This window comes from Streptomyces sp. NPDC025784, assembly GCF_055558435.1.
The window spans coordinates 56,191-112,642 of the sequence record NZ_JBVHMN010000016.1 but is presented as its reverse complement, the minus strand read 5'-3'; the positions used below and the strand labels follow the sequence as shown (position 1 = coordinate 112,642).

At 71.8% G+C, this 56,452-nt stretch carries 52 protein-coding genes (2 of these 52 running past the window's edge); 27 read left to right on the top strand and 25 right to left on the bottom strand.

The features are described 5' to 3' along the window. Positions 1–733 carry the 3' portion of a PP2C family protein-serine/threonine phosphatase gene (locus ACZ4IF_RS31160; RefSeq protein WP_467568744.1) on the top strand. Its footprint begins 461 nt before the window's first position, so 733 of the gene's 1,194 nt are visible here — the last part of the coding sequence; its start codon lies off the left edge, out of view; its stop codon occupies positions 731–733. Positions 734–789: 56 nt separating this feature from the next. On the opposite strand, the gene ACZ4IF_RS31155 is transcribed toward ACZ4IF_RS31160, so the two are convergent. The 3 genes from ACZ4IF_RS31155 to ACZ4IF_RS31145 all read right to left on the bottom strand — a co-directional run bounded on the left by ACZ4IF_RS31155 (position 790) and on the right by ACZ4IF_RS31145 (position 3,949). Further along, entirely contained in the window at positions 790–1,272 is a 483-nt protein-coding gene (locus ACZ4IF_RS31155; protein ID WP_365831745.1) for a DUF5994 family protein, read from the bottom strand. A gap of 348 nt (positions 1,273–1,620) precedes the next feature. Next, complete coding sequence (locus ACZ4IF_RS31150) at positions 1,621–2,319, bottom strand: SDR family oxidoreductase (RefSeq protein WP_467568741.1); 699 nt, start codon at positions 2,317–2,319, stop codon at positions 1,621–1,623. 118 nt (positions 2,320–2,437) lie between these two features. Beyond that, on the bottom strand, positions 2,438–3,949 hold the full coding sequence (locus tag ACZ4IF_RS31145) for an APC family permease (protein WP_467568738.1): 1,512 nt from the start codon (positions 3,947–3,949) through the stop codon (positions 2,438–2,440). 362 nt (positions 3,950–4,311) lie between these two features. Between ACZ4IF_RS31145 and ACZ4IF_RS31140 the strand changes: the two genes are divergently transcribed. The 3 genes from ACZ4IF_RS31140 (at position 4,312) to ACZ4IF_RS31130 (ending at position 9,194) form a co-directional block, all read left to right on the top strand. After that, on the top strand, positions 4,312–4,608 hold the full coding sequence (locus ACZ4IF_RS31140) for a hypothetical protein (RefSeq protein ID WP_467568736.1): 297 nt from the start codon (positions 4,312–4,314) through the stop codon (positions 4,606–4,608). Positions 4,609–4,797: 189 nt separating this feature from the next. Beyond that, complete coding sequence (locus ACZ4IF_RS31135) at positions 4,798–5,655, top strand: glycosyltransferase family 2 protein (RefSeq protein WP_467568733.1); 858 nt, start codon at positions 4,798–4,800, stop codon at positions 5,653–5,655. A 497-nt stretch (positions 5,656–6,152) separates the two neighbouring features. Next, complete coding sequence (locus ACZ4IF_RS31130) at positions 6,153–9,194, top strand: AfsR/SARP family transcriptional regulator (RefSeq protein WP_467568975.1); 3,042 nt, start codon at positions 6,153–6,155, stop codon at positions 9,192–9,194. A 27-nt stretch (positions 9,195–9,221) separates the two neighbouring features. Here the strand turns inward: ACZ4IF_RS31130 and ACZ4IF_RS31125 are convergent, their stop codons facing one another. The 5 genes from ACZ4IF_RS31125 to ACZ4IF_RS31105 form a co-directional block, all read right to left on the bottom strand. Continuing rightward, on the bottom strand, positions 9,222–10,922 hold the full coding sequence (locus ACZ4IF_RS31125; protein ID WP_467568731.1) for a bifunctional 3'-5' exonuclease/DNA polymerase: 1,701 nt from the start codon (positions 10,920–10,922) through the stop codon (positions 9,222–9,224). A 141-nt stretch (positions 10,923–11,063) separates the two neighbouring features. Next, positions 11,064–11,801 carry a Clp protease N-terminal domain-containing protein gene (locus ACZ4IF_RS31120; protein WP_359491950.1) on the bottom strand — a complete coding sequence of 246 codons (738 nt, stop codon included), beginning with the start codon at positions 11,799–11,801 and terminating at the stop codon, positions 11,064–11,066. A 116-nt stretch (positions 11,802–11,917) separates the two neighbouring features. Continuing rightward, on the bottom strand, positions 11,918–12,544 hold the full coding sequence (locus tag ACZ4IF_RS31115; RefSeq protein WP_359491948.1) for a LysE family translocator: 627 nt from the start codon (positions 12,542–12,544) through the stop codon (positions 11,918–11,920). 44 nt (positions 12,545–12,588) lie between these two features. Next, positions 12,589–14,778 carry an FtsX-like permease family protein gene (locus ACZ4IF_RS31110; RefSeq protein WP_467568727.1) on the bottom strand — a complete coding sequence of 730 codons (2,190 nt, stop codon included), beginning with the start codon at positions 14,776–14,778 and terminating at the stop codon, positions 12,589–12,591. Then, the gene (locus ACZ4IF_RS31105) at positions 14,772–15,524 is read right to left on the bottom strand and encodes an ABC transporter ATP-binding protein (protein ID WP_467568725.1); all 753 of its coding nucleotides are present in this window, start codon (positions 15,522–15,524) and stop codon (positions 14,772–14,774) included. Before ACZ4IF_RS31105 ends, ACZ4IF_RS31110 begins: the two co-directional genes overlap by 7 nt. 429 nt (positions 15,525–15,953) lie before the next feature. On the opposite strand from ACZ4IF_RS31105, the gene ACZ4IF_RS31100 reads away from it, so the two are divergent. Next, the gene (locus ACZ4IF_RS31100; RefSeq protein WP_467568722.1) at positions 15,954–17,087 is read left to right on the top strand and encodes a DUF2786 domain-containing protein; all 1,134 of its coding nucleotides are present in this window, start codon (positions 15,954–15,956) and stop codon (positions 17,085–17,087) included. A 30-nt stretch (positions 17,088–17,117) separates the two neighbouring features. On the opposite strand, the gene ACZ4IF_RS31095 is transcribed toward ACZ4IF_RS31100, so the two are convergent. Both ACZ4IF_RS31095 and ACZ4IF_RS31090 read right to left on the bottom strand, forming a co-directional pair. Further along, positions 17,118–17,654: a DUF4232 domain-containing protein gene (locus ACZ4IF_RS31095; RefSeq protein WP_467568719.1), complete on the bottom strand. Its 537-nt coding sequence runs from the start codon at positions 17,652–17,654 to the stop codon at positions 17,118–17,120. A gap of 370 nt (positions 17,655–18,024) precedes the next feature. Then, entirely contained in the window at positions 18,025–18,543 is a 519-nt protein-coding gene (locus ACZ4IF_RS31090) for a hypothetical protein (RefSeq protein ID WP_467568716.1), read from the bottom strand. 177 nt (positions 18,544–18,720) lie between these two features. Here ACZ4IF_RS31090 and ACZ4IF_RS31085 point away from each other — a divergent pair, with 177 nt between their 5' ends. The 4 genes from ACZ4IF_RS31085 to ACZ4IF_RS31070 all read left to right on the top strand — a co-directional run bounded on the left by ACZ4IF_RS31085 (position 18,721) and on the right by ACZ4IF_RS31070 (position 20,380). Continuing rightward, entirely contained in the window at positions 18,721–19,107 is a 387-nt protein-coding gene (locus ACZ4IF_RS31085) for a VOC family protein (protein ID WP_467568713.1), read from the top strand. A 7-nt stretch (positions 19,108–19,114) separates the two neighbouring features. Next, positions 19,115–19,468: an ArsR/SmtB family transcription factor gene (locus ACZ4IF_RS31080; protein WP_467568711.1), complete on the top strand. Its 354-nt coding sequence runs from the start codon at positions 19,115–19,117 to the stop codon at positions 19,466–19,468. Further along, on the top strand, positions 19,465–19,926 hold the full coding sequence (locus tag ACZ4IF_RS31075) for an SRPBCC family protein (RefSeq protein WP_467568708.1): 462 nt from the start codon (positions 19,465–19,467) through the stop codon (positions 19,924–19,926). Before ACZ4IF_RS31080 ends, ACZ4IF_RS31075 begins: the two co-directional genes overlap by 4 nt. A 193-nt stretch (positions 19,927–20,119) precedes the next feature. Further along, positions 20,120–20,380, top strand: a complete 261-nt coding sequence (locus ACZ4IF_RS31070) for a DUF397 domain-containing protein (protein WP_095935699.1) — start codon at positions 20,120–20,122, stop codon at positions 20,378–20,380. A 92-nt stretch (positions 20,381–20,472) separates the two neighbouring features. Here the strand turns inward: ACZ4IF_RS31070 and ACZ4IF_RS31065 are convergent, their stop codons facing one another. Then, the gene (locus ACZ4IF_RS31065) at positions 20,473–20,991 is read right to left on the bottom strand and encodes an ATP-binding protein (protein WP_467568705.1); all 519 of its coding nucleotides are present in this window, start codon (positions 20,989–20,991) and stop codon (positions 20,473–20,475) included. 337 nt (positions 20,992–21,328) lie between these two features. Between ACZ4IF_RS31065 and ACZ4IF_RS31060 the strand changes: the two genes are divergently transcribed. The 6 genes from ACZ4IF_RS31060 (at position 21,329) to ACZ4IF_RS31035 (ending at position 27,042) form a co-directional block, all read left to right on the top strand. Further along, on the top strand, positions 21,329–22,153 hold the full coding sequence (locus ACZ4IF_RS31060; protein ID WP_467568972.1) for a helix-turn-helix domain-containing protein: 825 nt from the start codon (positions 21,329–21,331) through the stop codon (positions 22,151–22,153). Positions 22,154–22,315: 162 nt separating this feature from the next. Next, positions 22,316–23,776: an aldehyde dehydrogenase family protein gene (locus ACZ4IF_RS31055; RefSeq protein ID WP_467568702.1), complete on the top strand. Its 1,461-nt coding sequence runs from the start codon at positions 22,316–22,318 to the stop codon at positions 23,774–23,776. 235 nt (positions 23,777–24,011) lie between these two features. Next, the gene (locus ACZ4IF_RS31050; RefSeq protein WP_467568700.1) at positions 24,012–24,563 is read left to right on the top strand and encodes a DinB family protein; all 552 of its coding nucleotides are present in this window, start codon (positions 24,012–24,014) and stop codon (positions 24,561–24,563) included. 31 nt (positions 24,564–24,594) lie between these two features. After that, complete coding sequence (locus ACZ4IF_RS31045; protein WP_359491925.1) at positions 24,595–25,236, top strand: PadR family transcriptional regulator; 642 nt, start codon at positions 24,595–24,597, stop codon at positions 25,234–25,236. Positions 25,237–25,318: 82 nt separating this feature from the next. Next, positions 25,319–26,284, top strand: coding sequence for an ATP-binding cassette domain-containing protein (locus ACZ4IF_RS31040; RefSeq protein ID WP_467568697.1), 966 nt, complete (start codon positions 25,319–25,321; stop codon positions 26,282–26,284). Beyond that, on the top strand, positions 26,281–27,042 hold the full coding sequence (locus ACZ4IF_RS31035; protein WP_467568695.1) for an ABC transporter permease: 762 nt from the start codon (positions 26,281–26,283) through the stop codon (positions 27,040–27,042). The genes ACZ4IF_RS31040 and ACZ4IF_RS31035 overlap by 4 nt, the downstream gene beginning before the upstream one ends. A 64-nt stretch (positions 27,043–27,106) precedes the next feature. On the opposite strand, the gene ACZ4IF_RS31030 is transcribed toward ACZ4IF_RS31035, so the two are convergent. Together ACZ4IF_RS31030 and ACZ4IF_RS31025 are read right to left on the bottom strand one after the other, a co-directional pair. Beyond that, the gene (locus tag ACZ4IF_RS31030; protein ID WP_467568692.1) at positions 27,107–28,519 is read right to left on the bottom strand and encodes a glutamate decarboxylase; all 1,413 of its coding nucleotides are present in this window, start codon (positions 28,517–28,519) and stop codon (positions 27,107–27,109) included. Positions 28,520–28,527: 8 nt separating this feature from the next. Beyond that, the gene (locus ACZ4IF_RS31025; RefSeq protein ID WP_467568690.1) at positions 28,528–29,814 is read right to left on the bottom strand and encodes an ion channel protein; all 1,287 of its coding nucleotides are present in this window, start codon (positions 29,812–29,814) and stop codon (positions 28,528–28,530) included. A 154-nt stretch (positions 29,815–29,968) separates the two neighbouring features. Here ACZ4IF_RS31025 and ACZ4IF_RS31020 point away from each other — a divergent pair, with 154 nt between their 5' ends. Next, positions 29,969–30,736 carry a MerR family transcriptional regulator gene (locus ACZ4IF_RS31020; protein WP_359491917.1) on the top strand — a complete coding sequence of 256 codons (768 nt, stop codon included), beginning with the start codon at positions 29,969–29,971 and terminating at the stop codon, positions 30,734–30,736. A gap of 43 nt (positions 30,737–30,779) precedes the next feature. Here the strand turns inward: ACZ4IF_RS31020 and ACZ4IF_RS31015 are convergent, their stop codons facing one another. Continuing rightward, the gene (locus tag ACZ4IF_RS31015; protein WP_467568688.1) at positions 30,780–31,145 is read right to left on the bottom strand and encodes a YbjQ family protein; all 366 of its coding nucleotides are present in this window, start codon (positions 31,143–31,145) and stop codon (positions 30,780–30,782) included. A gap of 140 nt (positions 31,146–31,285) precedes the next feature. Between ACZ4IF_RS31015 and ACZ4IF_RS31010 the strand changes: the two genes are divergently transcribed. Then, the gene (locus ACZ4IF_RS31010; RefSeq protein WP_467568686.1) at positions 31,286–32,338 is read left to right on the top strand and encodes a VTT domain-containing protein; all 1,053 of its coding nucleotides are present in this window, start codon (positions 31,286–31,288) and stop codon (positions 32,336–32,338) included. Positions 32,339–32,349: 11 nt separating this feature from the next. Here the strand turns inward: ACZ4IF_RS31010 and ACZ4IF_RS31005 are convergent, their stop codons facing one another. Together ACZ4IF_RS31005 and ACZ4IF_RS31000 are read right to left on the bottom strand one after the other, a co-directional pair. Further along, positions 32,350–34,029, bottom strand: a complete 1,680-nt coding sequence (locus ACZ4IF_RS31005) for a threonine/serine exporter family protein (protein WP_467568684.1) — start codon at positions 34,027–34,029, stop codon at positions 32,350–32,352. 133 nt (positions 34,030–34,162) lie between these two features. After that, the gene (locus ACZ4IF_RS31000) at positions 34,163–34,654 is read right to left on the bottom strand and encodes an inorganic diphosphatase (RefSeq protein ID WP_003991985.1); all 492 of its coding nucleotides are present in this window, start codon (positions 34,652–34,654) and stop codon (positions 34,163–34,165) included. A gap of 79 nt (positions 34,655–34,733) precedes the next feature. Here ACZ4IF_RS31000 and dacB point away from each other — a divergent pair, with 79 nt between their 5' ends. From dacB to folE, 6 genes are all read left to right on the top strand, one after another. Then, positions 34,734–36,290, top strand: coding sequence for a D-alanyl-D-alanine carboxypeptidase/D-alanyl-D-alanine endopeptidase (dacB, locus tag ACZ4IF_RS30995; protein ID WP_467568681.1), 1,557 nt, complete (start codon positions 34,734–34,736; stop codon positions 36,288–36,290). Positions 36,291–36,397: 107 nt separating this feature from the next. Next, entirely contained in the window at positions 36,398–37,531 is a 1,134-nt protein-coding gene (locus ACZ4IF_RS30990; protein WP_359491909.1) for a zinc-dependent metalloprotease, read from the top strand. 192 nt (positions 37,532–37,723) lie between these two features. Beyond that, positions 37,724–38,845: a tRNA lysidine(34) synthetase TilS gene (tilS, locus tag ACZ4IF_RS30985; RefSeq protein ID WP_467568678.1), complete on the top strand. Its 1,122-nt coding sequence runs from the start codon at positions 37,724–37,726 to the stop codon at positions 38,843–38,845. Between the two features lie 75 nt (positions 38,846–38,920). Beyond that, positions 38,921–39,481: a hypoxanthine phosphoribosyltransferase gene (hpt, locus tag ACZ4IF_RS30980; RefSeq protein WP_010986089.1), complete on the top strand. Its 561-nt coding sequence runs from the start codon at positions 38,921–38,923 to the stop codon at positions 39,479–39,481. A 200-nt stretch (positions 39,482–39,681) separates the two neighbouring features. Continuing rightward, positions 39,682–41,709 carry an ATP-dependent zinc metalloprotease FtsH gene (gene ftsH / locus ACZ4IF_RS30975; protein ID WP_359492138.1) on the top strand — a complete coding sequence of 676 codons (2,028 nt, stop codon included), beginning with the start codon at positions 39,682–39,684 and terminating at the stop codon, positions 41,707–41,709. Positions 41,710–41,854: 145 nt separating this feature from the next. Next, the gene (gene folE, locus ACZ4IF_RS30970; protein ID WP_095935717.1) at positions 41,855–42,460 is read left to right on the top strand and encodes a GTP cyclohydrolase I FolE; all 606 of its coding nucleotides are present in this window, start codon (positions 41,855–41,857) and stop codon (positions 42,458–42,460) included. Positions 42,461–42,596: 136 nt separating this feature from the next. Here folE and ACZ4IF_RS30965 read toward each other — a convergent pair whose 3' ends face one another. The 6 genes from ACZ4IF_RS30965 to ACZ4IF_RS30940 all read right to left on the bottom strand — a co-directional run bounded on the left by ACZ4IF_RS30965 (position 42,597) and on the right by ACZ4IF_RS30940 (position 47,773). Then, positions 42,597–43,082, bottom strand: coding sequence for a DUF3180 domain-containing protein (locus ACZ4IF_RS30965; RefSeq protein WP_359491903.1), 486 nt, complete (start codon positions 43,080–43,082; stop codon positions 42,597–42,599). Positions 43,083–43,167: 85 nt separating this feature from the next. Further along, the gene (gene folK, locus ACZ4IF_RS30960; protein ID WP_359491901.1) at positions 43,168–43,779 is read right to left on the bottom strand and encodes a 2-amino-4-hydroxy-6-hydroxymethyldihydropteridine diphosphokinase; all 612 of its coding nucleotides are present in this window, start codon (positions 43,777–43,779) and stop codon (positions 43,168–43,170) included. Then, positions 43,776–44,135: a dihydroneopterin aldolase gene (folB, locus tag ACZ4IF_RS30955; protein ID WP_095935720.1), complete on the bottom strand. Its 360-nt coding sequence runs from the start codon at positions 44,133–44,135 to the stop codon at positions 43,776–43,778. The genes folK and folB overlap by 4 nt, the downstream gene beginning before the upstream one ends. 248 nt (positions 44,136–44,383) lie before the next feature. Further along, positions 44,384–44,869: a nuclear transport factor 2 family protein gene (locus ACZ4IF_RS30950; protein WP_095935721.1), complete on the bottom strand. Its 486-nt coding sequence runs from the start codon at positions 44,867–44,869 to the stop codon at positions 44,384–44,386. Continuing rightward, positions 44,866–45,726 carry a dihydropteroate synthase gene (gene folP / locus ACZ4IF_RS30945; RefSeq protein WP_467568673.1) on the bottom strand — a complete coding sequence of 287 codons (861 nt, stop codon included), beginning with the start codon at positions 45,724–45,726 and terminating at the stop codon, positions 44,866–44,868. The genes ACZ4IF_RS30950 and folP overlap by 4 nt, the downstream gene beginning before the upstream one ends. A gap of 241 nt (positions 45,727–45,967) precedes the next feature. Beyond that, positions 45,968–47,773, bottom strand: coding sequence for a phosphatidylglycerol lysyltransferase domain-containing protein (locus ACZ4IF_RS30940; protein WP_467568671.1), 1,806 nt, complete (start codon positions 47,771–47,773; stop codon positions 45,968–45,970). Between the two features lie 225 nt (positions 47,774–47,998). On the opposite strand from ACZ4IF_RS30940, the gene ACZ4IF_RS30935 reads away from it, so the two are divergent. Both ACZ4IF_RS30935 and ACZ4IF_RS30930 read left to right on the top strand, forming a co-directional pair. Beyond that, positions 47,999–49,129, top strand: a complete 1,131-nt coding sequence (locus tag ACZ4IF_RS30935; RefSeq protein WP_467568669.1) for an alpha/beta hydrolase — start codon at positions 47,999–48,001, stop codon at positions 49,127–49,129. Between the two features lie 203 nt (positions 49,130–49,332). Further along, positions 49,333–50,784, top strand: coding sequence for a hypothetical protein (locus tag ACZ4IF_RS30930; protein ID WP_467568667.1), 1,452 nt, complete (start codon positions 49,333–49,335; stop codon positions 50,782–50,784). Between the two features lie 247 nt (positions 50,785–51,031). On the opposite strand, the gene ACZ4IF_RS30925 is transcribed toward ACZ4IF_RS30930, so the two are convergent. Both ACZ4IF_RS30925 and ACZ4IF_RS30920 read right to left on the bottom strand, forming a co-directional pair. After that, positions 51,032–52,369 (bottom strand): PH domain-containing protein, encoded by a 1,338-nt coding sequence (locus ACZ4IF_RS30925; RefSeq protein WP_467568968.1) that lies wholly within the window; start codon positions 52,367–52,369, stop codon positions 51,032–51,034. 110 nt (positions 52,370–52,479) lie between these two features. Then, the gene (locus ACZ4IF_RS30920) at positions 52,480–52,974 is read right to left on the bottom strand and encodes a PH domain-containing protein (protein ID WP_095935726.1); all 495 of its coding nucleotides are present in this window, start codon (positions 52,972–52,974) and stop codon (positions 52,480–52,482) included. Between the two features lie 31 nt (positions 52,975–53,005). On the opposite strand from ACZ4IF_RS30920, the gene ACZ4IF_RS30915 reads away from it, so the two are divergent. Continuing rightward, positions 53,006–54,157: an NADH-quinone oxidoreductase subunit D gene (locus tag ACZ4IF_RS30915; RefSeq protein ID WP_359491888.1), complete on the top strand. Its 1,152-nt coding sequence runs from the start codon at positions 53,006–53,008 to the stop codon at positions 54,155–54,157. A 136-nt stretch (positions 54,158–54,293) separates the two neighbouring features. Here ACZ4IF_RS30915 and ACZ4IF_RS30910 read toward each other — a convergent pair whose 3' ends face one another. Next, positions 54,294–55,331 (bottom strand): SAM-dependent methyltransferase, encoded by a 1,038-nt coding sequence (locus tag ACZ4IF_RS30910; RefSeq protein WP_467568664.1) that lies wholly within the window; start codon positions 55,329–55,331, stop codon positions 54,294–54,296. A 251-nt stretch (positions 55,332–55,582) separates the two neighbouring features. Between ACZ4IF_RS30910 and ACZ4IF_RS30905 the strand changes: the two genes are divergently transcribed. Continuing rightward, a protein-coding gene (locus ACZ4IF_RS30905; RefSeq protein ID WP_467568662.1) for a sensor histidine kinase crosses the window boundary here: on the top strand, positions 55,583–56,452 show its 5' portion. The gene runs 336 nt beyond the window's last position; only the first 870 of its 1,206 coding nucleotides appear in the window; the start codon lies at positions 55,583–55,585; the stop codon falls past the right edge of the window.

Genomic DNA, 56,452 nt, shown 5'->3' with positions numbered 1-56,452 from the left:
TGTCCGACGCGGTGAAGCGATGAGCGTCGCCGCCGAGATCCAGTGGTCCCTGCTGCCACCGCTGGCGATGATCATGCCTCGGGTCGCCGTGGCCGGAATCCTGGAACCCGCCTATGGCGTGGCCGGTGACAGCTTCGACTACGCCCTCAACGGGGACATCCTCCACGTGGTCATGATCGACGCGATGGGGCACGGCCTGGACGCGGCCACGATGGCCACCGTGGCCATCGGCGCCTACCGCCACGCCCGCCGCGCCGACATCGGGCTGTCGGAGATCTACGACTTCATGGACCGCGCCGTGGCGCAGCAGTTCGGCCCCGAGCACTTCGTCACCGCGCAGATGATGCAGCTGGACACGACGACAGGACAGCTCCAGTGGGTCAACGCAGGGCACCCACCGCCAATCCTCGTCCGCCACCACCGCGTCGCACGACGCCTCACCGCCCCGACAACCCTCCCTGTCGGACTGGGCGGTTCCGAGCCACGGATCAGCGAGCTGAAGCTGGAACGCGGGGACCGCGTCCTCTGCTTCTCTGATGGACTGGTCGAGGAGCACCACACCGGTGGCGAGGAGTTCGGGGAGGACCAGCTGATCGACTGTGTGAACCAGCTGGAGAGAACCGGCCGCGGGATCCGGGCGGTCACGCGCTCCCTGTCCCACACACTCAAGCGGGCGCGAGGCGGCCACACCACGGACGACGCGACGCTGCTCATGGTCGAGTGGCGCGGCTGACCTCATCGCTGCCGTCCGCCGTTTCCTCCGTCGGCCTCGGCTGAGGGGACGGCCTGTCAGTCCGACGGCGCCTGCCCGCTTCCGGTGTCGATGAGGATCTGTTCCCCCCGGGTGATGTTGTCGGCGCGGACGGCCTGGGCCATCGCGGCGTGCGCGGCCTCTGGTGTCGCGTGCGGCGGAACCACCAACAGCGAGAACACGTCCTGATCGCCCCGTGTGATCAGGACGGTGTCGTCACCCACTGGGAAGGAATCGATGTGCACCACCCGGTCGTCGACGACGATCCGCGTCGGGAGCCCTTCCCAGGCCGCGGTGTCCAGCCCGACGCGGGTCACGGGGCCGAGATGCACGGTGAGGGCGCTCAGCAGCGCGGGCAGCTCGGCACCGATGTCGCGCGACCGCGGCCACCACGCACCATCCAGGACGCCTTCACGCGACTCCGTCGTCTCCAGCCGGAGCAGCGCGTATCCCGGCCGGACGGCCTCGTGAACGCCACTGGGCAGATGCCGGGAAACAGGGGGTGGATCGGAGCCGGTCATGGGGGACCACCCGTCTTCGGGAACCGGTGGGAACACGGGATTCGCCTTGCCCACGCTACTCCCCGTGCCGCTGGTGGCCGCTGCCACCGGGGCCCGCGTGAGCGATGCGTGAGCGGACCCTGCGGCACCGGCCGTCACGGGTAAGACCATTCAACACTCAGCACCTGCCCTGACCAGGCCGTTCCGGACACCGAAGGAGAGCCTGGAACCACCCAGCACACCCCCATCAGCCCTCGTAATGCGTAGGTCTCGGGTTCGAATCCCGAAGGCGGCTCTTTTCAAGCCCGGCTCGGACAGTGTCCGAGCCGGGCTTCTTCGTTCGGGGACGCGACCGTGGCGGACGGGGCGTCAGCGGTTGGCGTACAGCGTGTCCAGCTCGCCGGAGAGTGCGGCGCGTACCTGTCGGGTGACCTCGTCGACCAGCACTTCGGGTTCGTCGGCGAGCAGTGCGGCCATCGTCTGCTCCGCCACGTCGCTCGCACGGATCTTCGGGGCGTCGATGGAGGACGCCAAGTCGGTGTCCACATAGCCGGCGTGCACGCCGATCACGAGCGTGCCCTGCTCGCGCAGTGCCAGGCGGAAGGCGTTCGTCAGCGACCACTGGGCGGACTTGGAGGCCGCGTAACTCGGCAGCCGTCTGTTGGCCACCCACGACGCCACGGAGAGCATGTTGACCAGTGCCCCTCCGCCGTGGGCGGCAAGAACGGGCGCGAAGGCCCGGGAGACGGCCCAGGTACCGAGGTAGTTGACCTCCATCTCGCGCCTGGCGCCGTCGAGCGAGCCCTCCAGGAGGGACGGGCCGGCGGCGATCCCGGCGTTGTTGATGACGATGCTGACGTCGTCGGCCTCACGTGCGGCCGCGGCGACCTGCTCCTCGTCGGTGACGTCCAGCCGCAGCGGGGTGAGCGCGGGGTCCTGGACGGTCTCCGGATCGCGGACACCGGCGTACACCTTGGTGGCGCCGTGTGCGAGAAGCGCCCGGGCGAAGGCGGACCCGATGCCGCGGTTGGCTCCTGTGACAAGCGCTGCCGAACCCTTGATCTCCATGATCACCCTCCCTGCGCGGGTGGAGGACTCCGTCCTTACGACGCTAGACCCGGGACGGCGACGTCTCCACTCGCGGGCCTGCCGTGCCCGTGCCGTCCGGTTCGGGCGGACCCGCAGCTCAGCCCGATGTGTCCGGGTCGGCGGCGGAGACCGGCAGGGTCTCCCCGCGGAAGAAGCCGGGGCGGATCCTCCGGTACACGAGCATCAGGACGGCGCCGAGCAGGAGCGCGCCGATGCCGGTGACGAAGACCCCGCCGAGCCGCCAGTGCGGCGGGAACGGGAAGGTCCAGTAGGTGCTGCCGTAGTCGGCCGCGGAGTACACCACGCAGGCGTCGACGAAGAAGTAGAGCAGCAGGACGCCGCCCAGTCCGGGCATGATCCCCTTCGTCCACAGGTCACGGGGGCTGCGGCGGATGACCCTGCGGTGGTACCAGACGCAGGCGAATCCGGTCAGCCCGTAGTAGAAGGCGATCATCAGGCCGACCGAGCCGATGGAGTCGGCGAGGACGTTCTTGCTCACCCGGGTCAGCAGGACGTAGAAGGCGATGGAGGCCAGGCCCATGCCGACCGTGGACCAGGTCGGGGTGAGGAAGCGCGGGTGGATGCGGGCGAAGCGGTCCGGGACGGCCTTGTGCACGGCCATGGAGAGCGTGGTGCGCGCGCTCGGCAGGATCGTGGTCTGGGTGGAGGCCGCGGCCGACGTGAGCACCATGAGGATCAGCAGCCTGGTGGCGGTCTCGCCCCAGGCGCCGGAACCGAAGACCTCGGCGCCCAGGCTGGACAGGACGTCATCGGCGTGTGCGGGGTTGGCCAGGCCGATGCCCGTGTCGCCGGTCCCGGCGAAGGCCAGCGCGAACGTCGTGACCATGAGGTAGACCAGCAGCAGGATGACGGTGGAGAGGACGGCGGCGCGGCCCGGGGTGCGGTCGCGGTCGACGGTCTCCTCGTTGACGGACACCGCGGTGTCCCAGCCCCAGTAGATGAAGACGCCGGCGAGCACGCTGGTGGTCAGGGCGTCGACCGACTCGATCCGTGCGGGGTCGAACCACGACCAGGAGACCTCCGACGCGACACTCGGCGCGGTCCCCCCGTACACCTTGACCAGGGCGGTGACGGCGAGCAGCAGGAGCACCACGACCTCGACCGTCAGGAGCAGTTTCTGGAAGTCGGCCGAGACCTCGATGCCGATGTAGCAGATCAGTGTCATCACGGCGATCCACGCGACGCCGACCACCGTGACCCAGAAGGTGTTCTCCGCCAGTCCCTGGGCCCCCACCAGCTGGAAGCCGTACGAGCCGGCGATCTGCGCCAGATTGGCCATCACGATGATGTCGGCCGCGACGATGCCCCAGCCGCCCAGCCAGCCGGTACGGGGGCCGAAGGCCCGGGAGACCCAGGCGAACGTGGTGCCGCAGTCGGGGTGCGCGCGGTTCAGCTCCTTGTAGCCGTAGGCGATCAGGAACATCGGAACGAACGCGAGGACGATCACGATCGGCGACCGGTAGCCGACGACGGCGACGATGACGCCGAGGGTGGCCGCGAGGCTGTAGGCGGGGGCGGTCGAGGCCAGACCGATCACCGTGCTGGAGAAGAGGCCCAGTGCGCCGCCCTTGAGTCCCTTGTCCCTCACTTCCGCTCCGGGCGAGGGAGGCGCCACCGGCGGGACGGGAGGCAGGTTCATGGCGCCCTCCGGAGACTCGCCGGGCTCTCCCGTCCGGGGCAGGGCACCGGGCCGCTGCTCTGACCCCAGCATGAACCCGCTGATCACGGAGCGAAAGGCGAGCGAGAGGCGAGCGAGAGGCGAGCGAGAGGCACGCACCAGGCGGGAGCCGGGGCGGATGTCGGGCGGACGCCGGACGACGAGCGTCGGGCGTCCGTGCTCGGGGTGTGTGGCGGCGGACACACACATTTTCCCGCCGTCACACTTCCGTCCTCGCGCGCGTCAGGGAGGTGGCGCCACATCCGGTGGCCCGGTGAGAGGGAGATGACGAGATGACGGTCGTGATGGTGCGGTCCACGGTGAAGCCCGAGTTCGTGGACGCGCTGGAAGAGGCACGGCGGAAGATGTTCACCGCCATCGAACGGGAGCGGCCCGAGGGCGTGCGCTACACCTCGTTCCGGCTGCCCGACGGGGTCACCTACGTCGCGCAGCTGGAGCTCGCCGAGGGCGTCGACAACCCGCTGCCGTCGATCGCGGAGTTCCGCGAGTTCCAGGCGGGGCTGAACGACTGGCTGGCCGGTCCGCCGGTCGTGGAGCAGCTGGAGGTCAGGGGCGCGTACGCGGGCTGACCGATTCGTCCCTGCGGCCGGGGCGGGCGGCCGCGGGTGTGCGGGCGCGCATCCGGACGTACTCCGGGGCGTACGTGAGGGGTCATTCCGGTGAACGGCTAGCATCGCGGCACAGTTGTCGGCCGGGATGGGGTGGATGTCGTGTCACAGGCGGAGGAGGGGCCACGGATCGCCGTTGCCGTGGTGACCATGGGGAATCGGCCCGCCGAGGTCGACGCGCTGCTCACCTCGGTGGCCAAGCAGGACGTCGCGCCCGCCCGGATCGTGATCATCGGCAACGGCAGTCCGCTGCCCGAGTTCGCCGAGCGCCTCGGCCTGCCCGGTGAGGTGACGGCCATCGAGGTCGACGAGAACCTCGGGTGCCCCGGGGGCCGCAATGTCGGGCTCCAGCGGCTGGCGGAGTTCGGCGACGTCGACGTCGTCGTGGAGCTCGACGACGACGGGCTGCTGGTCGACGGGGACGTGCTGCGACGCGTCCGGGACCTGTACGCCGCCGACCCGCGGCTCGGCATCGTCGGATTCCGCATCGCCGACGAGAACGGGGAGACGCAGCGCAGGCACGTGCCCCGCGTCGGAGCCAAGGACCCGATGCGGGGTGGCCCCGTGACCGGGTTCCTCGGCGGCGGGCACGCCCTGTCCATGCCGATGCTCGCCGAGATCGGTGACTGGCCCGCCGAGTTCTTCTTCGCGCACGAGGAGACCGACATGGCCTGGCGTGCCATCGACGCCGGGTGGACCGTGCTCTACGAACCCGCGCTGCTGCTCCAGCACCCCAAGACCTCGCCCGCCCGGCACGCCATCTACTACCGGGTGACCGCGCGCAACCGCGTGTGGCTCACCCGGCGCCGGCTTCCCCTGCCGCTGATCCCCGTGCACCTGGGTGTCTGGATGCTGCTCACCCTCGCGCGGACGCGGTCGATCGGCGGTCTGCGGGCCTGGTTCGGCGGGTTCGCGGAGGGATTGCGGCAGCCCGGCGGGGAACGGCGGCCGATGCGGTGGCGGACGGTGTGGCGGCTCACCCGGCTCGGCCGGCCACCGGTGATCTGACACCGGGATCTTCCCGGGCGTACGCCGCGCCTGGCGTTCCTCGTGCACCGTCAGGCGCGTGGCCTGGGCGACGTCACTGACGGGAGTCCGTACGACGTCACCGACGTACCTCGTACGACGTCCCTGACGCGTTCCCGGTAGGACGTTCCTGAGATGTCCCGCACAGCAGCGCTGTCGTGTGCGTCACGTCGTGCGGGAGGGAAGGGGCGGGAGACAGACGGAGGCCCCGGTCGTTCACCTCCGCCGACCGGGGCCTCGCGCGTCCCCGGATCCGGCCACGGCGGCGACACTCCCCCGAGTTACGCGTCATACGCGCGCACCGTCGGGCCAGATCCGATGTTGTGATCACATCAGGCCACGCCAACGGATCGCTAACATGTGGCCAACGGTTCCACGGGGAGCCATGAGTTCGGTCGGCGGGAAGTCGCCGTAGGAAGGCGCGAAGTCGCCCCGGGGCGCGGCCGGAGAGGCCGGGCGGGAAGGCAGTGGGCGGCGTGATCCGGAACGGGCTGCGGTTCGGGCTGCTGGGGCCGCCGGTCCTCTACGGCGCCGACGGCGAGGTCCGGTCGGTGGGCAGCGGCAAGACGCGTGCGCTGCTCGTCGCGCTGCTCCTGGAGCCGGGTCGGGTCGTCTCCGTCGACGCGCTCAAGGACGCGCTGTGGGGTGGAGCGCCGCCCGCTTCCGCGCAGGCCTCGCTCCACAACCACGTGACCCGGCTGCGGCGACTGCTCGACGACCCGGAGCGGCTGCGTGCGGTCTCGCCCGGCTACGTACTGCGGGTCGGCGAGGGTGAGTTGGACGTCCGCGTCTTCGAGCACCACGCCACGGCCGCACGCGCCGCGCACGCCGAGCGCGACTGGGGGCGGGCGCTGGGCGAGTCCACGGCGGCGCTGGCGCTGTGGCGCGGCGCCCCGCTGAGCGGTCTGCCGCCCGAGACCGGCGGGCACGCGTTCGGCCAGCGCCTGGAGGAGACCCGGCTGCTGGTCCTGGAGTGGCGGTACGAGGCCGAGCTGCGCCTCGCGCCGACGCCGGACCGACTCGACCGGCTGGCCCCCGAGTTGGCCGCGCTCACCACCGGGCACCCGCTGCGTGAGGCCTTCCACCGGCTGCTGATGCTCGTGCTGCACCGCACCGGCCGGCAGGCCGAGGCGCTCGCCGTCCACCGGGACCTGCGGGCCCGTCTGGTCGAGGAACTCGGCGTCGAGCCGGGCCCCGCCGTGCGCGAGGCGCATCTGGAGGTCCTCCGGGAGCAGGGGGCGGGGATCGCGCCGGGGACCGCCGAGCACCAGCCGCCGCCGGCCGTCACCGTGCCGCCGCAACCGGCCCAACTGCCACCCCCACCGGCCCACTTCACCGGCCGGGAGGACACCCGGGAGGCAGTGCGGCTGACCCTGGACCCGGAACGGCGGGCCGTGGGCGGCGACGGCACCGTCCCCGGCGGCGGGCCCGCGGTCGCGTCGGACGATATGCCCGCCGTCGCGGTGATCAGCGGCATGGCGGGCGTCGGCAAGAGCGCGCTCGCGCTGCATGTGGCCCACGGGCTGAGGGAACGTTTCCCTGACGGTCAGCTGTACGTCAATCTGCACGGCGCCACCCCCGGCATGACCCCGCTCACCCCGGGTCAGGCGCTGGCCGCGCTGCTCCGCGACGTCGGGGCCGAACCGCGCCACCTCCCCGAACACCCTGACGCGGCAGCCGCGTTGCTCCGCTCCACGCTGGCGCCCACGCGCACCCTGATGGTCCTCGACGACGCCGCGAACGCCGCCCAGGTGCGGCCGCTGCTTCCGGCCGGCGCGGGCTGCGCGGTGATCGTGACGAGCCGTTCGCCGCTCACCGCCCTGGACGGCGCGCACCGCTTCCCGCTCGCGCCCCTGTCCGACGAGGACAGCGCGGCGCTGCTCCGCGCGGTCTCCGGCCGCCGCGACGGGCTGAGCGGGGCACACCCTCTCGTCGAACTCACCGGTCGGCTGCCGCTCGCCCTCCGCGTCGTCGCCGCCCGCCTCGCCGCCCGCCGCGCCCTCACCCCGGACGCACTCGCCGGGCAACTCACCGCCACCGAGGGGCGGTTGCACCACCTGGAGTACGACGACCTGAGTGTGCGCCGCTCGCTGGCCGTCGCGCACGACGCGCTGCGCGCCTCGGAGCGTGAGGCGGACCGGGACGCGGCCCGCGCCCTGTGCCGCATCGGCGCGCTCGACCTGCCGGCCTACGGCGCACCCCTGCTCGCCCGGCTGTGCGGGATCGACGAGCGCCGTGCCGACGCGGCCCTCGACCGGCTCGTGGACGTCGCCCTCCTGGAGGAGACGGCCTACGGCCGCTACGCCCCGCACGACCTCGTACGGGACTTCGCGCGCGAGATCGCGGGCGCGACGGACCGGGCGGGGGCGCCGGATGTCGGGGAATCGTGCGCGCCGGGCCCGGACGCCGTCGCGGACCGCGCGCTGCGCTGGTACGCCGCGGTCGCCGCCCGCTCCCTGGAGGCGATCGTCGAACCCGGCCTCGAACGCGAGGACCGCAGTCGGCCGACCGGCTCACAGCCCGCCGGGCACGCCGAGGACGTCGCCGACACCCCCAAGTTCCCCTCGTCCGAGGAGGCGTTCGCCTGGGGCGACCTGGAACTGGAGAACGTGGTGGCGCTGGTGGGCCGGTACGCGCCGTCCTCCCGGTACGTCCCGCTGCTGGTGCGCCTGATCAACCCGTACGTCCAGCGCAGCGGCCGTGTGGTCGAGCTGGAGGTGCTCCAGCGTGCCGCCCTCGGGGCCGCGCGCCGGCTCGGGGACGCGGCGGCCGAGGCGTACGCGCTCGGGGACCTCGCCGGCATGCACTTCATGACGGGGCGCGCGGGCGAGGCCCTCGTGCTGAACGACCGGGCGCTCGCCATCTGGCGCCGGCTCGGCGTCCTGTCGTGGGTGCGGCGTGGCCTGAACAACCGCGGCATGCTCCTCGAAGGGCTCGGCCGGCACGCCGAGTCCAGCGAGGCACTCCTGCAGAGCCTCGAACTCTCCAGGAGGCTCGGCGACCCGTACACGGAGGCCGTGACCTACAGCCACCTCGGCAACCTGTACGAGCACACGGACCCCCGGGCCGCCATCGAGCACCACAAGCGCAGCCTGGCGATCGGTGACACGATCCAGGACGTCATCCTGCGGCACTCCGCGCACTGCAACATCGGCTACGCCCACCTCGCCCTCGGTGAACCGGCCGCCGCTCTGCCGCACTTCGAGGAGAGCCTGCGCATCCTCGGTGGTCACGGCGACTGGCACGGCGAGTCGCAGACCCGGCTCGGGCTGGTGCGTGCGCTGCGCGGGGTGGGCGACAGGGAGCGGGCGGCTGAGGAGTGCGACCTGCTGCTGTGCCGCGCGGACCGCCGCGCCGACCGGTACACCGGAGGGCTGGCCAGGCATCAGCGGGGACTGCTGCTGCGGGACCGCGGCCTGGCCGAAGCGGCGTACGAGCAGTGGGAGCTGGCACTCGCGGCGCTGGCGGAGACGGACAGCCCGGTGGTCGGGCAGCTCGGGGAGCTGCTCGCCGGGAGGTGACCGGGCCGGACCGCCCGGCCCGTGCGGTCACTTGGCGTCCGCGTAGCACTTCACCACCGCGGTGGTGAACGGGAAGCGGACCGGTGTCTCCCCGAAGGTGAGGCGTCCCGCGAGGTCGGCGGCGTCACGGATCGCGGCGACGACGGTGTCGGCCTCCTCGGCGGGGCAGTGCACGATCACCTCGTCGTGCTGGAAGAAGACCAGCTCGGCCGCCATGTCCGCGCAGGTGCGGCGGAGTCCGGCCAGCATGAGCAGGGCCCAGTCGGCGGCGCTGCCCTGGACGACGAAATTGCGGGCGAAGCGGCCCCGGGCGCGGGAGTCGGACGAGGCATAGCCCGGGACCCAGCCCTGGTCGGCGGTCGCGGCCGGATCGCCGTCGGGTCCGTCCTGGGGGATGCCCGCCTCCTCGGCGCCGGAGTCGTCGGAGCCCGCCGCCGGGGGACTGGTCCGGCCCAGCCAGGTCCGCACCAGCCGTCCTTCCTCGCCGGCGCGCGCGGCGTCGTCGACATAGGCGACGGCCCGGGGGAAGCGGCGGCGCAGCAGTGCGAGGTTCTTGAGGCCGTCGCCGGACGTCTGTCCGTACATCGCGCCCAGCACGGCGATCTTGGCCTGGTCCCGGTCGCCCGCGAAGGCGCGGTCCGACACGGACTGATAGAGGTCGGAGGCGCGGCCGGCCACCTCCATCAGACCGGGGTCGCGGGAGATGGCCGCGAGGACGCGGGGCTCCATCTGGTCGGCGTCGGCGACGACGAGCCGCCAGCCGGGGTCGGCCACGACCGCGCGCCGGATGACCTTGGGGATCTGGAGGGCTCCGCCGCCGTTGGTCACCCATCGGCCGGTGACCGTGCCGCCCGGGAGGTACTCGGGCCGGAACCGTCCGTCCCGCACCCAGTCCTGGAGCCAGGACCAGCCGTGCGCGACCCAGATGCGATACAGCTTCTTGTACTCGATCAGGGGCTTCACGGCGGGATGGTCGACGGACTCGATCTCCCAGCGCCGTGTCGACCTGACCTTGATCCCGGCCTGCGCGAAGGCCTTGACGACGTCGGCGGGCAGATCCGGTCTGACCCTGCGTCCGAAGGCGGCCGACACCTCGTCCGTCAGCTCGGCCAGGCGGCGGGGCTCGCCGCCGCCCGCGTACCGCTCGCCGAGCAGGTCGCGGAGCACCTCGCGGTGCATGTCCGCGCTCCAGGGGAGTCCTGTCGCGTTCATCTCCGCGGCCACCAGCATGCCGGCCGACTCGGCCGCCGTGAGCAGCCGCATCCGCTCCGGGCGCGCGGTGGCGTCATGGCGGCGCTGCTGGTCCCCGTACACCTCCAGGAGGTCGGCGAGGGGGACGTGCACCGGGCGCGGTTCGAACAGGGACGACTGCGATCCGGGCTCGGCGGAGCGCTGGGGCGGGTCCGGCGGTACGGGGCCGCCGCGCAGCCTCGCCAGCGCGGCGGCCGCCGACCGGGGCTCGCCGAGCCGCCCCTCGTGGCCGAGCAGCAGCGTCTCGGCCGCCTCCACGTCGTAGCACCGCTCCACTCGCACCCCCGTGGCGAGCAGGCGCGGATAGACGTCGGCCGTGGACCGCCAGACCCAGCGGGTCACCTCGGGCCGCGACCGCACGGCCTCGACGAGATCCGGCTCCCCGTGCACCGGACCCGCGGGCAGCCCGTCCGGGCCGAGGGCGACGACTTCCGCGCCGCCGTCCTCGGACGGTGCGAGAGCCCAGCGTCCGGTCATGCCACGAGTCTCGCAGCCGGGTCTGACAGTGGGGCCGACCTGCTGGTTCGGGTCCAGGGGTTTCGTTCGGACCATGTCGGATCGGGCCGCGGCGAGGTGCCGTGCCGGGCGCCGTGCACGGGCCGGTCCGAACGAAGCCCCCTAGCCCTGGGCGGCGGGCCCCTGGTCCTGCACGAACTGCGCGAGCGCGCGGGACACCTCGGCCTCGACGGCCTGCTTGCCGATGCCCAGTCCGCTCAGCACGCCCTCGCCGTTCTCCAGCTCCAGCAGGGCCAGCAGGATGTGCTCGGTGCCGACGTAGTTGTGGCCCAGGCGCAGGGCCTCGCGGAAGGTGAGCTCCAGGGCCTTCTTGGCGGCGGGACCGTAGGGGATCATCTCGGGCACCTCGTCCGCCGCCGGCGGCAGGGCCGCGGTCGCGGCGGCACGGACGGCGTCCGGGGTGGTGCCGAGCGCGGTGAGCGCCTTGGCCGCGAGTCCCTCCGGTTCGGCCAGCAGGCCGAGGACCAGGTGCTCGGGCAGGCCTTCGGGGTTGCCCGCGTCCTTGGCGGCGTTGTGGGCGGCCATGACGACGCTGCGGGCGCGCGGGGTGTAGCGGCCGAAGCCCTGGCTGGGGTCGAGGTCGTTCTCCGCCTTGGGCACGAAGCGTTTCTGGGCGGCCTGCCGGGTCACGCCCATGCTCTTGCCGATGTCGGTCCAGGACGCGCCCGAGCGCCGGGCCTGGTCGACGAAGTGACCGATCAGGTGGTCGGCCACGTCGCCGAGGTGGTCGGCGGCGATCACCGCGTCCTGGAGCTGGTCGAGCGCGTCGGTGTGCGTCTTCTTGATCGCTTCGATGAGGTCGTCGAGACGTACGGGTGTCGTGCCGCGTGAGTTCGTCATGTGTCAACCGTAGGTTGACACCCTGAGGGTGTCAACCCGGAGTTGACACCTGTTCGACGGGGGCCGTCCGTGCCCCGGGGAGTGGGTGAGGGGCACGTCCGCCTGTGCCCCGGTTCCTACTTGGGCGACGCGGCCAGCCGGAGCGCGAGGCCCGCGAACACCGTCCCGCTGAAGACGTTGAGGCCGCGCGCCACCCGTCGGCTGCGCCGGAGCAGTGCCGACAGCCGGCCGGAGAGCAGCCCGATCGAGCCGTCGACCGCGAAACCCATGATCGTCATGCTGGCGCCCAGGATCATGAACTGGCCTGCCACGTGCCCCAGTTCGGGGTTCACGAACTGGGGCAGGAAGGCGACGTTGAAGAGGATCACCTTCGGGTTGAGGAGATTGGTGAGGGCCCCCTGCCAGAAGGCGCGCCGCAGCCCCGGACCGACCGCCGCCGGCCCCTCGTCCGGCACCGCGCGGTCCCGGAACGCCTTCACCGCCAGGTACAGCAGATAGGCGGCGCCCATCCACCGCAGCACGTGGTACAGCGTCGGCAGCGTGGTGAACAGCGCCGACAGGCCCAGCATCGCCGCGACCGCGTGGACCAGCATCGCGAAGGCCACACCCAGCGCGGCGAGTACGCCCGCGGCGGGGCCTCCTCTGCCGCCCATCGCCACGATGAACATCATGTCGGGGCCGGGGGTGACGCAGAGGGCGAAACCCGCGACGAGGAACGCTGCGTACAGAGATGTGTCGACCATGCGGCCCATGCTCGGCACGGCCCGGCGCGGGCGTCGAACCATTTTCACCCCGCAAGACGGGCGAGGTCCGGCCTGCGGACGCAGGCGAGTGCCGTCCCCGTGAGCGCCACCAGCAGACACACCGCCGCGCACCCGGCCAGGAGCCCCCACGGCACGTGCACCGCCGCCGGTGCCGACAGCCGGCCCAGTGCCGCCGCCAGCAGGCCGAGGTTCGTGGCGGCGACGGCGGCGCCGAGCAGGGCGCCCGCACCCACCCCGGCCGCCGTCTCGCCCGCGAGCGCCCGCAGGACCTGTGCCCGGGTGGCGCCGGCCAGCCGCAGCGAACGGAGTTCCGTGCCGCGCGCGGAGGTCGCCATCAACGTCGTCGCGGCGAGCGCGATCGCGGCGTGGGCGAGCGCCAGGCCGAGGAGCACCAGCAGGCCGAGCCGGGTCTGCGGGCCGGTGTGCGGCCGGGTGGCGGCGAGCCAGTCCGACGCCGTGCGCACCGTGCCGCCGCCGGCCGCGTCCCGCACCGCCGCCGCGACGCGCGCCCCGTCCGCGCCGGGCGCCGCCCGAACGTCGAGGCGGTCGACGGTGGCGCCAGGGGCGTTCGCCGTCGTCACGTACGCCCCGTTGTCCCCGGTGCCGCGCGCCAGCACGGCCGCGATCCGCAGGCGTGCGGGGCGTCCGTCGCCGAGCCAGAGGCTCACCCAGGAGCCCACCTCGTGCCGCTCCCACTCCTCGTTCACCACGACGGAGCGGTCGTCGAGGCCGCGCAGGTCGCCCGCCACCACCGGCGGTCGCGTCACCGCGGCGAACGCGGCCACGTCGCTCACCGCCCGCGCCTCGGACCGTACGAGGGCGGTGCCCTCCTCCCGCACGTACACGGCGGTGGGCGCGGAACCGGACACGATCGCCCCGGCGGTCCCCGCCGCCGCCTCCACCGCGGTCGAGTGCCGGCCCAGGTCCTCGCCGGTGACGACGAACTGGGCCCGGGTTCGTTCCCGCGCCTCCGTCGCCTTCGCCCCGGCCACCGTCGCCGCCGACCCGAGCAGGGAGCCCGCCAGCGCCACCGTCACCAGTACGGGCGCCGCCACGGCGGCCGTGCGCCGCACCGACGCGGACGCGTTCTCGCGGGCGAGGAGCCCCGCCGCGCCGGGCAGCAGCCTCGGCGGGAGCAGTCGTACGACCGGGCGGACCAGCACCGGCGCCAGCGCCGCCACCGCCGTGACGAGCAGCATCGGCTGCGTCACGTAGGTCTTGCGCTTCAGCAGGGCGGCGGGGTCCGTGTACAGCGTCCAGACCGACAGGCCGATGCCCGCCGCCAGGAGGACGCCCCCGGCGATCCGCCGCGACAACGGCATCACGCCCGTGTCCACCGAGGCCTCGCGCAGGGCCTCCGCCGGCCCGGTCCGCCCTGCTCGCCGCGCGGCCGCCCACGCGCCCGCGACGGCCACCAGGACCCCGGTGCAGAAGGCGACGTCGTACGGCCAGGCGGCTCCGCCGCGCAGCGCGAACCAGGGTGGTGCCACCCCGCCGTCCACCAGGGCCCGGACGAGCGCCGGTGCCCCCCGGCCCCCCAGGGCGCAGCCCAGTGCGGAGGCCGCCAGCCCCACGACGACCGCCTCCGCCAGCACGGTCCGCCTCACCTGGCCGGCCGTCGCCCCGGCCATCCGCAGCAGCCCGAATTCCCGCCGCCGCAGCGCCACGACGAACGCGAACGTGGACGCCGTCACGAAGACCGAGACGAAGGCCGCCACCCCTGCCGCCGTGCCCAGCAGGGAATCGACCGCGACCAGCGCCTCGGCGTCGCGGGCGGTGGCGGGGTCGGCGCGGCGCCGGTCGTCACCGGTCAGAACGGTGGCGCGGTCCCCGACGAGTCGTCGCACGGCGGCAGCGGGCGCGTCCACGCCGACCGCGCCGGCCCCGGTGGCGCTCCGCGGCGCGCCGTCCGTCCGCACCCGGCCGAGCTGCCGCAGCTCGCGCACCAGTTCGTTGTCCACAGGGTGTGGATGCGCGAGCCTCGCCGACACGGAAGCGGTGGCCGGGCCTCGCCGCACCGGCACGGTCAGGGTGTCCTGGCCCATCACCACGACCGGTGCGGACGCGAACCGGGCGGGCGGGCGTGTGGGCGGGTCCGCCGCGGCGGCGAGACCCAGCCCCATCGCGGTCGTCACGGCGACCCCCAGTGCGACGGCGACGAAGGCTCCGAGCAGCGAGGGCCAGCGGGTACGCAGCGCGGCGAGGTTCAGCACGGCGCCTTCTCCAGTCCCGCCATCCGCGCGGCGACCTCCTCGGCCGAGGGCGACCGCAGCTCCCCGCTCACCCGCCCGTCGACGAGGAACACCACACGGTCCGCGTACGAGGCGGCCACCGGGTCGTGCGTGACCATGACCGTGGTCCGGCCCTCCCGGTCCACCAGTTCCCGCAGCAGCGTCAGCACCTCGCGGCTGGTGACGGTGTCCAGGGCGCCGGTCGGCTCGTCGCCGAACAGCACCGCGGGGCGGGTGACCAGTGCCCGCGCGAGGGCGACCCGCTGCTGCTGGCCGCCGGACAGCTCGGACGGCCGGTGCCCGGCGCGATCGGCGAGGCCGACCCGGGCGAGCGCCTCGCGCACCGCTGTGCGCGGGGGGCGTCGGCCGGCCAGCCGCAGCGGGAGCGCGACGTTCTGTGCTGCCGTCAGGGACGGCAGCAGGTTGAAGGACTGGAACACGAACCCGATCCGCTCCCGCCTGAGCAGGGTCAGCCGTCGCTCGCTCAGTCCGGCGAGCCCGACCCCGTCGACGGCCACGGTCCCCGATGTCGGGCGCTCGAGTCCGGCCGCACACTGCAACAGGGTCGACTTGCCGGAGCCGGAGGGGCCCATCACGGCGGTGAAGGTCCCGGCGGCGAGGTCGAGGTCGATGCCGTCGAGGGCGGCGACGGTGCCGTAGTGGCGGCGCAGCGAGCGGATGCGCACGACGGGTGCCGCCGTGGTGGTGTGCCTGGCTGTGGTGTGCATGCCTTCAGCGAACCGTCCGCGAGGCGGGCGGACACGACCACCAGGGGGCGTTGTGGAGGTAGGGCCAGGCATACCTCCGGGGTTTGCTGTCGTTCCGTTTCGCCGTCTGTGCGGTGGGTGGGTCGGGGCCGTGCCGGTGATCCGCCCGTTGCAGCCCTCGTGTGGTCCGGTGTGTCGGTGCGGTGGGTTGGTGGCGTCGTCCGCAACGGGCATGTGATGCACCGGCACGGCCCCTTCTGTGAGAGGGCGGGTGCGGGTGCGTCCATCTCGGGTTCCCGCCGGCCTCTGGAGCCGGGGACACCCTTCAGCCCGTCCGGCGTTTGAGGACGAGGCCGTTCAGGCCGATCGGGGGGCCGGGGGGAGCCCCCGGGAGGTCCGGGCCGGGTAGGGGCGGAGGGGGCCAGGAACAGGGCGTGACACGATCGGGTCATGAGCAGCAGCGGACCCCGCCCCGGCACCGTGGAGCGCGCCTTCGAGGCCGCGCTCTACGCCGACACCGACGCGGCCCTCGACACCGGTGCCTCGCTGCTCGCGGCGGACCCGGCGGCCGACACCGAACTCACCCGCCGCGGCGAGGAGTTCGTCGCCGCGGCCTGGCGGCGAGGCTGGCAGCCCGCCGACGTCGTACGCGTCGTACGCCGCGAGCTGGACCCCGTGCACGTGCAGCTGACCGCGGCGCTGATCCTCGGCGAGAGCCATGAACCCCGTGGCGCACGCTGGACCGCACAGCTCGACGAGCTCAAGGCCGAGCCGCGGCCTCCCCGCGCCGACCGCTTCTCGTACGCCACCGCGGTCCTGGAGCTGTACCGGCTGCTGCTGCGTCTGCCCGCCATCGAGCCCCTGGACGTGCCCCGGCCGGGTCCGGCCGCTGCCGCCGGACCCGGGGACTCCCGCATGCTCACCCGCATCCGCGCCCTGCTCGCGAAGGCCGAGGCGACCGGGTTCCCGGAGGAGGCCGAGGCACTCAGCGCCAAGGCGCAGGAGCTGATGGCGCGGCACAGCATCGACGAGGCGCTGCTCGCGGCCCGTACGCACGCGAAGGACGCGCCCGGCGCCTGCCGTATCGGCGTCGAGCCACCGTACGAGGCGGCCAAGGCGGTCCTGCTGGACGCGGTGGCCGGGGCGAACCGCTGCCGCGCGGTCTGGAACGAGGCCTTCTGCTTCTCGACGGTCGTCGGCTTCGAACCCGACCTGGAGGCGGTCGAGCTGCTGTACACCTCGCTGCTGGTGCAGGCGACGGCGGCGATGACGAAGGCCGAGGCCGCGCAGCGGGCCGGGGGCCGCAAGCGCACGAAGACCTTCCGGCAGTCCTTCCTCGCCGCCTACGCGCACCGGATCGGCGACCGTCTCGCATCCGCCGCCGAAGGCCAGGTGACGGCCGTGGAAGGGGACTTGCTGCCGGTGCTGGCGGCCCGCGACGTGGCGGTCGCGGACCACACGGACCGGATGTTCCCCCGGACGGTGACCACCCGGCTGCGCGGGGTCGACGACGCCGCCGGCTGGCACGAGGGAGCCGCAGCGGCGGACCGGGCCCAGGTCCAGGACCGCCGCCGACTGCCCTGACCGCCCGTCATCGCGTGCTGGGCGGCGTTCTCAGTCGCCCGCGGTCCTGAAGGTGCTCACCGTGGCGTCCAGCTTGTCCGCGGACTTCTCGGCGACGTCGCCGTACGTCCACTTCGACTCCTTGTCCCCGGTGTGCCCGGGGAGGCTGATCCGCAGGGTCCGCACGGCGGCGCCCGAACCGGCCTCTCCGCGCACGTACGTGAGGGTGAAGGTCGCCGCCTCGTCCTTGTGAAGGGTCACCTTCTGCGCCTTCGCGCCCTCCTCCGGGGCGAGGGTCCAGGAGGTCCCGCCGGCCCGCAGGTCGACGCCGGGGAAGCCGTCCAGCGTGCACGCGCCGGAGCCGGTGTTGGTGACGGTGACCGGGATGTTGCCGGTGTCGCCGGCGGCCGGGGCCGCGTTGGCCGGTCCGACGTCGACGCCCACCTGCTGGAGGGAGCACGCGGAACTCTTGCCGCTCGCGTCGCTCTTGGCGTTCGCGTCGCCACCGCCGTCGCCACCGCCGCAGGCGGTCAGGGCGAATGCTGCGGCGACGCCGGTGAGGGCAGCGGCGAGGGGGATGGCGCGCATGAGGGTCCTCTGGGTTCGTGGCCCGGTGACGGGGCCGGGGCCCGGGGCGATGGCAAGGGCCGGGCCCGGGGTGCGTGACGCTGTGCATGGATCATCACTCAGGCGTGCGTCTTCGCGTCACGCGCCCCTGTCGCCCGGCCCGACCGCCGGCCGGGAATGTCCTTGAATCTCCCTAACGCTAGCGGAGACGGGGTCGCCGAGGAGTCGCCGGAGGCGCTGGACACGGCCGTACCGCCGATGGTCGTTGACGGCAGCGAGTCCGTGCGCGCCATGGAGGCGCCGCGCCGGGCGTCGCGGACCCGGGCCGATCCGAACGATCCCCCTGGCCGGCCGGGTCGGGTCCGACTCCGGCCGGCCGGCGGTCACGGGTTCAGGACCCGAGGCTCGCGGTGGGCAGTCCCGTCGGCAGTTCCCCGCCCCGGCTCTTGGTGTACGTCTCCTTGCCGAGGCCGCCCTGCCAGGTGATCCGGAGCGACTTGCCGCTGACGGAGTCGACCATGCCGACGGCGCGGTCCTTGCTGCCGTCGGTGCACTTGAGGCGGATCATCTGCATGTCCGCCTCGTCGGCCGCGGTGCCGCTGCACACGGTGCCGCCGGTCGCGAACAGGCCGGCCTGCTTGCCGTTGATCATCAGCACGACGGCCTTGCCGTCCGCGGTCGTCAGCCAGCTGCCGTCGAGGTCGGTCTTGGCGCCCGAGGTGCCGCCGGTGCCGCCGTCGGCGGCGGCCGAACCGGTCGGCGACGCGCTCGGGTCGGTGGACTTGTCCCCGGAGTCGTCGCCGTCACTGCTGCAGCCGGTGAGCAGGAGCGCGGCCGCCACTCCGACGGCCGCGACCGCGGTACGGGCCGGGCGGTGCGGGAAGGTCGCCGTGATCACTGGAGCCCCCAAGGGTGGTGATGATGCCGGGTCGCCGGAAAGACCGCAGCAAGCTACCAGGAGGACGTGTGCGCATCAGGGGGACGTCCGCCGTGGGCTTGCTCACGGACTCGTTCCGCCAGGCCGCAAGGATGGGTAGGGGATTCCCTACGGTTGACGCGTAGGGAATCCCCTACCTATGGTGGACGCATGACCATCACCCACGCCTCCTTCGTCACCCTCCCCGTCGCCGACCAGGACCGCGCTCTGCGCTTCTACACGGACGTACTCGGCTTCACGGTCGCCGCCGATCTGCAGATGCCGCCCGGCCGCTGGCTCCAGGTCGCCCCCGAGGGGGCGCAGACCGTCTTCACGCTCTCGGGTCCGGGCATGGGCGGTTTCGTCCCCGGTGAGGCCCGGGGGATCATGTTGGTCACGACCGACGTCGACGCCGACTGTGCGCGGCTCGCCGCCGCCGGCGTCGCGGTGGAGGGCCCCGACGACCTTCCGTGGGGCCGCATGGCCTCGTTCCGCGACCCGGACGGCAACGGTCTGATGCTGCTGACGGAGAAGGCCATGGAGAAGGAAGGCAGCTGATCGCGCCATGACGGTGACCGGGGCTCGCGAGGCGAGCGAGGACCGCGTGTTCGCCGCGCTCGCCAACGCCACCCGCCGCGAGGTGCTGCGCCTGCTGCGGGACGGCGGGCCCCAGCCCGTCCAGGCCCTCGCCGACCACTTCGACATGCGGCGGCCGAGCCTCTCGGAGCACCTCAAGGTGCTCCGGGACGCCGGACTGGTGTCGGAGGAGCGCGCGGGCCGCCGGCGCATCTACCGCCTGGAGGCCGCCCCGCTCGCCGAGGTGCAGGACTGGCTCCATCCGTACGAGCGGTTCTGGCGCGACAGGCTCAAGGGACTCAGCGCTCTGCTGGACCGCATGCCCGACGATGCCGAGTCATGAACCCCGTTCCGGACGATGACCTGACCACCATCCGCGTCGACCAGTTCTTCCCGCACCCGCCCGCCAAGGTCTGGCGCGCCCTCACCGACCCCGAACTGCTCGTGCAGTGGCAGATGCAGGGGTCGGAATTCTTCCGGCTCGAGGTCGGTCACCAGTACGCGCTGACGTCGGTGCCGCGCCCCAACACGAACTTCTCCGGCACGGTTGACGTGCGGGTTCTGGCCTTCGAGCCGGAGCGGATGCTGAGCGTCCGGTGGGCCGACCGCGATCCGGCCAATTCCGCGGAGTGGACCATTACTTGGACACTGGAACAGGAAGGCCGCGGTACGCGTCTGTTCCTAGTGCACGAGGGATTCGATCCGGACGATCCCGCACAGATGATGGCGCGGCAGATCATGGACGGGGGCTGGAGGTCGCATGTCCTGCGATCTCTGGGGCAGGCGCTGGACCGGGCGTGACGCGGGAATGCGCAGGCCGTAGTCAAGTGAGCGACAGCCGGTAGTCAAGCGCCGGCAAAAGCTGTAACCGCAGGAGTACCCCGCGTGCACGTGCATCTGCCCATGCATCTGCACATGAACAGAGCTATGATCCGGGTCAGTTGACGACTGCATCAATGGCCACCTCAGCCACTGCACGACCGGGGAGCGACCTGTGGACCACGACGTGTACGACGTGGATGACGTGTACAACGGCATGGCGGCGACGGAGCTGAACGGGGTGGCCTGGCAGAAGAGCCGGCACAGCAACTCGCAGGGCTCCTGCGTGGAGTTCGCGAGGCTGCCCGGAGGCGACGTGGCCGTGCGGAACTCGCGGTTCCCGGAGGGGCCCGCGCTCGTCTACACCCGCGCCGAGATCGAGGCGATGCTGCTGGGCATCAAGGACGGCGAGTTCGACCACCTGATCGCCGGCTGATGCCGGAGGCCTGACGGGAGCACCGAGCGCGATTCTCGTTCAACGGTGCGTAACGCGCGTAGAACCGCGGCGCCGAAAAGCGCCGCGGTTCGTCATTTCGCGGGGGGTGCGGCCGCACCCGGCTGCGGCAGCCGGAACAGGGCCCACACGACCTTGCCGCTGAGGGTGCCCGCGAGCGGGTGCCAGCCCCAGCTGTCGGCGAAGGAGTCGACCAGGAACAGGCCGCGGCCCGACTCCGCCGAGAAGTCGTCCGAGTCTCCCGCGACGGGGCTGTCGTGACTGGGGTCGCGCACCGCGCACACCAGACGGGCGGTCCACCGCATCAAGTGCAGCCGCACGGGTGGTCCCTGGTCGTCGTTGCGCGGCGTGTCCGCGGGCAGCGCGTGCCGCAGCGCGTTGGTGACGAGCTCGGAGACCACCAGGCAGACGTCGTCGAAACGGTCGCCGATGTCCCACTGGTCGAGCGTTCTGCGGGTGAACTGCCGTGCCTCGCGCACCGCTTCGAAGCGGGCGGGCAGTGCGCAGGAGGCGGCGCCGGACACGGCTGCGGGGTCGAGTGGCGGAAGTCCCTGCCGTAAGGGTTCGAGCATGGTCGATCCATTCGTCCCCATGCGAGGCACTCCCGAGTGTTCGCGGTCGTTGCGATGCAGCGGTGGCGCGGGGACCATGGTTCCGAATGCGTACAGCAGATGCAAGGGCAGATGCACGTGCACGCGCCCGAATTGGACCTCCATTCACCGGTTGTTGCTCATTTCTTCTGTCACCTTCTTCCCTCTTGTTGACGCTCTGCTGATCCCTTTCTGTGCGGCTCCTTTGGCTACTTTCCGTTTCCGTAACCGAACGAGTACTGCTTGAAGTGTTTTAGTGGCAGACTTCGGCCCTTGGAGACGGTTGGGGAGGCGGACGAACGTGAGCGCTGGTGAGTCGAGCGGCTCGGTGGTGCGGCGCATGCTGCTGGGGTCACATCTTCGGCGCCTGCGTGAGGCGCGCGGAATCACCAGGGATGCGGCCGGTTATTCGATCCGTGCCTCCGAATCGAAGATCAGCCGCATGGAGTTGGGACGGGTGAGCTTCAAGACGCGTGACGTCGAGGACCTGCTGACGCTCTACGGCATCACGGACGAGATGGAGCGCACCTCCCTCGTGTCGCTCGCCAAGGAGGCCAACGTCGCCGGCTGGTGGCACAGCTACTCCGACGTCCTGCCCAGCTGGTTCCCGACCTACGTCGGCCTCGAAGGCGCGGCGCACCTCATCCGCTCGTACGAAGTGCAGTTCGTGCACGGCCTGTTGCAGACCGAGGCGTACGCGCACGCGGTCGTCGCGCGGGGCATGAAGGGTGCCTCCGCCGCGGACATCGACCGGCGCGTGGCCCTGCGTCTGGAACGCCAGAAGTATCTCGTCTCCGAGAAGGCCCCCGAGTTCCACATCGTCCTCGACGAGGCCGCCCTGCGCCGCCCCTACGGCGACCGCGAGGTGATGCGCGGACAGCTCCAGCATCTGATCGACGTCTCGGAGCGCCCCAACGTGCGGCTCCAGGTCATGCCGTTCAGCTTCGGCGGCCACTCCGGCGAGAGCGGCTCCTTCACCATCCTCAGCTTCCCGGAGTCGGACCTGTCCGACGTCGTGTACCTGGAGCAGCTCACCAGCGCGCTCTACCTGGACAAACGTGAGGACGTCGGCCAGTACGAGGGTGCGCTCAAGCAGCTGCAGACGGACAGCCCGGGCCCGGCGGAGAGCCGCGACCTGCTGCGGGGACTGCTCCAGCTGTCCTGACACTCCGGCCGGCGCGACCGGTGCACCCCCGCGACCTCGTCCGGCGGGTCCGCACCGACTCTGTCCAGGTTTTCTCCAACTCCCTTGAAACACAAGTACGATGACGTTCGATCAGGCGTTGATCGGATGTCTGCCTCGGCAGCGCAGGGATTGAGGGAGCTCATGTCGTCCTACTTCACCGACCTGGCCCAGCAGTACATCGACGGCGCCTGGCGGCCGGGTACCGGCTCATGGGACATCATCGACTTCAACCCGTACGACGGCGAGAAGCTGGCGTCGATCACCATAGCCACCACGGACGAGGTCGATCAGGCGTACCGCGCGGCCGAGCGCGCCCAGAAGGAATGGGGCACGACCAACGCCTACGCCCGCCGCGCGGTGTTCGAGAAGGCCCTGCGCATCATCGAGGAGCGCGAGGCGGAGATCACCGAGGTGATCATCGCGGAGCTCGGCGGCACCCACCTCAAGGCGGCCTTCGAGATCCACCTCGCCAAGGAGTTCCTGCGCGAGTCGATCCAGCTGTCGCTGCGACCCGAGGGCAAGATCATCCCCTCGCCGATCGACGGCAAGGAGAATCGTCTCTACCGCGTCCCGGTCGGCGTCGTCGGCGTCATCAGCCCGTTCAACTTCCCCTTCCTCCTCTCGCTGAAGTCGGTCGCCCCGGCGCTGGCCCTGGGCAACGGCGTGGTGCTGAAGCCCCACCAGAACACCCCGATCGTCGGCGGCTCGCTGGTCGCCAAGATCTTCGAGGACGCCGGCCTGCCCGGCGGCCTGCTGAACGTGGTCATCACCGACATCGCCGAGATCGGCGACGCCTTCATCGAGCACCCGGTCCCGAAGGTCATCTCCTTCACCGGTTCCGACAAGGTCGGCCGGCACGTCGCCACCGTGTGCGCCTCTCACTTCAAGCGCTCCGTCCTGGAACTCGGCGGCAACAGCGCCCTGGTGGTGCTCGACGACGCCGACATCGACTACGCGGTCGACGCGGCGGTCTTCAGCCGGTACGTCCACCAGGGCCAGGTCTGCATGGCGGCCAACCGTGTCCTCGTGGACCGCTCCATCGAGGCCGAGTTCACCGAGAAGTTCGTCGCCAAGGTCAGGTCGCTGAAGACGGGCGACCCGAGCGACCCGCAGACGATCATCGGTCCGGTGATCAACTCCTCGCAGGCGGACGCGATATCGGGCGCCGTCGAGCAGGCGATAGCGGAGGGCGCCACCGCCCTGGTGCACGGCACGACGACCGACAACCTGGTCGAGCCGTCCGTCCTCACCGACGTCCCCGCCGACTCCTCCCTGCTGCGGCAGGAGATCTTCGGCCCGGTCGTCTTCCTCGTCCCCTTCGACGGCGAGGACGACGCGATCCGCGTCGTCAACGACACCCCGTACGGGCTGAGCGGCGCCGTCCACACCGGTGACGTCGAGCGCGGCGTGAACTTCGCCAAGCAGATCGAGACCGGCATGTTCCACGTCAACGACGGCACCGTGCACGACGAGCCGCTGGTCCCCTTCGGAGGCGAGAAGCACTCCGGTATCGGCCGGCTGAACGGCGAGACGACCGTCGACGCGTTCACCACGCAGAAGTGGATCTCGGTGCAGCACGGGCGCAGCTTCTTCCCCTTCTGAGCCCTTCCGGCGGCCCGCGGGATCTTCCTCCGGCAGCCTGCGGAGGCTTCCCGGCGCCTTCCGGGACCCTCCGGCGGCCTGGGGGATCGTCCGGCGGCCGCCGGTGATCCGGGACCCCCGCTCACGACTTCCAGGGATTTCCGCGCACGCCGCGCCCTTGCGGACCGAAGCTGTCCGCAAGGGTCCGTAGCGTCATCGGTGTCAGGCAAGAGGACCCGATGAAAGGCGGCCGGTCATGGTGACTCACGTGGGAGCGGAGACGCGCGGGGACGAGCGGGGGGCCCTGCTGTCCTTCCTGGAGGAGCAGCGCGGCGGTATCCGCAGGGCGCTGCTGGGGCTGTCCGAGGAACAGGCGGCCTCCCGCCCCAGCGCCAGCGAACTCTCCCTGTCCGGTCTGCTGAAGCATGTCGCCGAGGTCGAGCAGAGCTGGATCGCCCGTGCCCGGGGCGAGGAGCCGGCCGTCCGGCGCGACGCGTCCAACTGGCACGAGTGTTTCGTGCTCGGCGACGGCGAGACCGTGGCGTCCCAGCTCGCGTACTGGGAGAAGGTCGCCGCGCAGACGGAGGAGTTCCTCCGTTCGGTGCCCAGCCTCGACGACACCTTCGCACTCCCGGCCGAGCCCTGGTTCCCGCCGGAGGGCCGGGTCTCGATGCGCTGGCTGGCACTCCACCTGATCCGGGAGACGGCCCGGCACGCCGGCCACGCCGACATCATCCGCGAGTCCCTGGACGGCAGGACCGCGTTCGAGCTGGTGGCCCTGGAGCAGGGCGGGCAGGGCACGTCCTGAGGCCGGTGGCAAGGGTCCTACGCTGGACCGCATGTCAGCGATCCGTCTCCTCGTGCTCGGCGCGGTCCGCCAGCACGGGCGGGCACACGGCTACCAGGTGCGCAACGACCTCGAGTACTGGGGCGCGCACGAGTGGTCCAACGCCAAGCCCGGCTCGATCTATCACGCGCTCAAGCAGATGGCGAAGCAGGGACTGCTGCACGCGCACGAGATCGCCCCGTCCACCGCCGGCGGGCCGCCGCGCACGGAGTACGAGATCACCGACGCGGGCACCGAGGAGTTCCTCCGGCTGCTGCGGGATTCCCTGGTGTCCTACGACCAGAAGATGGACATTCAGTCGGCGGCCATCGGGTTCCTCGTCGACCTGCCCCGCGACGAGGCGGTGGCCCTGCTGAAGGAGCGGATCCGGCGGATCGAGGCGTGGCGGGCGGCCGTCACGGAGCACTACATCCCCGAGGACGGCCCCGAACAGCTCGGCCACATCGGCGAGATCATGAACCTGTGGGTCCACACCGCCGACTCGGACGCGGCCTGGACCCGGGGGCTCATCGAGCGGATCGAGCGCGGAGCCTACACCTTCTCCGGCGAGGGAGAGCCGTTCGTCGGCGTCCTCGCCGAGGGTGAGCAGAACCCTTACGCGACGGATGAGCGGCACCCGGACGACCACCGGTAATCAAGTTTGACCAATGCGAGGACGCGCGTTACCTTCAAGTCGGTAGTCAAGTTTGACTAATCGACGAGATGGGGGAGTGCCCGTGGCCGACACGGCGATCGGCGTCGAAGGAGCACACAAGAAGTACGGCGAGAGGGCCGCCCTGGACGGACTCGACCTGCGCGTCGCCCGCGGCACGGTGCACGGCGTGCTCGGTCCCAACGGCGCGGGCAAGACGACCCTGGTCCGCATCCTGTCCACTCTGCTGCGGCCCGACGGCGGCCGGATCGAGGTCGCCGGGCACGACGTGGTGACCGACGCCCGCGAGATCCGCCGCCGCATCGGCCTGCTCGGCCAGCACGCGGCCCTGGACGAAGAGCTGAGCGGCCGCCAGAACCTGGAGATGTTCGGCCGCCTCCACCACCTGGGCGCCCAGCACGCCCGCGTGCGCGCCGGTGAACTCCTGGAGCGCTTCGGCCTCATCGACACCGGCCGTACCTCCGTCCGGGCGTACAGCGGAGGCATGCGGCGCCGTCTCGACCTCGCCGCCTCCCTGATCACCGAACCGGAGGTGCTCTTCCTGGACGAGCCGACCACCGGCCTCGACCCGCGCGGCCGCGCCGAGGTGTGGGCGTCCGTCCGCTCCCTGGTCGGCGGCGGCACGACGGTCCTGCTCACCACGCAGTACCTGGAGGAGGCGGACCAGCTCGCCGACCGCATCTCGGTCGTCGACCACGGCCGGGTCGTCGCCGACGGCACGGCCGACGAGCTGAAGACGCTGACCGGCGGCGACCGCATCGACGTCGTCCTGCGCGACGCCGGCCAACTGGGCGCCGCCGTCGCCCTGTTGCCGCTGCCGGCCGCGGACATCTCCGTGGACGCCGACCGCCGTCTCCTGAGCGCCCCGGTCGCCGACCGCATGGCGGCCTTGGCCGGGGTCGTACGGGCCCTGGAGGCCTCCGGCATCGAGGCCGCGGACATCGCCCTGCGCCGTCCGACGCTGGACGAGGTGTTCCTGCACCTCACGGCACGCGACGACCGCACCGACCGCACGAAGGAGGCCGTGTGAGCACGTACGTGCCGAGCGACTGCTGGACCATGACCCGCCGTGAACTCGCCCACTGGGCACGGCAACCCGTCCAGGTCCTCGTCCTGCTGGTCTTCCCCGTCATGCTGCTGCTGATGTTCGGCTACCTGATCGGTGGCGGCCGGGGCGTCGAGGGCAGCTACGTCGACTTCCTGGTGCCCGGCATGCTCGCGCTGACCATGGCCTTCGGCCTGGAGGGCACGATGCTCGCCGTCACCCAGGACCTCAACAAGGGCGTCATAGACCGTTTCCGCGCGATGCCGATGGCCAACGGCGCAGTCCTGGTGGGCCGTTGCGCCGCCGACATGCTCCAGTCGGCGGTCGGTCTGGCCGTGCTGATCGGCGTCGGACACGCCATCGGCTGGCGCGCCCACGGCACGCCCGGAGCCTTCCTCGGGGCCGTCGGCCTGCTGCTGCTCTTCCGCTTCGCCATGCTGTGGATCGGCATCCACCTCGCGATGGTGGCCGGGAAGCCGGAGATGGTGCAGGCGGTCCAGATCCTGGTCTGGCCCGTCGGCTTCCTCTCCAACGCCTTCGCCACGCCCGGCTCGATGCCGTCCTGGCTGGGCACGGCCGTCGAGTGGAACCCGATGTCCCAGACGGCGACGGCGGTCCGTGATCTGTTCGGCGGTCCCGGAGGAGAGCCGGGGCACGTCGGGGCCGCGGTCCTGTGGCCGCTGGCGCTGGTGGCGGTGTTCTTCCCGCTCGCGGTACGGAGGTTCGCCCGCCTGAGCCGGTAGGTGTACCGACCCGTACCGCCCCGCGCGGCCGGCCGTCGTCGCAGCGGCCGGCCGCGCGGCGCCGTCAGTGGTGGAAGCTCGTCGCCGCGTCCTTGTCGTGGGTCAGCGGATGCGGCTGGCGGCGCAGGTCGGGCAGCAGACGCTTCAGGTCCTCGACGAAGAGGTCGGCGAGGTCGGTCGAGAAGCCGTTGCGGCAGACCACGCGCAGCACGGACAGGTCCTCACGGTTCTCCGGGAAGGTGTACGCGGGCAGCAGCCAGCCGTGTTCGCGCATGCGCCGGGACACGTCGAAGACGTCGTACGAGGTCACCGAGGGCGCCGTCGTGAAGGCGAAGACCGGAAGCTGGTCGCCACGGGTGAGGAGGGTGAAGTCGCCCAGTTGCTCGACGCGCCGGGCGAGGCCCATGGCCACGTCCCGGGTCGTCTGCTGGACGGCCCGGTATCCCTCCCGGCCCAGCCGCAGGAACGTGTAGTACTGGGCCACGACCTGGGCTCCGGGGCGGGAGAAGTTGAGCGCGAAGGTCGGCATGTCGCCGCCCAGGTAGTTGACCCGGAAGACGAGCTCCTCGGGGAGTTCGGCCGCCGACCGCCACAGCGCCCAGCCGACACCCGGGTAGACCAGGCCGTACTTGTGTCCCGAGGTGTTGATCGAGGAGACCCGCGGCAGCCGGAAGTCCCAGACCAGGTCCTCGTCCACGAAGGGAGCGATCATCGCTCCGGACGCGCCGTCCACGTGGACGGGGACGTCCAGGCCCGTGCGCTCCTGGAGCTCGTCGAGCGCGGCGCACAGCTCGGCGATCGGCTCGTACGACCCGTCGAAGGTCGATCCGAGGATGCCCACGACGCCGATGGTGTTCTCGTCGCACAGCTCGGCCGCCGCCTTCGGGTCGAGACGGAACCGGTCGCCCTCCATGGGCACCTGGCGCGCCTCGACCTCCCAGAAGTTGCAGAACTTCTCCCAGCAGACCTGGACGTTGACGCCCATCACCAGGTTCGGGCGCACGTCCTTCGCCGGGTAGCGGTCCGCGTTGCGCATCGCCCAGCGCCGCTTCAGCGCCATCCCGGCGAGCATGCACGCCTCGCTGGACCCGGTGGTCGAACAGCCGACCGCGGCGGAGGGGTCCGGTGCGTTCCACAGGTCGGCGAGCATCGCCACACAGCGCCGCTCGAGTTCGGCGGTGCGCGGGTACTCGTCCTTGTCGATCATGTTCTTGTCCCGGCACTCGCCCATCAGGATCCCGGCCTGCGGTTCCATCCAGGTGGTGACGAAGGTGGCGAGGTTCAGCCGCGAGTTCCCGTCCAGCATGAGCTCGTCGTGCACCAGCTGGTACGCCGTCGTCGGCGGCAGCGGGCTGTCCGGGAGCCGGTGGGTGGGCGGCGCCTCGGTCATCCCGCTGACCGGATCCGTCTCCCCGTAGAACGGGTTGACGGACCTCCGGTGCCCGGCGGACTTCTGGGTGCCTTTGTGAAGCGGCATGAGATCTCCTAACGGATCGAGGTCCCGTCGTCGTGCAGCTGCATCTGCGGCCGTCCGGTCACCAGCAGCCAGGCGGGAAGGGAGGCGATGCACAGCAGGGTGAGGATCGTGGGCGAGGCCACCAGGACGGCGGCCGTGAACAGGCTCACCCAGCCCTGCCGGGTGATGGCGAGGAGGATGCCCAGCACTCCCGCCGACACGCCCACCGCGGGGTGGACGGAGGGCACGAGCGCGTGGGCGCACAGACCGAAGGCCGTACCGATGAAGACGGCCGGGAAGATCCGGCCGCCGCGGAACCCGCAGGACGCCGCGACGAGCAGGGCGGCCAGCTTCACCACCGTCATCAGGGCGAACTGCCCCGCCGTCCAGCCGTCCGGGTTCCGGGCCAGCTCGCCGACCTCGTCCAGGCCCTTGAACAGCGTCAGATGGCCGCCCAGCGCGCCGAGCAGGCCGAGGACGAGTCCGCCGGCCGGGAGGCACACCATTGGGTGCCGCAGCCGGGCGAAGGCGCGGTGGACGTACGGGAAGGCGTACACGACGGTCATGCCGAGCGCGGCGGCCGCGGGGGCGATCACCACCGCGGCCAGCACATCACCCCCGCGCGGTGAGCCGATCGGGGGCAGTTGCAGGTCGAACGCCGGATGGTGGATCAGGTCGACGGTCGCCGCGCCGACCGCCGCCGCGGCCAGCGGAGCGAACAGGTTGTCCCACAGCCGCCCTCTCATCGGCCGTCCGGCCAGCGCCTCGGAGATGACCAGCGCCGCCGCCACGGGCGTGCCGAACAGGGCGCCGAGTGTCGCCGACTCCGCCAGCGCCGGCCACAGGACCCCGGGCAGCGCGGGCCGGAATCTGTGGCCGAGCCAGACCGCGAGCGCCACGTTGGCGGCGATGATCGGGTTCTCCGGGCCCAGGCTCGGGCCGCCCGCCAGCATCAGCGCCGTCGCCACCAGCAGGCCCGGCAGGATGAATGGCCGCATGGGGACCGCGGCGAGGCCCAGGGTGGCCGGGTCGGGGCCCGCGTGTCCCGGAGCCTTCCACACGACCAGACCGACCAGCACACCCGTCACGGTGAGCATGACGATGATCCAGAGCGAGGAGTAGCCGCCGATGCCCAGCGCATCCGGAAGGTCCTGCCACAGCACGTCCTGGAGCTGTTCGGCGGCAGTGCTCACGCCCAGCAGGAGGAGGCTCGCGCCCACGCCGACGAGCAGGGCCGGGACGACCATCGGCAGCAGCGTCCGCGCGGGCGTCGCCGGCGTGGTGGCCGGTGCCGTCGGGGCCGCTTCGTGGGTCACGCGATCACCCTAAGCGGGCTAAACGGACATAACATCCCGAAAATGTGCAGCCGTCGCCTCGGAATCCCGGGCCCGTGGCCCGGCGGTCCCACGGACTTGCACCTCACGTCACGTGAGGGCTCATCGTGAAGTGCGTACCGAGAAAGGAGCGGAAGTGAGCTACTCAGTGGGCCAGGTCGCCGGTTTCGCCGGGGTCACCGTGCGCACACTGCACCACTACGACGAGATCGGGCTGCTGGTGGCCGGTGAGCGCAGTCACGCGGGGCACCGCCGCTACGGCGACGAGGACCTCGACCGGCTCCAGCAGATCCTGTTCTACCGGGAGCTCGGCTTCCCGCTCGACGAGGTCGCCGCCCTGCTCGACGACCCGGACGCGGACCCGCGCGCACACCTGCGCCGGCAGCACGAACTGCTGACCGCCCGGATCGAGAAGCTGCAGAAGATGGCCGCGGCCGTGGAGCACGCCATGGAGGCACGCAGTATGGGGATCAACCTCACGCCAGAGGAGAGGTTCGAGGTCTTCGGGGACAAGGACCCGGAGCAGTACGCGGAGGAGGCGGAGCAGCGCTGGGGCGGCACCGAGCAGTACGCCGAGTCGCAGCGCAGGGCCGCCCGCTACACCAAGGACGACTGGCAGCGCATCCAGGACGAGGTGGCGTCCTGGGGCGAGCGCTACGACGCTCTGATGGCCGCCGGTGAACCGCCGGCCGGCGAGGCGGCCATGGACCTGGCCGAGGAGCACCGGCAGCACATCTGCCGCTGGTTCTACCCGTGCTCGTACGAGATGCACGGGTGCCTGGGCGAGATGTACGTCTCCGACGAGCGTTTCAAGGCGTTCTACGACGCCATGCGGCCGGGCCTCGCCGAACACCTGAGGGACGCGATCACGGCGAACGCCGCACGCCGTCCCGAGGAGTCCTGACGGTGGGGGCGTCCGCCCGGGCGGACGCCCCCACCGGTGTGCGCTACCGCTTGGCCAGGACCACGGCCGTCCCGTACGCGCACACCTCCGTCCCCACGTCCGCCGCCTCGGTGACGTCGAAGCGGAACATCAGCACACCGTTGGCACCCCGCACGCGTGCCTGTGCGACGAGCCGCTCCATGGCCTGGTTGCGGGTCTCCACGAGGGTCTTGGTGAGCCCCTTGAGCTCGCCGCCGATCATCGACTTCAGACCCGCGCCGATCTGGCTGCCCAGGTGACGGGAGCGCACGGTGAGGCCGAAGACCTCGCCGATGACCTGCTCGACGCGGTAACCGGGTACGTCGTTCGTCGTCACGACCAGGACGTCCGACTGGGGTCCCTGGCCGCCGCCGTATTCATCGATGCCCATGGCTCACAGCTTTGTCCCAGTCGACGCACAGTGCATCCTGGAGTCACTGGTGGAACCTGGCGCGGACACATTGCGTTGATAGCTTTGGTCGGCCGAACAGGACCGCCGCACCCACCTTCACCCCTCAGGAGCCCGGAACCGTGACGACGCTTGCCCTCGGTCCAAGCTGGCTGGATCCGAACACGCTCCTGGACAACTTCGGCATCTGGGGTCTGCTGCTCATCGTCTTCGCCGAGTCCGGCCTGCTCATCGGCTTCTTCCTGCCGGGCGACTCGCTGCTGTTCACCTGCGGCCTGCTGATCACCTCGGGCACGCTGGACTTCCCGCTGTGGGCCGCGATCGCGCTGATCTGCCTCGCCGCGATCCTCGGCGACCAGGCGGGTTACGTGTTCGGCAAGAAGGTGGGGCCCTCCCTGTTCAACCGGCCCGACTCCCGCCTCTTCAAGCAGGAGAACGTGGTCAAGGCCCACGAGTTCTTCGAGAAGTACGGGCCCAAGTCCCTGGTCCTGGCCCGCTTCGTGCCCATCGTGCGCACGTTCACGCCGATCATCGCCGGCGTCAGCGGCATGAAGTACCGCTCCTTCATCACCTTCAACATCATCGGCGGCGTCCTGTGGGGTGCGGGTGTCACCCTGCTCGGCTCCTGGCTGGGCAACATCGACTTCGTCCACAAGAACATCGAGGCGATCCTGATCCTGATCGTCCTCGTGTCGGTGGTCCCGATCGCCATCGAGTTCCTGCGGGCCCGCTCCAAGGCCAGGAAGAACCCGCCCCAGGAGCCCGAGCGCCCGGTCCCGCCCGCCCAGCAGTACGTCCGGTCCGCTCCGCCGGTCATGGACGACGCCACGACCCGGCTGCGCCCCGTCCCGCCGGCCCACCAGGACCAGGCGTACGGCGGCCACCAGGGGTACGGCGACCACCAGGGGTACGGCGACCACGGTGCGTACGGCGATCAGCAGGGGTACGGCGACCAGGGACAGGCCTACCCGCAGCAGCACCAGCAGCCGTACGGACCGGACCAGGGCTACCCCCAGGGGTACGGTCAGCAGCCCTATGGCCGGCAGCCGTACGGCCAGGGCGGGGCCCACCCGCAGCAGCAGCCGTACGACCCGCAGCAGCAGTCGTACGACCCGCAGCAGGACTACCGGCAGGCGCCGCAGTACCCGTACGACCAGGGCCACCGGGCCCCGTAGGGCGCGCGGACCTAGAAGCCGCGGGTCCGCTTGGCGGCCCTGCGGCCCGCGGCGGAGGCACCCGGCAGCCGCAGGAACAGCCGGGAGATCTCCGACCCCAGGTTCACGCCGATCGCGATGGCCATCGCGAGCGCCGCTGCCTTGGAGAGGGAGACGAGCCCCTTGTCGACGTCGTTCTGTGCGATCGACAGCAGTCCGAAGTACGTGGCGGAACCGGGGAGCAGCGGACCGATCGCCGCCGTCGTGTACGGCAGCGCGGACGCGAATCGGTAGCGCGACAGCAGCTGCCCGAACAGTCCCACCAGGCCCGCCGCGACGGCCGTGGAGGCGACCGGGGAGATGCCGCCCGCGTAGTGCATCGCCCCGTACACCGACCAGGCGACGCCTCCGTTCAGGGTGACGGCGAGGACGGTGGAGCGTTCCTGCTGGAGCAGCACCGCGAACGTCAGCGACAGCAGCATCGACGCGGCGATCTGGAGCAGCGGCCGCTCGCTGCCGATCAGGGCGGCGTCCGGATTGAGCTCACCGCCGAGCTTCACGCCGAAGTAGAGCACCACCAGGACGCCGACGACGATGCCCACGAAGAAGTACATGACTTCGAGCAGGCGGGCGGAGGCGGTGATGTAGAAGCCGGTCAGACCGTCCTGCACGCCCGCGACCAGCGCCCGTCCGGGCAGCAGCGCGAACAGTCCACCGGTGATCACCGCGGAGCCGTTCACGTCGACGTGCGCCACCGTGAGCGCGACGCCGATCGCGGCGGGCGGCATCGCGGCCACCGTGAACTGGTAGAACTCGGGCAGCCCGCGCCCCGCGCACAGCCACGCCAGCCGGTCGCCCAGCATCGCGCCGAGTGCCGCGGCGACGAACACGAGCGCGCCACCGCCGACGAGCACGGCGGCGGCACCCGCGAGCAGCCCGGCCGAGGCGGTGAGCGCCCAGCCGGGGTACGGGTGGCGGTTGCGGCGGATCTCCGCGAGGCGCCGGTAGGCCTCCTCCAGGGAGATCGCGCCCTCCGCCCCCGGGTCGCTGAGGTCGTCGACGAGGCGGTAGACGGCCGCGAGCCGCGTGTAGTCGGTGCCCCGGCGGCGGACGGTCCGGGACGCCGTGACGGGGTCGTCCACCAGGGACGGCTGGTGCGAGATGGACAACAGGGTGAAGGTGACGTTCGGTTCGCAGCGGTCCAGGCCGTAGGAGCGGCAGACGGCGAACATGGCCGCCTCCACGTCCTCGGCGCCCTCACCGCCCGCCAGCAGCAACTCGCCGATACGCAGCGTCAGGTCGAGCACGCGCGGGACGGCGGGCCCCGACTCGTCCTCCTTGTGCACCGGTTCCGGCGCGGGCCGCTCGGCCACCGGCATGCGCAGCATCGTGCGCATCCGGTCCTGCCAGGGCGCGTCCTTGGTCAGACTGACCACCGGGATGCCCGTCGCGGGCGTGAAGGCGGCCGGGGCCTCGCGCGAGCTGTAGGTGCGCGGTGTGCTGAACGCCGAGCCCTCCGGCTCGGACACGGGCGCCTGCGGTGCGTCGAGCCCCTTGGGAAGCGCGAACTCCGAGGTCGTCGACGATTCCTCGTCCACCGGTCCGGTGTCCGGCGGGGCCACACCGGCGGGCGGGGTGAACGCACTTCTCGCCTCGTCCGACTGCGGCTTGCGGTCTTCCGCCTCCGGCTCCGCCACCAGTTCCTGCCTCACCTTTCGCGCCCCTGTGCCTCGTACGTACCTCGCGTTGCCTCGTACGTACCTCCGTATGCCTCAGTATGCGTACGGATACAAGAACGGGCCGCGCGACCCCCTGGAGGTCACGCGGCCCGCCGGGCGCGAGGGGTCAGTGACCGCCCTGCTCCTTGAAGCGCTTGTAGGAACGCTCGATCTCGGCCTCGGCGTCCGTGCGGCCGACCCAGTTGGCGCCCTCGACGGACTTGCCGGGCTCCAGGTCCTTGTAGACCTCGAAGAAGTGCTGGATCTCCAGGCGGTCGAACTCCGACACGTGGTGGATGTCGCGCAGGTGCTCCACCCGCGGGTCGTGCGCGGGGACGCACAGCAGCTTGTCGTCGCCGCCGGCCTCGTCGGTCATGCGGAACATGCCGATCGCGCGGCACTGGATGAGGCAGCCGGGGAAGGTCGGCTCGTCCAGGATGACCAGCGCGTCCAGCGGGTCGCCGTCCTCGCCGAGGGTGTTCTCGACGAAGCCGTAGTCGGCCGGGTAGCTGGTCGAGGTGAAGAGTCGACGGTCCAGGCGGATCCGACCGGTCTCGTGGTCCACCTCGTACTTGTTCCGCGAACCCTTCGGAATCTCGATCGTGACGTCGAACTCCACCGGTGGCTCCTCCATGATCAACACATAGTTCTGGTGGTTAAGTGTCCCTCACGCTGGTGGGTGATCGCGAAAGGGGCTGGTGGTCGTGCCAGAGCTGAGGCCTTGGCGGGCCGCGAGACCGCATGTGGTGCGGGTCGCGCGGACGGTGAAACCGCATGTGGCGCGGGTCACTCGAGCCGTGCGGCCACGTTCCGTGCGGATCACGACCCCGCAGTTCACGGCCGTCGCCGCCACCGTGGGCCTGGTGCTCGCGGCCGGGGCGGTGGCCGCGGCCGGTCCCTGGGACTCCTCCGGCCAGCGTACGGCCGAGCGTGACTGGGCCGCATCGCGGGACGGTGAGGGTGGCACAGATCACGGCCGTACGTCCGCTTCGTCCCGCACCTCGCCCCGGCCCGCCCCCAGCGCCGCCTCCGTCCTCGCCGGAGTGGGCGGCTCCGCGGGCGGCGTGCCCGTGCCCACGAAGAAGGCGCTCGCCGACGTCATCGACCCGCTGCTCGACAACGCCGCCCTGGGCGCCCGGCGCACCGCCGTCGTCGTCGACGTGGCGACCGGCAGGCGGCTGTACGCCAAGGGCGCCGACGAGACCCAGACCCCTGCCTCCACCACCAAGATCGCCACCGCCGTCGCCGCCCTCACGGCGCCCGGTCCCGACCACCGGATCGAGACGCGCACGGTCCTGGAGCCCGACACCAAGGAGGTGGTCCTCGTCGGCGGCGGCGACCCCACGCTGACCGCCCGCAAGAAGGCGGACGGATGGGCCGACCTGCGCACCCTCGCCGACCGGACGGCCGACGCCCTCAAGTCCCGTCACCTGGACCGCGTCACGCTCTCGTACGACACGTCGCTCTACACCGGTCCCACCCAGCACCCCATCGGCAGGAACGGCAACCTCGCACAGGTCACCGCCCTGATGGTCGACGAGGCCCGCCCCGGCGTCTCGGTCGCCGGCCCGGTCGACCGGGCCGGCGACCCGGCCCGTGACGCGGCCGGCAAGTTCGCCGACCTGCTGCACGAGCGCGGCATCGAGACCGGGGCCCCCGGCCCGTCGAAGGCGACGGCCCGCTCCCAGGCCCTCGCATCGGTCTCCTCGCCGCCCCTGTCCGCCCTGGTCGAGCGGATGCTGACCAACAGCGACAACGACATCGCGGAGGCTCTCGCCCGCCAGGTCGCCCTCGCCTCGGGGGAGCCGGCCAGCTTCGAGGGCGCCGCCAAGGCGATCCACAGCCGGCTGGACAAGCTCGGACTGCCGGTCTCCGGAGCGAAGTTCGCCGACGGCAGCGGACTCGACCGTGCCGACCGGATCTCGGCCCGCCTGCTCACCGCGCTGCTCGCCGAGGCCGGCGATCCCGCCCACCCCGAACTGCGCACGGTCCTGACCGGCCTGCCCGTCGCGGGCTTCACCGGCACCCTCAGCACCCGCTACACCGACGACCCCGGCGCCACGGGCGTCGTACGCGCCAAGACCGGCACGCTCACCGGTGTGAACACCCTCGCCGGCACCGTCGTCGACGCGGACGGACGCCTGCTGGCCTTCGCCTTCCTCACCTCCGACGAGGCCCACCCGCCGAACATGGACGCGGCCCGCGCGGTCCTGGACCACACGGCGACGGCACTGGCGGCCTGCGGCTGCCGCTGACCCCCATGGACCCCTTGCGCACCAGGGTCAACGCGGGCCCCACCTCGGGGCCCGCCCGGAGCGCGTACCCCTCACCGCAGCGCGACGTGCTCACGTACGGTTGACGCATGACGAGCATCGGTGGTGCCGCATCTACTGGGATGGTCGACTGGAATCTCGCGGTGGCGACCGCGACCCGGCTCGTGCGGCCGGGCCCCGAGGTGAGCCGTGACGAGGCCCGGGCCGTCGTCGCCGAACTGCGCCGGCACGCGAAGGCCTCGGAGGAGCACGTCCGGGGCTTTACTCGTCTGGGTGAGGACGGCGTGCACGACACCCCCGTCCTCGTCGTCGACCGCCCCGGCTGGGTCCGGGCGAACGTCGCCGGGTTCCGGGAGATCCTCAAGCCCCTGCTGGACAAGATGCAGGAGCGGCGCGGCAACACACCGGGCGGAGCCGTCCTCGGAGCCGTCGGCGGCAAGGTCACCGGCGTCGAACTGGGCATGCTCCTCTCGTTCCTGTCCTCCCGGGTCCTCGGACAGTACGAGACCTTCGCCCCGGCCACGCGCGAGCTCCCCGCCGGCGAGCACGGCGGCGGCAGGCTCCTGCTGGTCGCGCCGAACATCGTGCACGTCGAGCGTGAACTCGACGTCCAGCCCCACGACTTCCGCCTGTGGGTGTGCCTGCACGAGGAGACCCACCGCACCCAGTTCACGGCCGTGCCCTGGCTGCGCGACCACCTCGAGGGCGAAATCCAGTCTTTCTTGGGGGAGACCGATGTCGACCCCATGACCGTCCTGGAGCGCATCCGGGAAGCCGCCCAGTCGCTCGCCGGCGGGCGCCCCGAGGGCGAGGAGGACGACGGCGGCCGCTCCCTGGTGGAAATCGTCCAGACGCCCGCCCAGCGCGAGATCCTCGCCCGGCTCACCGCGGTGATGTCCCTCCTGGAGGGCCACGCGGACTTCGTGATGGACGGCGTGGGACCCGCCGTCGTCCCGTCCGTGGGGGAGATCCGCGAGAAGTTCCAGCAGCGCCGCGCGAAGGGCGCGTCCCGCCTGGACACCGCCCTGCGCAAGCTGCTCGGCCTGGACGCCAAGCTGAGGCAGTACCGGGACGGCGAGCGGTTCGTACGGGCCGTGGTCGACCAGGTCGGCATGGACGGGTTCAACCGCGTGTGGACCTCCCCGAACACGCTCCCGACGAAGGCGGAGATCGCCAAACCGGCGGACTGGGTCGCGCGGGTGCACCGCAAGGCCGAGTCGTGAACCCTACGGGAGGGTCGTGAAACGAATCCGGCCGACGGCAGGCAAACGCCCCTCCAATCACTCGTCCGAGGGACCGTGAGCCATGCGTAGGCGTGCGATGCTCGGGGAACGGCCCGGTTCTGTCACCATCTACACACTCTGAGTGACCGACCCCGGGCTCACCCCCCGAAAACTTCATGAAGGGAACCGGACATGGGTCCCCATCCTGCGGTCGCGGCGATACGCCTGGCGGTACGCCGCGTACTCCACGACATCATCACCGAGCACACGCCCGCCTCCGACACCCGGCGCGCGCCCGCTCACGGTGTCACGCGCCCCTCGCCCCCCGACGCCGAGCGCGTGCCCGCCCCCGGTACACGGCGCACCCTCCCGCCCGCGCGACCCCGTCACGAGCAGCCCTCGACGCCGCTCGTCCTCGTCGCGTGCTCCGGCGGAGCCGACTCCATGGCACTCGCCTCCGCCCTCGCCTTCGAGGCCCCCAAACTCGGCATCCGCGCCGGTGGCATCACCGTCGACCACGGTCTGCAGACCGGCTCCGACCTGCGCGCCGAGGAAGTCGTGCTGCGCCTCACGGAGATGGGACTCGCCCCGGCCGAGTGCATCGCCGTCACCGTCGGCCGCGACGGCGGGCCCGAGGCCGCCGCCCGCGACGCCCGGTACGCCGCCCTGGACTCCGCCGCCGAGCGCCACGGCGCCACGGCGATCCTGCTCGGCCACACCCGCGACGACCAGGCGGAGACGGTTCTGCTCGGTCTCGCCCGCGGCTCCGGCATCCGCTCCCTGTCCGGGATGGCCGCGGTCTCGGGGGCCGACGGCCGTTACCGGCGCCCGTTCCTGCACCTGGACCGGCAGACCGCCCGCAAGGCGTGCATGGTCCAGTCGCTTCCCGTATGGGACGACCCGCACAACGCCGACCCGGCCTACACCCGCTCCCGGCTGCGCCACGAAGGCCTGCCCGCCCTGGAGAAGGCGCTCGGCAAGGGCGTCGTCGAGGCCCTCGCCCGAACGGCGCAGCTCTCCCGCGACGACGCCGACGCCCTCGACGCGTGGGCCAGCCAGGCCGAGGCGTCCGTACGCGACGCGGCCGGCCTCCTGGAGTGCGCCAAGCTCTACGCCCTGCCCCCGGCCGTACGCCGCCGCATCCTGCGCCGCGCCGCCATCGAGGCGGGTGCGCCGGCCGGTTCGCTCTTCGCCCGGCACATCGAAGAAGTCGACCGGCTGATCACCGGATGGCGCGGCCAGAAGGCCATCAATCTCCCGGGCAAAGTCGTCGCTCAGCGACAGGGTGGCAGACTGGTGATTCGGCAAGGCTGAAATCGCGCCCCCCAGTGAGGCGCCTGGTCTCCCCTCCGGGAAGGACCGGTCAGCCGGTGGGACGACCGAAAGTGAATGCGGGTGGACGCGAAAGACATGGGCACCGACCTCAAGTCGGTGCTCATCACCAAGGAAGAGATCGACGCGAAGCTGGCCGAGCTGGCGGCGAAGATCGACGCGGAGTACGCGGGCAAGGACCTGCTGATCGTCGGAGTCCTCAAGGGCGCCGTCATGGTCATGGCGGACCTGGCGCGTGCGCTGTCCACCCCGGTCACCATGGACTGGATGGCCGTGTCCTCGTACGGCGCGGGGACGCAGTCCTCCGGCGTCGTGCGGATCCTCAAGGACCTCGACACCGACATCAAGGGCAAGCACGTCCTGATCGTCGAGGACATCATCGACTCCGGGCTGACCCTGTCCTGGCTGATCTCCAACCTCGGCTCCCGCGAGCCCGCCTCCCTCAAGGTGTGCACGCTGCTGCGCAAGCCGGAGGCGGCGAAGGTCGCGATCGACGTGGAGTGGGTCGGCTTCGACATCCCGAACGAGTTCGTGATCGGGTACGGCCTCGACTACGCCGAGAAGTACCGCAACCTCCCGTTCGTCGGTACGCTCGCGCCTCACGTCTACGGCGGCTGACCACCCGCCCTTCGCGGGGCGGCGCAGTCCTTGTAAGACGTTCGGGAACCCCAGCGGGTTTCGCGCCGTTGGAGCATGCGTAGGCGGGATTGCCAGCAGTCCCCTGCGGCTTCGGGTGACAATGCTGGGGTACCGTCCGAAGAACAGTCTTTATCAAACTCACTATGGCAGGAGGGACGGGGCGGCACCGCTCCGTATGGATGGACGTGAAGCGATACTTCCGTGGGCCGGTCATGTGGATCGTGCTGGCCGTCCTTGCCGTGGTCGTGTTGATGCAGGTCGTCGGCTCGTCCGGCGGCTACAAGACGGTGGACACCGGCCAGGTGGTCCAGGCGATCAATGAGAACAAGGTCGAGTCGGCGAAACTCACCACCGGCGACGAGCAGATCATCAAGGTCTCGCTGAAGGACGGCGAGAAGGTCGACGGCAGCTCCAAGATCCAGGCGAGCTACATCGGCGACCAGGGCGTGACCCTCGCCGGGGTCCTTCAAGACAAGTTCCAGAACAAGCAGATTCCGGACGGCTACACGGTTTCGCCGTCCAAGCAGAACCCGTTCGTCGGCATTCTGCTGTCCCTGCTCCCCTTCGTCCTCATCGTCGTTGTCTTCCTGTTCCTGATGAACCAGATGCAGGGCGGCGGCTCCCGGGTCATGAACTTCGGGAAGTCCAAGGCGAAGCTCATCACCAAGGACACCCCGAAGACGACGTTCTCCGACGTCGCGGGCTCGGACGAGGCGGTCGAGGAGCTCCAGGAGATCAAGGAGTTCCTCCAGGAGCCGGCGAAGTTCCAGGCCGTCGGGGCCAAGATCCCCAAGGGTGTGCTCCTCTACGGGCCTCCCGGTACGGGCAAGACGCTGCTCGCGCGCGCCGTCGCGGGCGAGGCCGGCGTCCCCTTCTACTCGATCTCCGGTTCCGACTTCGTCGAGATGTTCGTCGGTGTCGGTGCCTCCCGAGTGCGTGACCTGTTCGAGCAGGCCAAGGCGAACGCCCCGGCGATCGTCTTCGTCGACGAGATCGACGCGGTCGGCCGCCACCGCGGCGCCGGCCTCGGCGGTGGTCACGACGAGCGCGAGCAGACCCTGAACCAGCTGCTCGTCGAGATGGACGGCTTCGACGTGAAGGGCGGCGTCATCCTGATCGCCGCCACGAACCGGCCCGACATCCTCGACCCGGCTCTCCTGCGCCCCGGCCGCTTCGACCGCCAGATCGCGGTCGACCGCCCGGACATGCAGGGCCGTCTGGAGATCCTCAAGGTCCACCAGAAGGGCAAGCCGGTCGCTCCGGACGTCGACCTGTCGGCCGTGGCGCGCCGCACCCCGGGCTTCACCGGTGCGGACCTGAGCAACGTCCTCAACGAGGCCGCGCTGCTCACCGCCCGCAGCGACCGCAAGCTGATCGACAACTCCATGCTGGACGAGGCGATCGACCGTGTGGTCGCGGGCCCGCAGAAGCGGACCCGGATCATGTCGGACAAGGAGAAGAAGATCACCGCGTACCACGAGGGCGGACACGCCCTGGTCGCGGCGGCATCCCCGAACTCCGACCCGGTCCACAAGATCACGATCCTGTCGCGCGGCCGTGCCCTCGGCTACACGATGGTCCTGCCGGACGAGGACAAGTACTCCACCACGCGCAACGAGATGCTCGACCAGCTCGCGTACATGCTGGGCGGGCGCGCCGCGGAGGAGCTCGTCTTCCACGACCCGACCACCGGCGCCGCGAACGACATCGAGAAGGCCACCACCACGGCCCGAGCGATGGTCACGCAGTACGGCATGACCGAGCGTCTCGGCGCCATCAAGTTCGGTGGCGACAACACCGAGCCGTTCCTCGGACGTGAGATGGCTCACCAGCGCGACTACTCGGAAGAGGTCGCCGCGCTGGTGGACGAGGAAGTCAAGAAGCTCATCGAGAACGCGCACAACGAGGCCTGGGAGATCCTGGTCGAGAACCGCGACGTCCTCGACAACCTGGTGCTCCAGCTGCTGGAGAAGGAGACGCTGGGCAAGGAGGAGATCGCCGAGATCTTCGCCCCCATCGTCAAGCGTCCGGCCCGCCCCGCGTGGACCGGCTCGTCCCGGCGCACCCCGTCCACCCGTCCGCCGGTGCTCTCCCCCAAGGAGCTGTCCCTGACGAACGGCACGAACGGCGCGACGCCGGCCATCGCCAACGCGACGGAGTCCGTCCCCGCGACGGACGCCGCCACGGAGGACCGCACCGAGAGCTGATCAGGGATCCCGGAGCCCCCACCAGGCCCGGAATGAAAGCCGCGCCCCCCAGGTTCTAGCCTGGGGGGCGCGGCTTTCGTTTGATACGCCCGCATGTTTGGACGCGTCGACCGGCACGCGCAAGATCCACAGGAACGAGGACCACATGACCGACCCCGTGACGCTGGACGGCGAGGGCGTGATCGGCGAGTTCGACGAGAAGCGTGCCGAGAACGCCGTGCGGGAGCTCCTCATCGCCGTCGGTGAGGATCCGGACCGTGAGGGCCTCAAGGAGACGCCGGGGCGTGTGGCGCGGGCGTACAGGGAGCTGCTGGCGGGTCTGCGGCAGGAGCCCGAGGACGTCCTGACGACGACCTTCGACCTCGGGCACGACGAGATGGTCCTGGTGAAGGACATCGAGATCGTCTCCCTGTGCGAGCACCACCTGCTGCCGTTCCATGGTGTGGCGCACGTCGGCTACATCCCGGCGGAGTCGGGCAAGATCACCGGACTGTCGAAGCTCGCGCGGCTGGTGGAGGTGTTCGCCCGCCGTCCCCAGGTGCAGGAGCGGCTCACCACGCAGATCGCCGACTCCCTCATGCGGATCCTGGACGCGCGGGGCGCGATCGTCGTCATCGAGGCCGAGCACATGTGCATGTCGGTGCGGGGCATCCGCAAGCCGGGCGCCAAGACCACGACGTCCGCCGTGCGCGGTCAGCTCCGGGACGCCACGACCCGTGCCGAGGCGATGAGCCTGATACTGGCGCGCTGACCGGATCCCGGGCGGTGTCCGGTCCCCTGTGAACAGCTCCCCCTTCGATCGGCGAACGACTCGCCGACCGGAGGGGGATCGTGCTGTCGGTGGCCGTCGGCCGGCCGGTGGTCCCGCTCGTCGGGCGGGGCGGAGGTCACGCGGCCGGGGCCGTGCCGCCGTCGCTGTCGTCGTCCTCGGGGAGCTTGCAGACCCGCTCCAGGAAGAAGGCGGCCGCTATGACGCCGATCCCGGCGACGACGGACAGCCCGGCGTAGATGGCCTGGTCGCGGATGGCGGGGATCTCCAGGGACTCCAGGAGGAACACGCCCGCGCCGCCGTACATCCCGGCGACCAGGGCGGCGACCAGGGCGCTCGCCTGGCCGAAGACGACCGCGCGGGCCGCCATCAGGGGGTCCACACCCTTGGCGCCGGGGCGCCGCTCACGCTGGGCCTTGAGGCGTGCGCGCAGCGAGAGCGCCGTGGCCAGCAGGACCACGGCGATCAGCGCGAGGACGATGGGGGCGGCGAGGGGTACTCGGGGGAGCGTGCCCACCGCGTTCCACAGGCGGGCGCCCGCCCAGGACAGGACACCGGCGACGACGAACACGGCGGCCAGCGTCCTGATGCGCAGCTGTTTCACTTTGCCCCTTCGGTTGGCCCGCCGACAGGCGGTCGTCCGGTCCGGCGGTCGGTCGTCGGGCCCGTGGTCGTCTTGACCTTAACGACTACTCGGGCAGCCGGAGTTCCAGGTCGGCGCGGGGCGCGACACCTTCCCGGGTGACCACGGTGAGGAGCTGGGCGACGGGTCCGCGGCCGGGGAGCTGGGCCGTGGGCTCGACGTCGTGCCACGGGGCGAGGACGAAGGCCCGCTCGTGGGCGCGCGGGTGAGGGAGGGTCAGGACCGGGTCCTCGGAGACGACATCCGCGTACGCGACGATGTCCACGTCGATCGTGCGCGGGCCCCAGCGCTCGTCGCGCACGCGGTGGAAGGCCTCCTCGATCGCGTGCGCCCGCTCCAGGAGCGAGGACGGGGGCAGGGTGGTCTTGAGGACCACCACCGCGTTGAAGTACGAAGGCTGGCTGCCCGGCTCGACGCCCCAGGGCTCCGTCTCGTAGACGGGGGAGACCGCTTTGATGCGGACGCCGGGGGTGTCCTCCAGGGCGTCGATGGCGCCCTGGAGGGTCTCCAGACGGTTGCCCAGGTTCGAGCCGAGGGAGATCACGGCGCGTTTGGGGTTGCTCAGGGTCGTGTCGGCGGCGTCCACCTGCTCCACCACGGAGGCGGGTACCGGCTGTACGGTCGGGTCGCTCTGACCCTCGGTGAAGAAGGCGGTCATACTCGGCTCCGGGTGATGGTGACGGTCACGTCGTCGAAGGGGACCGTGATCGGAGCGTCCGGTTTGTGGACGCAGACCTCGACCTCCTGGACTCCCTCGTGCTTCAGACACGTCTGGGCGATGCGCTCGGCGAGCGTCTCGATGAGATCCACGGGCTCGCCCTCGACGACGGCGACGACCTCTTCCGCCACGATGCCGTAGTGCACGGTCTTCGCCAGGTCGTCGTCGGCCGCGGCCGGCCGGGTGTCCAGGCCCAGGGTCAGGTCCACGATGAAGGTCTGGCCTTCTTCGCGTTCCTTCTGGAAGACACCGTGGTGCCCGCGGGCCTTGAGGCCGCGCAGCGCGACACGATCCACGCGAATCACTCCTGCAATCGTCGGTAGCGGCGGCCGTGAACCGAGTGCGGTCGGCACACCGGCCTCAAACGAATCTACCTGCGGGCACTGACAGCGATCGCCCACGGGGGAGGGTGCCCGGGCGAAGGCGGCGAGGCTTCACCCGGCGTTTCCCCTGGGGAACGCGGCGGCTCACGGGTTGGTAGCCGCCCCTACCCCGCGACTGGTGATTCCAACCACTTCTTGGTCCCTGTGGGCCGTCCGCCCACTCAACCGGCGGTGTTCTCGTCCTCTTCCTCGTTGGATTCGGCGAGGACGGGGGAGGCGTGGTGCGACCAGAGCTTCCACCCCTCGGCCGTGCGCCGGAACACGTTCGTGGCGACGACGAGCTGGCCGACCAGCGGGCCCAGCTCGTCGCTGTCCTCGGGGGCGGGGGCGCCGCTGAGGATGTTCTCGGTGCAGGTCACCAGCGCCGTGTCGCCGGCCACGGAGACGTGCACGTCGGTGAGGAAGAACTGGATGTACTCGGTGTTGGCCATGATCAGCACGTACGAGCGCAGCACCTCGCCGCGGCCGTTGAGGACCGGCCAGCCGGGGTGGACGCAGGACACCACCGCGCCTTCGCCGTCGATGCCGCCGGGCTCCGTGTCCAGCCACAGCGAGGACAGCTCCTCGAAGTCGCCCCGTTCCATCGCCTCGTAGAAGGCGGTGTTGGCGAGCTCGACCTGCTCGACGTCGGTCCGCGGGGTGCTCACCGGGCTCCCTCGACGGCGCGGGCGACCCGTACGGCGTCGGCGGTGGCCCTGACCTCGTGGACACGGACCGCCCAGGCGCCCTGCTGGGCGGCGAGCGCGGAGACGGCGGCGGTGGCGGCGTCCCGCTCGCGGGCGGGGGGCGGAGCACCCTCGGGTCCCGCCAGGACGCGGCCCAGGAAACGCTTGCGGGACGCGGCCACGAGCAGCGGGTGACCGAGGTCGCGCAGCCGGTCGAGGTGGGCGAGGAGGGCCAGGTCGTGCTCGGGGTCCTTGGAGAAGCCCAGCCCCGGGTCCACGACGATCCGGTCGGGGGCGACGCCGCCGGCCAGCACGGCCTCCACGCGCGCGTGGAGCTCGTCGACGACTTCGGCGACGACGTCCTCGTACGCCCCCTGCACGTTCCCGCCCTCCAGGAAGCCGCGCCAGTGCATGACGACGAAGGGGGCGCCGGCAGCCGCGACGGCGGGGATCATCGCGGGGTCGGCGAGACCGCCGCTGACGTCGTTGACAAGAGCCGCACCGGCGGCGAGGGCCTGCTCGGCGACGGAGGCGCGCATGGTGTCGACGGAGACGGTGACGCCCTCGGAGGCGAGGCCGCGGACGACGGGGACGACCCGCTTGAGCTCCTCGGCCTCGTCGACGCGGGTGGCGCCGGGGCGGGTGGACTCACCGCCCACGTCGACGAGGTCCGCGCCCTCGCTGACCAGACCTAGGCCGTGCTTGACCGCTGCCGTCGTGTCGAACCAGCGGCCTCCGTCGGAGAAGGAATCGGGGGTGACGTTGACGACGCCCATGACCGCGCAGCGGTCCCACGTCGGCAGCCCCACGACTCGGCCGCGCCCGCGCTCATTGCTCATACGTCCAGCCTAGGCCTCCTGACGGGGGCCGTTTCGCCCGCGGCGGGCGGGGGTGCTTCCCGCCGGCCGGCGGGGGTTTCCTCGGATGGTTCATATCGGATGTATTGAGATGTTTTCAGGGGTTCGTGCCACACGTCCGCGAGGACCGGCGGACGTGTGGCACGTGCGTGCGGGCCGGTGGCCCGGGCGGGGCCGGCCGGGTGGGACGGCGCACGTGCGGGCCGGGCCGCCGTGACACCCCTCAGGCCGCCCTGATGCCGTGCTCGGCCAGCGCGTGGGCGCACGGCCGAGGTGCGGGTGAACGGCGGCGCAGTGGGCGGGGCAGGGCCAGGTTCACGAAGCCCTCCGCCTGCATCGCCGCGAACCCGATGCGGGGGAGGTCGCGGGAGGACGCGTAGACGACGAAGCGGGGCTCCCAGCGCGGGCGGAACTTGGCGTTGAACTTGTAGAGGGACTCGATCTGGAACCAGCGCGACAGGAAGACCAGCAGTCCCCGCCAGGCGCGCAGCACCGGCCCCGCGCCGATCTTCTCGCCGCGGGCCAGTGCTGAGCGGAACATCGCGAAGTTGAGGGAGATCCGCTCGATGCCCAGCCGGGGGGACGCCTGGAGCGCGGCCACGATGAGGAGTTCGTTCATGCCCGGGTCGGCCGAGCGGTCGCGGCGCATGAGGTCGAGCGACACGCCCTCCGTGCCCCACGGAACGAAGTGGAGGACGGCCTTCAGGTCGCCGTAGGGGCCGGGTTCGGCGTCGGCCCTGTGGGCGGTGGCGATCAGGCAGTCCCCGTCGGCCGGGTCACCGATGCGGCCGAGCGCCATGGAGAAACCGCGCTCGGTGTCCGTGCCGCGCCAGTCCTCCGCGGCGCGTCGTATGCGGTCGAGTTCGCCTTCGCCGAGGTCACGGATGCGCCGTACCCGTGTCTCGTAACCAGCCCGCTCGATGCGCTTCACCATCTGGCGCACGTTCCGCATCGCGCGCCCCGCCAGGGAGAAATCCACGACGTCCACCACCGCCTCGTCCCCCAGTTCGAGGGCGTCGAGCCCGGTCTCGCGGGTCCACACCTCGCCGCCCGTCTCCGAACAGCCCATGACGGCGGGTGTCCAGGAGTGCGCCCTCGCCTCGTCCATGAAGCGCTCGATGGCGCCGGGCCAGGCCTCGACGTCGCCGATGGGGTCGCCGCTGGCGAGCATCACCCCGGAGACCACGCGGTAGGTGACGGCGGCCTTGCCGCTGGGCGAGAAGACGACGGCCTTGTCGCGGCGGAGCGCGAAATGGCCGAGGGAGTCGCGGCCGCCGTGCTTCACCAGGAGGGCGCGCAGCCGGGCCTCGTCGTCCTCGGTGAGGCGGGCTGCGGGGTGTTCGGGGCGGAAGGCCAGGTAGATGGTGGTGACGGCGGTCAGCAGGCCGAGGGCGCCGAGCGAGAAGGCGACCGTCCAGGAGGTGGGCCCGCTGTAGTCGACCGGCCCCTCGAAGCCGACCAGGCCGAACAGGACGTGCTGGATGCGGTCGGCCAGACTCGGGTCGCCGACCATGCGGTTCCCGTGGACGCTGACGATGACGAGTCCGAGGGCGAGTGAACCGGCGCCCATGAGTACGAAGTTGGCGAGCGCGGGCCACCGGCTGCGCGGGTCGGGCAGGGCCGCGAATTCGCCCCGGTGCCGCAGCAGGGGCGCGAGCAGGGCCGCGGAGATGACCACGCCGATGACCGAGTGACGGTACGCGAACTGCGCGACGGCGCCCGCGGGCAGCAGGACCACCGCGGCGCGCCACGCCCGGCGCTTGCGGCGGCGCAGCCCGTGGGCGAGCAGCAGCAGGAGCACGCCCGCGCTGAGCGAGAGCGCGGCGGCGAACGGGCCGAGGGCGCCGGGCAGTACCTCGGCGATGGCGTGCATGCGGCTGCGCCGGAAGCGCGGGAAGACGCCGGCGGCGACGTCCAGGAGTCCGACGAGCGTGCAGGCCCGGGCGACCAGGGCGGGGACGGCTTCGGGGCGCGGACCCCGGAGTATGCCCCGCGTCCCGCCTGTTCGGCTCGGAACCTCGCCCGACATTTCCCCATCTATCCTGACAGACATCGCATCCCGTAGTTCCGCGAGAGACCTTGGATCCGGTGCCAAATCAGGCATCCGGCGACATTGCGCCCTCTAGGACGGTGTCTTGGGGAGACAGGTTCACTCCCCTTCGGAAAGCCGTTTCAAAAGGCAAGGAAAGTCCGGGGCAAGCACGCGCGAAGGAGCGATGCGGATCCGGGACGGAAAGCGCAGGCGGAACAGCCCATGGGTCTGACGAGCAACAAGGTGCTGGTGGTGGCGGTGTTGTTCGCCGTGCTGCTGTTCGTCGGCACGGTGTGGTGGTGGCCGCGGCTGGCCCGCGGGAACTGGCGGGCCGTCAGCGGACGGATCGGCCTGCTGCTGGCCACGCAGGTCGCCGTCTTCGCCTCGGTCGGCCTCTGCGTGAACCAGGCGTTCGGCTTCTACGCCAGCTGGGCGGACCTTTTCGGACGGGAGAGCGGCCAGGGCGTGGTCGTCGACCACAACGGCACCGCGGGTGCGAGCGGCGGACCCCTCCAAGTGGTCGACACCCAGCAGGTGAACGTGTCGGGCGGTTCCCGTCCCCGGACAGGGGGACAGATCCAGAAGGTCACGGTCGTCGGCCGTACGACGCACATCGCCACACCGGCGTACGTCTATCTGCCCCCGGAGTACTTCCAGCCGCAGTACCGTGCCCGCACTTTTCCCGCGGTCACCGTCCTCACCGGATACCCGGGCACCGCCGAGGCGCTCATCAAGGCACTGCACTACCCGCAGACCGCGAACAGGCTGGCGAAGAACGGCAAGATGCAGCCGATGATCCTCGTCATGCTGCGGCCGACCGTCGCGCCTCCGCGGGACACCGAGTGCGTGGACGTCCCCGGCGGCCCGCAGACGGAGACCTTCTTCGCCAAGGATCTTCCGGACGCCGTGTCCGCGCACTACCGGGTGGGCAGGAAACCCGGGAGCTGGGGCGTCGTCGGCGATTCCACGGGCGGTTACTGTGCACTGAAACTGGCTGTCCACCATCCCGGGGCGTACGCGGCCGGGGCCGGTCTCTCGGCGTACTACAAGGCGCCGATCGACCCCACGACCGGCGACCTCTTCCGCGGCGACAGGGTGTTGCGGGACAGCGCCGACCTGCGCTGGTACCTGAAGAACAGGCCTGCGCCGGACACCTCACTGCTCGTCAGCAGCAGCAGGTCGGGCGAGTCCAACTACCAGGACACGCTGCACTTCATCGACCTCGTGAAGTCCACTCGACACACCCGGATCTCGTCGATCATCCTCGACAGCGGCGGCCACAACTTCAACACCTGGCGGCGGGAGATCCCGGCGACCCTGCAATGGATCAGCGGACGGCTCAGCGACCGCTGAGAGGGGCCCGAATTCCCTTCGCGCGCGGGGTTCGGCAGGGGGTCCTTTTCGAACTCCGGAAGTCGAGATCAAGATCGAACACGTTCCCCGGGGCGAATGCGGGACGCTCTCATTCCGCGCGTTCGCGGACATGCGCTTCGCAGTAGCCGTGTTTTTACCGGGCGGGGCTCCAAGATTCGCCTACGCGCGGTAAGTTTCTGGCCATGCCACGTGGACGTCACCGCCATTCCCCGCCCTTGCACAGGCTGCTGCCTCCTTCGGCGATCGCCGGTGTCTCGCTCGTCTGTGCCGTGGGGCCATGGCTGTTCACGGAGCCGGTGGTGCTCCGTGTGCTGGCCGCCGGTGCCGCGCTGACGGCGGTCGTCGGCGCGGTCGTCATGCGCCGATGGGACGCCGAGGCGGGCAAGAGCGTGGCCGACCTCACGCGCGCGCGGGCGAGCGACGAGTGGCGTCACGAGGAACGCGTCGCCGAACTGGAGGCCGACCTCGACGAGTCCCGCGCGCTGCGCACCAAGCTGGAGCACAGGCTGCGCGCGAAGCGTTCGGAGCTGGCGGGCCTGCGCAACGAGCACGCGGCGCTGCTGCGGCGGTACGCCACGGCGGAGACCGAACGGGCGACCGCCCTGGAGGGCCGTCGGCAGCTCGCGATAGAGGCGACCGTTCCGGCCCGCGCGCTGCCCGCCGCACGGTCGGCGCCGGAGTCGACGGCCCCCGAGACGGCCCCGGAGGCGGTGCCCGAGGAGGGCACGCCCGAGGCGGCCGAGAGCCTGGCCGCCGAGGTTCCCGGGACCGAGGTCGCCGAGCCGGCCGAGGCCCCCGAGTCCGCGGCGGACGACGCCGACGCGCCGGAGGCGCCCGAGGTCTTCTCCCCGGCGGGCTCCTCGCTCTTCCTGCGGGCCAACGCGGCACTGAGCCGCATCGCGAGCGGTGCTTCGGAGGCGGAGGCCACGACCGCGTCCGCTCCGGGCGACGTGACGTCCTCGGAGACGGCGGACTCCGGTTCGCAGGGGTCGGGCTCGCAGGAGTCCGGTGCCGCCGCCGCGAAGAGCGATGCGCCTCGGGGCGCGTCCCTGAAAGCCGTCGGGTCCGCGAAGGGTGCACCGGCCGCAGGCGGATCCGCGTCGCACACCGCGAGCGCGGAGCCCCCGAAGGCGGGCCGGGCCCGCAGCGAGGCGGATCCGGCCTCGGAGGCCGTGGCGGAGGAGGACGAGGCGCAGGGGAAGCCCGAGGCGGTCGGCGAGCACCAGCACGCGACCGCCGACGCGAAGCAGCCCGTGCCCGCCCAGTCGTCCCCGTCGGCGCAGCAGCCCCGGGCCGCGCTGCCCGCCAAGCCCTCCTCGGGAGGGCACTTCACCGTGCCGACGGCGGTGGCCGTGGCACCGGCCGCCCCCGTGCGGCGTCCCTCGGTCGAGGGCGGCTTCGACTTCTTCGGTACGCAGAAGGAGTCGTCCGCGGACGCGCTGGAGGCCGTGCAGAACGAGGACCTCGCCGACGTGGTCGGCCAGGAGGCGCTCGCCCTGCACAAGGCCGAGGCGGAGGCCGGGTTCAAGCCGGCGGACGAAGCGGCCCGCGGCGTCGGACAGGTCATCGACCTGACCGCGCACGACGAGACCGAGCAGATCGACGTGGGCGTGCTGCGCAGCGCGGTCTCCTGACGAGGCCCGCGCGGCGCGGTCTCCTGACGAGTCCGGCGCGGCGCGGTCTTCCGAAGAGTCCCGTGACCCGATCTTCTGGGTGTCCGGGGCGGCGCGGTCTCCTGAGAGGCCCACGGCGCGGTCTCCTGAGAACGGAGCACCGCCGCCCGTCATCCGTGCGGGCGGCCCGCGCGACCTGCTGCGAGCGGGGCCCGGCAGACGGGTCGGGCGGTACCAGGACGAGGGCAGTGGCCGGGCGCCGCTGCCCTCACGCCATCCACCGGTCCGGCAGCGCCTCCCGCCGCCCCGTCCGCGAACGGTCGGCCTGGGACTGGAGCAGCCGCGCCGCCTCCTCGGCGTCCCGCAGCCGAGCCGTCACGGTCTTGTCGGCCCCCGTGTCCACATGGACGTCGGCGACCTTCCTGAGGCGCTTCCAGGGCCCCTGCGTCAGCCGTACGCTCTGCACCTTCGCGTGCGGCACGAGCGAGAGACTGCGGCGCAGCAGTCCGTGCCGGGCGGCGAAGACGGTGTCGGTCACGGCGAGCCCGTACCCCCGCCACCAGACCGGCAGGCACCAGCCTGCCCGGCGCGGCGGCCGGGACAGGGGCGACGGCACCGTCACCCCGGGCAGCACCTCGGCGATCACCGATTCGGCGATCTCGCGCGGGGCGACGGGCACGAGCACGGAGTTCGACGACCCGGCGACGTCCAGCTCCACGCGCACCCAGCCGAGCCGCCGCCACAGCAGCGGCTCGACGATCCGCACCGTCTGCACGCGACCCGGCGGCACCGTCTCGTGCGTACGGTCGAGGAGCCCGTGGTCGATGCGGAGGCCGTCCGGCGACTCGCCCACCGTCCAGTCGTACTCGCCCACGAACCGGCCCACGCTGCTCGCGCCCGCCGCGCCGAGCAGCGGCAACCCGGTCGCGAGGACCGTCCACACGCTGTGGGTGGCGAACCACAGCAGCGGCGGCACGACGACCGCGGCGGCCAGTGAGCCCCAGGTCGCGCCGGTGAGGACCAGGGAGACGGCGAGGACGCCGGGCGGTACGTGCAGCAGCCGCCGCACCGGGGCCTCACCGACCTCGTGGGCGGTCTCCGGCGCGAACCCCGCCGCACGGGCGAGGAGTTCGGCGCGCAGTGCTCGGGCCTCACCCTCGCCCAGATAGGCCAGTTCGTCCTTCTTGTCCGTGCCGATGACGTCGAGTCTGAGCTTGGCGACGCCCGCGACGCGGGCCAGCAGCGGCTGGGTGACGTCGACGGCCTGGAGCCGGTCGAGCCGGATGTGCGCGGTGCGGCGGAACAACAGGCCCGTGCGGATGCGCAGTTCGGTGCCGGTCACCGCGAAGTGCGTGAACCACCAGCTGAGGAAGCCGTAGAGGGCGGCGCCCGGGACGAACACGGCGAGCCCGACGAGCAGCGCGGTCGTGGTGAGCCTGGTCAGCTGCTCCTGCGCCTGGTTGGGGTCGTGCACCGCCCATCCGGCGATCACGGCGACGGGCGCCCAGGCGCGCCGGAAGGGGGTGAACGGGTGCAGCCGTCGCTCCGCGGGAGGCCCGCCCCCCGGCGCGGGGCCCTCGGCGCCCTCCGAGCCGCCCCGTGGCACGGCGCTCCCGGCCCCGTCCCGTGGCACGGCGCTCCCGGCCCCGTCCCGTGGCACGGCGCTCTCGGCCCCGTCCCGTGGCACGGCGCCCTCCGCGCCCGGCGGCGGCGTCGTCACAGCCCCGCCGATCGTGCCTCGCCGAGTTCGGTCAGCCGGTCGCGCAGCCGCTCGGCCTCGGCCGGGTCGAGGCCCGGGATGCACGCGTCGGTCGCCGCGGCCGCCGTGTGCAGCTGCACGCTCGCCAGCCCGAAGTGCCGCTCGACGGGCCCTGAGGTCACCTCGACCAGCTGCATCCGTCCGTACGGCACGACGGTCTCCTCGCGCCACAGCACGCCTCGGCTGATCAGCAGGTCGTCGGCGCGCTCCGCGTACCGCCAGGAGCGCCAGTTGCGCCCCAGCATGTGCCAGCCCCACGCCATCAGGGCGAGCGGGAGGAGGGCGAAGGCCGCCCAGACGGGGGCGACGAGCAGCCCGGTCAGCAGGCCCACCGCGATCGTCAGCAGCCCCAGCCACACCACGAGCAGCAGCCGCCGCATCCGCAGCAGCCCGGGAGGCAGTCCGGTCCAGACCGGCTCCGCCCCGGCGATTTCCGTGGTCCCCGTCTCCATACGGCAAGCGTACGTACGAGAGACTGTCACCATGACTCCTACGACGGAGACCATGGTCGGTATCGGCGGCGCCGCGGAGAGCACCGACATGGTGCTCAACATCGGCCCCCAGCACCCCTCGACCCACGGCGTGCTGAGGCTGCGGCTCGTGCTCGACGGCGAGCGGATCCAGCACGCGGAGCCGGTCATCGGCTACATGCACCGCGGGGCGGAGAAGCTCTTCGAGGCGCGTGACTACCGCCAGATCATCATGCTCGCCAACCGGCACGACTGGCTGTCCGCGTTCTCGAACGAGCTGGGCGTGGTCCTCGCCGTGGAGCGGATGCTCGGCATGGAGGTCCCCGAGCGGGCGGTGTGGATGCGCACGCTGCTCGCCGAGCTCAACCGCGTCCTGAACCACCTGATGTTCCTCGGCTCCTACCCGCTGGAACTGGGCGGGATCACGCCGATCTTCCACGCCTTCCGCGAGCGCGAGGAACTCCAGCACGTCATGGAGGAGATCTCTGGCGGGCGCATGCACTACATGTTCAACCGGGTCGGGGGCCTCAAGGAGGACCTGCCCGCCGGATGGACCTCACGCGCGCGTGCCTCCGTCGCGGCCCTGCGCTCGCGCATGGACATCTACGACGACCTGGTGCTCGGCAACGAGATCTTCCGGGGGCGTACGCGCGGTGTCGGGGTGCTCGCGCCGGAGACCGTGCACGCGTACGGGGTGAGCGGGCCGATCGCGCGTGCCTCCGGGGTGGACTTCGACCTGCGCCGGGACGAGCCGTACCTCGCGTACGGAGACCTCCAGGACACCCTGAAGGTCGTCGTCCGCGAGGAAGGCGACTGCCTGGCCCGCTTCGAGTCCCTCCTGGAGCAGACCCACAACGCGCTCGACCTCGCGGACGCCTGCCTCGACCGGCTCGCCGAGCTGCCGCCCGGGCCCGTCAACCAGCGGCTGCCCAAGGTCCTGAAGGCGCCCGAGGGCCACACGTACGCGTGGACCGAGAACCCCCTCGGCATCAACGGCTACTACCTGGTCAGCAAGGGCGAGAAGACCCCGTACCGGCTGAAGCTGCGCTCCGCCTCGTACAACAACATCCAGGCGCTGACCGAGCTGCTGCCGGGCACGCTGGTGGCCGACATGGTGGCGATCCTGGGCTCGCTGTTCTTCGTGGTCGGGGACATCGACAAGTAGTGCCGTCGGGCGGGGCCCGCCGGGCCGGTCCTTCCCGTCGGCCGGGTGGTCCCTCGGGTCGGGCCTCCGCCGGGTCGGGCCTCCTTCGTCCACCCTCCGTCGGGTCCGGTGCCTCCCGTCGTGCGGGCCGCGTGTCTCAGGGCGTGCGCGGGTCTCCGGGAGCGAGCAGGTCGTCGAACCGGGCCGTCGGGATCCCGACCGGTTGGAGAAGCCAGCCGAAGTCGCCGAGGCCCCCGGACGCGGTGAGCTCGGCGGCGGCCCCCGCGCCCGCCAGCGCGCGCACGTAGGCCGCGGGGTCCGTGGAGGCGAGCGCGAGCGGGGGGCGCGCACCGCTCACGCCCAGCGCGCGCAGCGCCGTGCGCTGCGTCGTCACCCGGCCTCCGGGCAGCGCGCACGCGTCGAGCGCCACGTGCGCGGTGATGTCGCACGACCCGTCCGGCACCGGCGCCGTCTCCCGGCCCTCCCGGAAGCTGGTGAGCGTCCCGAAGGGCGGCCGGCCGGCGGCGATGTGCGCGTAGTCGGCGGCGACGGCGAGCCCGCGGTCCAGGCTCGCCACCGCGGCGGCCCAGGCGGTGTCCCTGGGGAGCCCGATCTCGGCCCGCGCGCCCACGGGGGACGGCGGCTCCGCGGGCAGCGGCCACCAGCGCCGCAGCCACCGCTCGTCCGCCCCCGTCACCGGCTCCCCGAGACGCTCTGTGCCGTCCTCCCGTACGAGGACCAGGCGGCGTACTCCCTCGGCGTCGACCTCGGCGACGTCCACGGGCACGTTGTCCAGCCACTCGTTGGCGAACAGCAGCCCGGTGATCCCCTGCGGGGGCCCGGCCGACCACTCGATCCGGTGATCGAGGCCCGTGGGGCGGTCGGCGCGCTCGACCGCGTACCCGCGCGCGCGGGTGGCCACCTCCGCGGGGAGCGCGGCGAGCACGCCGGTCACCAGCTCGCCGCGGCCCGCCGCCATGTCCACGAAGTCCAGCCGGGCGGGGCGGCCGAGCGCCTCGTCGACCCGGCACAGCAGCCGGGCCACGGCACCGGCGAAGAGCGGGGAGGCGTGCACCGAGGTGCGGAAGTGGCCGGCGGGGCCCTCGGGCCTGCGGTAGAAGCCGGACGGCCCGTACAGCGCCTCCTCCGTCGCCTCGCGCCAACCCCGCCACTCGCCCGCCGCCTCGCGTCTCACCGGGCCAGGCTAGGGCCTGCCGGTCCACCCGGCCGGGCCCGGGCGGTGGGGCCGGCCCGGCGGGAAGTCCCGGCGAAAGGCGCCGCGACGGTACGGACCCCGTCCCGGTCGGCCGGGTCCGGGACCGGGCCACCAGGGGGCTTCAGCCGTCAGGAAGGGGTGAGCCTCCACCTTGGGGAGTACGAGCACCGGTTGCGGATCGACCCTCCGGTTGACCCCTGCACACTGCACGCTTCCCTACTCTGGGTTACGTGCAGCGCCTCTATGACTTCCTCCGCAGGCACCCGACATGGGTCGACAGCTTCTGGGCCGTCGTCCTGTTCGGGATCACCTGCGCGAACCTCGTGAGCGTCAACGGGGCCCCGGAGCAGCACGGGGCGCCCGCCGTGGCGTTCCCGATCGCCGTACTCCTGTGCGTCGTCGTCGCGCTGCGCCGCCGTATGCCCGAGAAGATGCTCGTCCTGGCCGCTGCGCTGGGCCTTCTCCAGTTGATCACCGACGTCGAGGTGATGCCCGCCGACTTCGCCATGATGGTGATCATCTTCACCGTTGCGGCCGACGGCGCCCGCTGGGCCTCCCGGTTCGCGCTGACGGGCGGCCTCAGCGCGGGGTTCCTCTCGCAGCTGCGCTGGCCTGCCCAGGAGGCGGGCGGCCTGAACGTCGTCCTCATAGCCGTCTTCCAGACCGTGCCCTTCGCGCTCGCCTGGGTGCTCGGTGACTCGCTGCGCACCCGCCGCGCCTACCTCGCCCAGCTGGAGGAGCGGGCCGCGCGACTGGAGAAGGAGCGCGAGGCGCAGTCCAAGGTCGCCGTCGCCGCCGAGCGCGCCCGGATCGCACGCGAGCTGCACGACGTGGTCGCGCACAACGTCTCGGTGATGGTCGTCCAGGCGGACGGTGCCGCCTACGTCATGGACACCGCGCCGGACCAGGCCAAGAAGGCGCTGGAGACCATCTCCGGGACCGGCCGCCAGGCGCTCGCCGAGATGCGCCGGCTGCTCGGCGTGCTGCGCACCGGCGAGCACCAGGAGAGCGGCGAGTACGTGCCGCAGCCGGACGTCGAGCAGCTCGACGACCTCATCGAGCAGTGCCGCACCGCAGGCCTCCCCGTCGACTTCAAGGTC

Bases quoted from the DNA above. Each gene is read 5' to 3' on its own strand.
- ACZ4IF_RS31155 (WP_365831745.1), bottom strand. From the start codon at position 1,272: ATGACCGGCTCCGATCCACCCCCTGTTTCCCGGCATCTGCCCAGTGGC.
- ACZ4IF_RS31150 (WP_467568741.1), bottom strand. From the start codon at position 2,319: ATGGAGATCAAGGGTTCGGCAGCGCTTGTCACAGGAGCCAACCGCGGC.
- ACZ4IF_RS31140 (WP_467568736.1), top strand. From the start codon at position 4,312: ATGACGGTCGTGATGGTGCGGTCCACGGTGAAGCCCGAGTTCGTGGAC.
- ACZ4IF_RS31135 (WP_467568733.1), top strand. From the start codon at position 4,798: ATGGGGAATCGGCCCGCCGAGGTCGACGCGCTGCTCACCTCGGTGGCC.
- ACZ4IF_RS31125 (WP_467568731.1), bottom strand. From the start codon at position 10,922: ATGACCGGACGCTGGGCTCTCGCACCGTCCGAGGACGGCGGCGCGGAA.
- ACZ4IF_RS31120 (WP_359491950.1), bottom strand. From the start codon at position 11,801: ATGACGAACTCACGCGGCACGACACCCGTACGTCTCGACGACCTCATC.
- ACZ4IF_RS31115 (WP_359491948.1), bottom strand. From the start codon at position 12,544: ATGGTCGACACATCTCTGTACGCAGCGTTCCTCGTCGCGGGTTTCGCC.
- ACZ4IF_RS31105 (WP_467568725.1), bottom strand. From the start codon at position 15,524: ATGCACACCACAGCCAGGCACACCACCACGGCGGCACCCGTCGTGCGC.
- ACZ4IF_RS31100 (WP_467568722.1), top strand. From the start codon at position 15,954: ATGAGCAGCAGCGGACCCCGCCCCGGCACCGTGGAGCGCGCCTTCGAG.
- ACZ4IF_RS31095 (WP_467568719.1), bottom strand. From the start codon at position 17,654: ATGCGCGCCATCCCCCTCGCCGCTGCCCTCACCGGCGTCGCCGCAGCA.
- ACZ4IF_RS31085 (WP_467568713.1), top strand. From the start codon at position 18,721: ATGACCATCACCCACGCCTCCTTCGTCACCCTCCCCGTCGCCGACCAG.
- ACZ4IF_RS31080 (WP_467568711.1), top strand. From the start codon at position 19,115: ATGACGGTGACCGGGGCTCGCGAGGCGAGCGAGGACCGCGTGTTCGCC.
- ACZ4IF_RS31075 (WP_467568708.1), top strand. From the start codon at position 19,465: ATGAACCCCGTTCCGGACGATGACCTGACCACCATCCGCGTCGACCAG.
- ACZ4IF_RS31065 (WP_467568705.1), bottom strand. From the start codon at position 20,991: ATGGGGACGAATGGATCGACCATGCTCGAACCCTTACGGCAGGGACTT.
- ACZ4IF_RS31060 (WP_467568972.1), top strand. From the start codon at position 21,329: ATGCTGCTGGGGTCACATCTTCGGCGCCTGCGTGAGGCGCGCGGAATC.
- ACZ4IF_RS31055 (WP_467568702.1), top strand. From the start codon at position 22,316: ATGTCGTCCTACTTCACCGACCTGGCCCAGCAGTACATCGACGGCGCC.
- ACZ4IF_RS31050 (WP_467568700.1), top strand. From the start codon at position 24,012: ATGGTGACTCACGTGGGAGCGGAGACGCGCGGGGACGAGCGGGGGGCC.
- ACZ4IF_RS31045 (WP_359491925.1), top strand. From the start codon at position 24,595: ATGTCAGCGATCCGTCTCCTCGTGCTCGGCGCGGTCCGCCAGCACGGG.
- ACZ4IF_RS31030 (WP_467568692.1), bottom strand. From the start codon at position 28,519: ATGCCGCTTCACAAAGGCACCCAGAAGTCCGCCGGGCACCGGAGGTCC.
- ACZ4IF_RS31015 (WP_467568688.1), bottom strand. From the start codon at position 31,145: ATGGGCATCGATGAATACGGCGGCGGCCAGGGACCCCAGTCGGACGTC.
- ACZ4IF_RS30990 (WP_359491909.1), top strand. From the start codon at position 36,398: ATGACGAGCATCGGTGGTGCCGCATCTACTGGGATGGTCGACTGGAAT.
- tilS (WP_467568678.1), top strand. From the start codon at position 37,724: ATGGGTCCCCATCCTGCGGTCGCGGCGATACGCCTGGCGGTACGCCGC.
- hpt (WP_010986089.1), top strand. From the start codon at position 38,921: ATGCGGGTGGACGCGAAAGACATGGGCACCGACCTCAAGTCGGTGCTC.
- ftsH (WP_359492138.1), top strand. From the start codon at position 39,682: ATGGACGTGAAGCGATACTTCCGTGGGCCGGTCATGTGGATCGTGCTG.
- folE (WP_095935717.1), top strand. From the start codon at position 41,855: ATGACCGACCCCGTGACGCTGGACGGCGAGGGCGTGATCGGCGAGTTC.
- folK (WP_359491901.1), bottom strand. From the start codon at position 43,779: ATGACCGCCTTCTTCACCGAGGGTCAGAGCGACCCGACCGTACAGCCG.
- folP (WP_467568673.1), bottom strand. From the start codon at position 45,726: ATGAGCAATGAGCGCGGGCGCGGCCGAGTCGTGGGGCTGCCGACGTGG.
- ACZ4IF_RS30940 (WP_467568671.1), bottom strand. From the start codon at position 47,773: ATGTCGGGCGAGGTTCCGAGCCGAACAGGCGGGACGCGGGGCATACTC.
- ACZ4IF_RS30935 (WP_467568669.1), top strand. From the start codon at position 47,999: ATGGGTCTGACGAGCAACAAGGTGCTGGTGGTGGCGGTGTTGTTCGCC.
- ACZ4IF_RS30930 (WP_467568667.1), top strand. From the start codon at position 49,333: ATGCCACGTGGACGTCACCGCCATTCCCCGCCCTTGCACAGGCTGCTG.
- ACZ4IF_RS30920 (WP_095935726.1), bottom strand. From the start codon at position 52,974: ATGGAGACGGGGACCACGGAAATCGCCGGGGCGGAGCCGGTCTGGACC.
- ACZ4IF_RS30915 (WP_359491888.1), top strand. From the start codon at position 53,006: ATGACTCCTACGACGGAGACCATGGTCGGTATCGGCGGCGCCGCGGAG.